We start from the raw sequence: 57671 nt of genomic DNA on the forward strand, positions 1-57671 counted from the left end.
TAACTTATGTGCCGGATAAACCATTAAAAAACCAGCCAAAAATAATGGGAATAATCGATCTGTCACTGGGCTGTCCCGATAGGCAGTCATCGTAATATAAAAGAAAGAAAAGGCCAGTAACATAAATATAGCTGAGAAAAGAAATAGTCGATGATGGCCGTATTGTTTTTTGACATTAATGTGTTTCCAGCAGTGCACCTCTTAGCATCTCCTTTTCTATACGAATAAAAAGCTTAGATACATACAGTAAAGCTTTTTATATAGAAAATCAAGATGAATTTTTTACGTCTCAACATCGTCTACAATGCACAGGAATTTGGCATTAGAAAAAGTACATAAATCTACAAAATTCCACCATGTATTTCAAAAAAATAAATCCAATACCATCCCAGTAAAAGGCATGATATTGGATATTAAGTCAATCTTCCATCTTCTTTAATGAAACTTCAAAAATCTCCATAAAATCATCGCCGTAGATATTACGAATTAGGGCGATTAATTCGAAAAATTGTGGAAATTCGCCATACAACTCTCTTAGAGGGATAGAACCATCGATCACAGTATGTCTCGAATGATTAAAGTTTCCATACAGTTCTAAAAGTAATTCGTGGCCTTTCTCGGTTAGTTCAACATATGTATTTCGTTTGTCATTATCGCGTTTTGAAAATGACAGCAAGCCGCGCTCTTCTAAATTTTTCGAAAAATTAAAAGCCGTCGAAACATGCATAACGCCGAACTTAGCAATATCCGAGATAGAAGCGCCTTTTAGATTGTTTGCAATAAGCAATACATGATGCTCGTTAATATTTAACCGGTAGGGCTTAATCCATGCTTGCCAATCCTTTTCCACGGCTTTCCAAAGAGCCTTGGATAATTGGGCAATACGTTGTGAATAAAGCATGGCTTCTTTAGCCGCGATCATTTCTTCAGACATAGCGATCACCACTTTCGTCATTTCTTCATATTATAGCATTTTCATAAGTAGTATAGAATGAAATTCGAAAATATTAAAGAAGGAAATTTTTTTGTAATACTATATTGCCCAAGTAAATTATTTCTTTTTACGATTTTTAAATTCTTCCACTTGTTGTTGAATTTCTTCAACAGAGCTTTGCAATGATTTAATATCGCTTTGCAATTTGTTTTGAACAGGCGTTGTTTCTTGTTTCCATTCATTAACGGAAGATTTCACATCATCCACAAAGTGCGGGATAGTTGATTTTGATTCTTCTTTAATTGTTTTAATAGAGTCTGTCATATTTTGAACCTGCGTTTTTAGGTCTTGTAGTTGTGCATTCATTGAATCTTTTGTATCTGAAAGAGATTTGCGAAAGTCCTTGCCAGATTGAGGTGTTGTGAAAAGCATAGCTGCTGCCCCTCCTAATAGGCCAGTAGTCATGCCAAGTAAGAAATTAGAGATTTTCATAGTATTCAGTCTCCTTTCATTATTATATTCATTTCCTTTATATACTATATTAAAACATGTTTTTAGAAAAATAAATTGTTATTTTTTTGGACTGGAAGGTAGAGAAAAGAGAATCAGGTCTTCACAGTTAAACTTTCATATGTACACTATGAAATAAAAGCGCCTATGATAAATTTTTGTCCGATTAAAAATACGCCCCACACAGCTATCCCTAATGATAATGCCAATGCAAGATGTAAAGAATGCTTTAAGGAGATATATATGACAAACAGCATAATCGCAGTTGCCGGAAAACCTGCCAGAACACCGAGTGTAAATTTATTGATTGTATGCGTAGCTTCTCCTTGAATCGTTAGCCAAATAATACTTAATATACTGATCAATGGTAGTGCAGCTACAATACCTCCATATAAAGGGAATCGTCTTGCCAATTCCGTAACAACGCCAATAATGACTGCTGAACTTAAAATTTTTAGAAGTAAGTACATTTATTTGGATACCTCACTTAATAGTTGAAACGCTTCAACTATCTTATTTCTCTCAACGCTTGTTAATTTATTAAGCGCGTCCTGCAATTTTTCTTCGTCTAGTTCCGTGTTTTTTTTCAAAATAGCTTTACCTTTATCAGTTAAATGGAGATAGACTTTTCGTTGATCCTCAATGGATCTTTCTTTATGGATCCATCCATTATCTACTAACTTTTTCACATGTTCCGAAGCGGTATTATGTGAAATTGTCAGATGATCTGCAATATCACGGATTGTGACAAATTGTTTTTTCTCTACAATTTGCAAAATACGAACACTTCGGTGGGAAATAGCTTCCTCTTGGTTAGGGTGTAAATAGAAATAAATATTAGTGAAATATTTATTTATGTCTTGAATCATATAAAATGCACTCCCTTTATATCGTGTATACAGATTATATCGTATTTATAGATATAATTGTAGTGTTTTAATATTTTTAATTTCGGAATTCAATGAAAGGAATGTAATTTGGAAAAAAATCCTATTAATTAGCAGGAGTTACATAGATTAAATGCGAATATTATATTTAGTAGATTTTGTCGATTTTTTTATTGTTAGAGGATTTTTAGTGCACATTGTAATCGAATGTTAGAAATCGGGAACAGCTTTTATTCAAAGGTCAGTCGTAATTCTATATGAATCGAGGTAGAGTCATGGAAATAAGAAGGGCACAATCGAATGATGCATCAGGAATTACAAAAGTTCACGTGGATAGCTGGCGAACAACTTATAAAGACATTATTCCAGAAGACTTTTTAAATAAATTGTCGTATGTGAAACGTACTGAGTTATGGGAGAAAAACATTGCTAGTGGAGATAAGTATGCCATTGTTGCGGTCAATAATGAGGGACAAATTGTTGGATTTGCGGACGGGTGGAAGAGAGAAGACAACCTGGTGGAAAACGCATGTGATCTGACCTCCATTTATATCCTAGAGGAGTACCAAGGAAAAGGCATTGGGAAGTTGCTGATGAAGGAACTATTCAAACATTTTAACCAAATGGGTTATGAAAGAATTTTTGTAGAGGTCCTAGAAGAAAATAAAACTCGCCTATTTTATGAACATTATGGCGCTAATTTAATCAGAAATGTCCAAATTCAAATTGGCGGGAAAATGTTGAATGAATTGATTTATGAATGGGAGAATGTCGATGAAGTGTTACAAAAACTTAGGGATTGAAGAACTAGCATGGATATAAGGTTTAATAGTTTTTTAAAAGAAGAACTCACTATCAATGACATTCAAGAAGCAATGAGTGAGGAAGCAATAACTTCAAAAGAGCTCGTAATGTACTATTTATATCGAATAGCTAAGTATGACCAAAGCGGGCCAACCATCAATTCTATGATTGAAATAAACTCAGAAGCCATATTTATAGCTGAAGCATTAGATAATGAAAGAAAGCGAAAGGGTGCTAGGGGACCATTACATGGTATTCCAGTTGTCATCAAAGATAATATAGAAACAAAAGATTCCATGCATACGAGTGCAGGAACAATTGCCTTAGAAAATCATTTAGCTAGGCAGGATGCATTTCTCGTGAAGAAGCTACGTGAAGCAGGGGCTGTTATTTTAGGTAAAACAAATATGACAGAGCTAGCCAATGCCATGTCGAGTGAAATGTGGGCAGGATACAGTTCTAGAGGAGGACAAACATTAAACCCTTATGGTGATCCTAAGCTATTTGTTGGGGGATCCAGTTCGGGTTCTGCAGTGGCAGTTGCCTCGAACTTTTCTGTGTTATCGGTAGGAACAGAAACTGATGCCTCCATCCTTAGTCCGGCTATACAAAACTCAGTAGTTGGTATTAAACCAACTGTCGGTTTAATTAGTCGAAGTGGCATTATGCCTTTTACATACTCACAGGATACGGCGGGGCCATTCGCAAGAACTGTTACAGATGCGGCCATTTTACTTGGTACCTTAACAGGGACAGATGAAAATGATATTGCCACCTATAAAAATGAAGGGAATTCACAACAAGATTATACAGGGTGCTTAGATTCAAAAGGATTATTCGGTGCTAGAATCGGTATGTTTAATAACATTTCTGAAGAATACAAAGAGTCAGAGGAATATGATGAACGATTATTTAATAATTCTATTCAGTTAATGATTGAACAAGGAGCTGAAATTATTGAGAATATAGAAATTCCGTCTTTTTATAGAGAATGGAATTGGGGTGTCTCAATGTATGAATTAAAGCATAGTTTAAATAATTATCTTGCTAAATTACCAGCTTATATTCCTGTTCACTCAATATCTGAATTAATACAATTTAATAAGAGTATCAAAGAACAAGCATTGAAATATGGTCAGGATAAATTGGTACAAAGAGAAGATATCTCTAACACGTTAAGAAATCCTGAATATTTATTGTCGAAAATAGAAGATATATATTTTTCTCAAGAACAAGGAATTGACCATGCGTTGAAAAAATATGAACTGGATGCTATTGTCTTTCCTTCATATATTGGGTCTACCATAAGTGCTAAAGCAGGTTATCCATCCATAGCTATACCTGCGGGATATATGGAAAGTGGAAGACCCTTTGGTATAACTTTTGCAGGCACTGCCTTTAGTGAAGATGTCTTAATCAAACTAGCTTTTGCTTTTGAACAAGCTACTAAGTGCCGAAAGCCTCCGGAATTCTATAAATAGTATGAAATGTTTATCAGACGTAAAATTAACCTGATAAGTCTAAAAGTATTTAATGGAGAACCTGTATAAACTTGTACCAATTACGATCGGACGGGGGAATCTTCATGGAAATGTGGGATGTTTACGACAAAGACAGAAAGCTGACAGGTAAACAGATGAGGCGCGGTGATGCTTTTGAGCAGGGGGACTTTCATTTAGTTATACATGTATGTCTTTTTAATCAGCAAGGTGAAATGCTGATTCAACAGCGGCAGCCGGATAAGGATGATTGGCAGAACATGTGGGATCTTACGGTGGGCGGCAGTGCATTAGCAGGGGAAACAAGCCAACAGGCTGCAGAAAGAGAAGTGGAAGAGGAGATTGGTCTTGTGCTTAATCTTCAAAAACTGCGCCCTTCTGTAACAGTTAACTTCGAGTATGGATTTGATGATTACTATGTGATCGAAACAGATGTAGACCTCCCGAAACTTCCACTGCCAACTGAAGAAGTAAGCCAAGTAAAGTGGGCAGCTAAAGAAGACATTTTTCATTTAATTTCGGAGGGCCAATTTATTCCATATCACGAGTCATTGATTTCATTATTATTTAATACGAGACATATGATAGGAGCACATAAAAACTAGTGGATCATGACAGCTAACGAAATTTACATAGGAGGAAAGCAATGAATCCAGTAATACATGTTGCACAAAATAGTTCATTACTAGATACATCTTTAGAAATCCAAATTTCAAACCTTCCATCCCATCAGGTTGTAACAGTCCAAGCAAAAATGAGGGATAACCTTGGAACTAGCTGGCAATCTTTTGCAGAATTCAAGTCTGATTCCAAAGGAGAAATTAACTTGGCGAAAGCACAGCCGCTATCAGGTACTTATTCTGCGCCTGATGCAATGGGGCTTTTTTGGTCAATGATTCCGCTGACTTATGAGCCAAAGAGAAAAACGCCTCTACAGCCATTGGAAACAAAAATAACGGTCATGAAGGAACATGAAATCTTAGCCACTCATTCTGTTACGCGTCATGTAGTATCTCCAGCAGTGGATAGAATTCCAGTACGTGAACGAGGGCTGATTGGTACATTCTTTTGTCATTCAAAGAGCGGTCCACTCCCTACCATCATTGTATTAGGCGGATCAGAGGGTGGCTTGCGAGAAAGTAATGCCGCATTGTTAGCTTCCTATGGATTTAATACATTAGCTTTGGCGTATTTTGGTATGGAAGACTTACCAAAAGAGCTAATAGATATCCCTTTGGATTACATTGATAGAGCCATTGATTGGTTGATTGATCATCCAAAGGTAGACGATACAAGAATTGGGTTAATGGGAACATCTAGGGGCGGTGAACTAGCCCTGTTAAGTGCTTCCATTTTCCCGTCTATCAAGGCAGTTGTAGGCTTTGTGCCAAGTGGCGTTATTTATCCAGGGATCGGGCAATCAGCCGTTGGCGCTCCTTCATGGCAATTTAAAGGGAAATCATTTCCCTTTGCTTATGGTGAGGTGCCAAAAGAAGTTGGCGAAGAAATTCGACAGGCAAAACAAGCAGGAAAGCCTATATCATGGCGCAAAACCTACCACTTTTGGGCAGAGGGTGAGAAAGAAGCAGAAATAGAAGTAGAAAATATTAAGGGACCAGTTCTTTTGATTTCAGGTGGGGATGACCAGCTATGGCCTTCAGATGTGTTATCAGAAAAAGTGATAACCAGATTGAAAGAACACAATCATCCTTATGATTATGAGCATATCAATTATCCAGAAGCAGGTCACTCTTTTGGCCCTCCTGGTTTACCAACCACTCAATTGGTTCTCCCTTATGGGAACGGGATGCAATTGTTGTTTGGTGGAAATCCAAAAGATAATGCACATGCACAATTTGATGCGTGGCAAAGAGTAAAAGTGTTCTTTGATCAGTACTTAATCGATTCCTGAATCTCTGCGCTAGGTTCGTTTAACAGGATGACAGAATAGAATAATAATGGAGGTGATATAAATGAGTACATTAATGCTGGCGGGATGGACGCCTATTTTGGTTCTAGGGATTCTATTTCTTATGGTTGTTTACTTTATTGCCCACAAGGTATCTAGAAAAACTTTATATTCAGTTTCATTTATATTGAGTTTAATATGTATCGGTTTAGTAATTTATAGTATATATTTTGTTCGTGGGTGGGATGGATTGGGTTACTTATTTACTGCTGTAAGTATTCTTGCGGGTACATGGATTGGCACTCTAATGGGACTACTCAATACTAAGAAACAAGCGTATTAAATTATAAATAGACAGGGCTAATTTTTTAGCCCTTTCAGTCTTAATTAGAATACATACAAGAAAAAGGAGTAAGATTTCATGCTTAAACGTTATATACACCATTTGTGTATACAAACTAATACATATAAAGAAAGCTTAGAATTTTATACAAAGGCCTTAGGGTTTGAAGTGGTTGAGGAAACACCAAAATTTCATGGACGAGCATTTAATACTTGGTTGAAGTTAGGTGACTTTTATATCGAATTACAAACAGGCAAGTTTGGTGAACTGCTAGTCGAGGCTAATTCGAATAGTGAAGGACTAGTTCATTTCTGTTTATGGGTGGAAAACCTTCCACTAGAAGTCGAGCGATTAAAAGAATTGAAATCCCATTTTATTTTGAAGGATGGGGAAATCATCTATCATGTCGAAAATGGATCTTTATGTAAGGTGAAAGCACCTGAAGGAACGATTGTGGAATTACGTACTAACAAAGGAATTTAAAGGTGAAGTGGTAAACTAAAATATAAATGAGATGAGAAATATATGATTTTAGTTGTTAGTGTATCGATTATAAAAGATAAGGAATTATTAATGATTGAAGAAAAAAGAGATTCTGGAATAAATCAATGGAATTTTCCTTCGGGTCGAATAGAAAAAAATGAAGATATTATGGCCGCTGCCATTAGAGAAGTCAAAGAAGAAACGGGATTAGATGTGGAATTACTTCTTACAACTGGCGTTTATAACTTCACAAGTGATTCAAGTGATCAGGTTATTTTATTCCACTTTATAGGGGAAATTGTTAGCGGAGAAGTGAGCTTACGTGAAGAAGCGATTACTAATTTTAAATGGGTCCATTCAAAAGACATTTTAGCTATGACTGATGGTTCATTAAGGAATGCGAAAGTGATCAGACAAATAACGAAGAATATCATCAATCGAAATTTTTATTCAACTGCTTTATTTAATAGAGACTTATTAACACAGTCATAGTGTATGAAAGTTAATTAAATTGATAAGTGGGTGAAAGGATGGAAATTAACCTAGTAAAGGCAACAGATAATGATGCACAAGCTATTTTTAATATGCAAGTAGCAGCATTTAAACCATTGTTAGAGAAATACAAAGACGATGAAATCAATCCAGCAAATGAAAGCATGGAAAGAGTATTAAAAAGAATTAATAGAGAAGATGGTAGCTTTTTTAAAATCTTAGCTAGCAACAAGCTGGTAGGGGCTATATGTATTTCATGGAAAGAAGAAACACAATTTTGGATTAGCCCTATGTTCATCTTACCTACATATCAAGGGAAAGGTATTGCTCAGAAGGTTATTCATTTAGTTGAAGAAATGTACCCTCAGGCTGTTAGTTGGGAGTTAGCGACGATAGTAGAGGAAAAGAGAAACTGTTACTTATACGAAAAGATGGGCTATAAGCAGACGGGCTTCAGCAAGAAAATAAATGATTGTACAACTCTTATCTATTATAAGAAAGTTTGTCAAACGAGCTAACCTCTAGCGGTAGCGGTAAGTAGAAATGTGAGGTTTAGATGAAAAAAGAATAATACGTCCATGGATATTTTACATTTTTAGAAATGAGGATTCTATTCTTACTGCTGAATGTAATGAAAAGCTAGTGTCGCATTAAATGAAAATAAGGAGAATCTTTCATGGATGAACAAGTAGTAATCGAAGAATATAATGCCGATTGGCCAAGAATGTATGAACAGGAAAAGATAGATTTAATAAAAGTATTCAACGATAAAAACGTTGTAATCGAACATTTCGGCAGTACTTCTATCAAAGGATTAGAAGCAAAACCAATATTGGATATAATGGTTGCCGTAAGAGACTTGGAAGAGGTAGATAAGTATATACGGCCGTTAGAGAAATTAGGCTATGAATATGTTGAACATAAGGAATTTCCGAATCGTAGGTTTTTTAGAAAAGGGGCACGGAGAGCGGGGACACATCATCTACATGTCTATAAATACAATAGCGGTGAGTGGAATAACAAAATTCTCTTTCGGGATTATTTAAGAACCCATCCAACAGAACTTTCACAATACGCTCGACTGAAGAAAGTGCTAGCGGAAAAATATAAGTATGATAGACCTGCCTATACGAAAGCAAAAGAGCCATTTATTCAAGAAGTTATAAAGAAAGCAAAGGGGATTAGCCCAAAGTGATTTGCAAAAATAATAGTTTTATTAAAGGGGAATTATTTATGCAAAATAACGATATGTTGAAAAGATTATCTCAAAGGTTTATCACTTTTGCAGAAACAGAATGTAAGGACTCCAGTGAATTATATGAAACACTTTCATTGGCCATTGCAAAGGATGATGAACTCCTAGAATTGTGCACACATACGCGAAGTGGACAGCCTGTTCCTAATTTATTATTTGGAGCAGTCCATTATCTTTTATTAAAAGGAACTGAACATAAACTAAAAGAGTTTTATCCTAGCATTGTGGTTGAAGCGAAATTACCTAATGAAGCATTCGATTACTTTAAAGAGTTTTGTGTGCAACATAAAAATGACATTATTCATCTGCTGCAGACGAAACTGGTTCAAACGAATGAAGTGCGAAGATGCGCTTATCTTTATCCTGTGTTTAGCTTTATTTATGAAAAGTCACAAAAACCCTTAGCGCTTATTGAAATTGGTACAAGTGCCGGTTTGCAACTTCTCTGGGATCAGTACGCCTATTCCTATAAAGAAGATGAAGTTTTTGGAAATACAGAGTCAAGGTTACATATCACCTCCACCTTAAAAGGAGAGATGGCTCCTCATGTCTCCTCAACACCTCCACCTGTGTCATCAAGAGTAGGAATTGATTTAAATACAGTCGATTTAATGGATGAGGAAGAATATATATGGCTGAAATCGCTCATATGGCCAGAGCACAAAGAAAGACTTGCGATGTTTGTGTGTGCTGCCAGTTATATTGAAGAATGTCCTGTTCAATTGGTGGAAGGGGATGGCGTTTCGCTATTGAGAGATCTTGTGAGCCAAATTCCAACAAATAGTACGGTCTGTTTATTTCATACACATGTAGCTAACCAAATGCCACAGGAGACAAAAAAACAACTTTTAAGTATTGTGAAATCCATTGGTCAAGAACGGGATGTTTTTCATATCTACAACAATATTCAAGACCTCAATTTACATCTCGATTACTACTTGAACGGAGTAGAACACCAACAGACAATTGCTGAAACAGAAGGAAATGGCAAGTGGTTTAAATGGTTGCTGAAGGAAACTGAGACGACATCAAAACTATAATTATTATTAAAAAGAGCTAACCCATTTGGGTTAGCTCCTTTTTTATGCTTTCGTTATAGCTGTTATAAAATTAGATCGCTTCACTAAGTTCACGATAATTGGATAGATGATGGTAAAAGCGATTATATTCATCGCTGTAGCCGGCAATACAACTGTTAGGAAAAGCAGTGTAAATGGAACCTTTGCACCTACAAGGAAAATAGCAGTGCTAAGGAACACGCTACCAGATACAATTGTGCCAACTCCCACTAAAATAGTTGATACAGGGAGTTTATGGGCTGCCTTTTTCAGTAAAGCCACTGCCGCATAAATAATAAAGGCTGTGACAATTTTATCGATAATATTCGGTACAAAACCTCCAGGGAAAGTAGAAAATAACCCCGAAATGACACCTGTTGCAATGGCAAGCAGAAATACTTCTTTTGGACGGGGGAACAATAATATTCCGATCAACATCATGGTCAGCATGAAATCTGGCTTCATGCCTCCATTAAAACCTGGAATCACCACATATAATGCGGCACCGATCCCTACAAGCAATGCCATTAACACAAGATTTTTTGTCTTCAACTCTCATCTCTCCTATTCTATTGACTAAACTCAACTCTCGTTCTCCTTTCGTATCCTCCTGATCGAAAGCGAAAACTTATATTGATTTTACAATTGCCATCGTTAAAAGGCAAGGGGATATCCTTGAAAGATTTATTTATTCAAATTGGCGATTACTTCGTCTGCCAATGTTTTTAACATTTCTGGAGCAAACTCATCTTCTTTTGTAATCCAAGTTGTTTTAAATCCATCCGTTTCATCATATCTTGGTATAAAGTGCAGATGGAAATGGAAGACGCTTTGGCCGGCGGCTTCTTCGCAGTTGTTCAATAAATTCATCCCTGCAGGTTGGAAACTATCTTTGATAGCATTTGCTATACGCGGTGCTACTTTAAAAAGATTGGCTGCAGTTTCTTCAGACATTTCATACACATTTTTCACATGTTCTTTTGGGATAAGCAATGTATGGCCTTTGGTTAATGGCATAATATCCATAAAGGCATAGACATATTCGTCCTCATAAATCTTTGTACTTGGAATAGAGCCGTCAATGATTTTGCAAAATAAACAATCGCTCATAATAACACACCTTTCACTAATTTGCTTTTCATTTTACCATATTTGGAACTCTTATATAGAATGAAGTAAAATTGGGTTAGAGATCTTCCAGTGGGAAGAGAAGCGGCCGATAATTAGATTTGTCGCTCCGTAGAATGCGTTATTTAGATTGAAAATAGCAGCGTATTCGTTGAAAAGCCCTTAGTTTGTTCTATATAGATAGAAGAATTTTTGCTAAACTAGAAGAAGAATAGGAGTGACGTAGAAATGACGGTATTACAATTACAGTCAGTAACGGGCGGCTATACAAGAAAGCCTGTAATTCATGATTTATCTTTTGCAATTGAACCAGGAGAGTTAGTTGGATTGATTGGTCTTAATGGTGCGGGTAAAAGTACAACAATTAAGCATATTATTGGCTTGATGACGCCGCAAAAGGGTGAAATATTGCTTAATGGCGTTTCCATTAAGGATGATATAGAAACCTATCGTTCATCATTCTCCTATATTCCAGAAACCCCCGTTCTCTATGATGAGCTAACATTGAAAGAGCATCTTGAATTAACGGCAATGGCATACGGAATTGACGCTGAAACAAGGGACAAGCGTGTAGAACCGCTATTAAAAGAATTTAGAATGGAAAAAAGACTGAACTGGTTCCCATCTCATTTTTCAAAAGGGATGCGGCAAAAGGTGATGATTATGTGCGCCTTTTTAGTAGATCCATCACTATATATTATCGATGAGCCGTTTGTTGGCTTGGATCCATTAGCAATCCAATCATTGCTCGACCAAATGGATGAAAAGAAAAAAGAGGGAGCTTCTATTTTAATGTCTACGCATGTGCTGGCGACTGCTGAGAAATATTGCGATAAGATTTTGTTGTTGCATAACGGCAATCTGCGGGCTCATGGCACAATGGATGATTTGCGCCAAGCATTCAATATGCCTCATGCTACGCTCGATGATTTATACATCGCGATGACAAAGGAGCAGCATTATGAATAATTTGCTTGATGTGTGGCGCGTGCGATTTGGCCATTATATGGGCGAAATCCAAAAATACATGCGATACGTTTTTACCGGACATTTGGCGATTGTCATAATGTTCGTTCTTGGAGCGGGTGGCTATAAATACAGTGAATGGCTTAAAACAGCTTCTAGCGATTTTCCTGCCATTTGGCTGACAGGTGCTATTATTGGTCTAGTGGTCGGTTTAAGCCGTCCAGTTACCTTAATACGAAAGCCTGATGAAGTCTATTTATTGCCACTTGAAACAAAGTTGCCCCTGTATTTTAAAAAGGCGCTCAAGTATACGTTCAGCTCCCAAATGATCTTGGTGCTGGCTCTTTATCTAGTAACATGGCCGATGCTGCGACAAGTGGCAGGATTAAAGCCATCTCTCATATTTGTTGGATTAGTAGCAGCACTCTTAATAAAATACTGGAATGTACACAGTGAGTTTATGTATAGATGGGCATACAAAGGCCATTATGCCTGGGTAGACCGTCTTGTACGCATGATTATTTCTGGGGTCCTCATCAGTTCTATTCTTTCTGTGCAAATCATACCGATTGTTGTGCTGGTAGTGATTCTAGTAGTGTATCCAATTAACTGGCGTAACAAAATGAAAGAATTGCCATTCCCATATGAGCATTTTGTTAAATTGGAAGAAAACCGCATGATGGGCATCTATCGATTTGCCAATTATTTCACGGACGTACCACATATTCATGGCAGTATTAAACGGAGAGCATGGTTGGATTTCCTTTACGGGGTTATTCCTTATGCTAAAAAGAATACGCAGGAATATTTAGTTTTCCGTACATTTATTCGAACAGATGACCACTTTTATCTATGGGTAAGATTAACTGCGATAGCCGCTTTAGTAGCCGCATTTGTTCATATGCCGATTGTGATTGGCGTAATTGTCGGTGCAATGGCCTTCGCTACAGCTATTCAGCTGAAACAAGCGCTCACATCGTCTAACGATTTTCGAATGGACATGCTGTTTCCTTTACCAGACAATTCACGTCAATTAGCAAGCGTAAAAATTGTCCGTTATACCATCATTGTCCAAGGTCTCATTGTTGGGCTTGCTGGTATCATGACGCCTTACTTCTATATTCAAGCGTTGATTGTATGGGTTGTAGGGGAGATGACACTTCGTTTGAGCAAGTAAAATGAATTAAAAGAAGATGGAATGCCAGTTGGCGCTTTCCATCTTCTTTTTTATTATTATTCTTCCTCTTCTAGTTTGGTTGTGGTATATGTTTTTACGTATGGATGGCTGACAAAGATGTTACCTGTATCCACTCCATTGATATTCTTTTTGGGATGTTCGAAGGTTTCTTTGTAGGTTGGGCTTGCTTTCCAAGCTTCAAATGAATGTGGACCATTCCACACAGTCAAAGAAATATAGGCTTCATCTTGGAAAGGACGTGGTCGTAATAGTCGGTAGGAATTAAAGCCTGGCTCCTCTTTCAGTTTTTCGATTACTTTTAAGAAGTTATCTTCAAATACAAGATGGCTTTCTTCTTTTACAGGAATATAGTTTAACGCGTAGAATCCATTTTGTTCGAGTTGACCTACTTGATGGACAATCTCGTAGCTTTTAGGCGTGGCGAAGACGCTTTTCTTCTCAGATTCATGAAGCAGGACGGTTTTGTCGGCCCCATAAAGTAAGATCATATTTTCATTGCTATGCTTTTGTTGAATGCTTTCCATAAATTCCGGTGTGCCTGAAGTTAAATATACGTACATAATTTATTCCTCCTAATGAAAGTAAAAAATAAGCGCTGGAGAAAACCTTTACTTTATTATATGTATTCCCTAATAGCTTTAAGTATAAACGTTTGCTAGGTGAGTTAATAATAGAAACAGTTACTAAAGGGTATAAGTGAGAAAAGTCTGAAATGGGAGCCGAAGTTCACTAGACTATTGCTGATTGCAAGGCATTGTCAAAATAATGTCGCAAATTCCTACGTTTTTTTGACAAATTGCACGTTGAACTATACAAGTCTGAAATAAACGTCTATCATAAAATTGGATATGAATGTCGAGTCAAACTAATTTACTAATTATGAAAGGAAGATTACTTGCCATGGGAACATTTAATGATACGCTCCTGCGCGCGGCGAGAGGAGAAAGAACGGCGTATACGCCAGTTTGGTATATGAGGCAAGCGGGTCGTTCGCAGCCGGAATATCGCAAAATTAAAGAAAAGTATTCACTAGAGGAGATTACTCACCAACCGGAGCTATGCGCTTATGTAACACGTTTGCCAGTGGAAAACTATAATGTAGACGCTGCCATTTTGTATAAAGATATTGTTACACCGCTTCCTGGAATGGGAATAGACGTGAAGATTAAAGAAGGAGTCGGACCGGTTATTACCAATCCAATCAGGACTGCAAACGATGTCAGCAAGCTGCAAGAGTTCCATCCTGAAGAACATGTACCATATGTGCTTGAAACGATTAAACTTTTAACAGAAGAACAGCTGGATGTTCCTTTAATTGGCTTTGCCGGTGCACCATTTACGCTAGCAAGCTACATGATTGAAGGGGGCCCTTCTAAAAACTATGCGTTAACAAAGTCCTTTATGGTATCAGAACCAAAAGCGTGGTTTGTCTTGATGGATAAATTGGCTGATATGATTGTTACTTATCTAAAAGCTCAAATCAAAGCAGGCGCGAAAGCGTTCCAAATTTTCGACTCCTGGGTAGGCGCATTAAGCCAACAAGATTATTCCATCTTCATCAAACCTGTGATGGAAAAAATCTTTAAAGAAATGAAAGACGAAGGTGTGCCAATGATTATGTTTGGTGTTGGTGCAAGCCACCTAGCTATGGAGTGGCATGACCTTCCAGTAGATGTAGTCGGCTTAGATTGGCGTTTGCCAATTAAAGAGGCACGCCAAATGGGCATTACTAAACCGGTACAAGGTAATTTAGATCCTACATTGCTATTAGCTGACTGGTCAGTACTAGAAAATCGTACGAAGGAAATTATTGACCAAGGATTACAAGTACCTGGGCATATCTTCAACTTAGGCCACGGTGTATTCCCATCTGTAAATCCGGATGTCTTAAAGCGTTTAACAGCGTTTATTCATGAATACAGCGCACAAATAGTAAAAGCAAACGCAAGCACTGCAAAATAACGTCTAAGCATTTAAAGGGAAAGAAAACTGTTATATCCCTTTATATTTGAGCATAAGAAAAATATAAATGAGGTGTCTTAATTATGAAAAAACAAATCGGACTATTAGTAATGGCATATGGAACGCCAAATAGCGAAGAGGATTTAATTCCTTACTATACGCATATTCGTCACGGTCACCGTCCAAGCGATGAGCATATTGAAGACTTGCGTAGCCGTTATCAAGCAATCGGCGGCATCTCACCTTTAGCAGAAACAACAAGAAAACAAGGTAAAGCGTTAGAAGCACGCTTAAATGAGATCCAAGATGACGCAGAATTCAAATTGTATATCGGTCTAAAACATATTGCGCCATTCATTGAAGATGCAGTAGAACAAATGCACAATGACGGCATTACAGAAGCTGTATCAATCGTACTTGCACCGCATTTTTCATCTTTCTCTACCAAGTCTTACAACTCAAGAGCTTTAGACAAAGCTGCTGAACTTGGCAATCTAACAATTCATACGATTGACAGCTGGTATAAAGAAGAAAAATTCCTGCAATATTGGACAGAAAAAATTAATGCAGAGTTCGATGCAATGTCTGATGAAGAACGTGAAACAGCATGCTTAATCGTTTGTGCACACTCACTTCCTGAAAAAATTATCGCAATGGGTGACCCATATGCAGATCAATTGCATGAAACAGCTGAAATTCTGCAACAACGGACTGGCGTAAAGAATATGGAATTTGGATGGCAATCAGCAGGCCAAACAAAAGATCCTTGGCTTGGACCTGATGTTCAAGATTTAACTCGTGATTTATACAATAACAAAGGATACCGTTCATTTGTGTATACACCAGTTGGATTTGTAGCTGAACACTTAGAAGTGCTATATGACAATGACTATGAATGTAAAACAGTTTGCGAAGAATTAGGTGCTAACTATCATCGCCCTAAAATGCCAAACGACAACCCGTTATTCATTGACGCGTTAGCAGATGTTGTACAAAAAACATTGGCGAATGCCTAAACAACAACCTAACTCTATCTCTTAAGGGATAGAGTTTTTACTAAGAGAACACTCTTTCTAAAAGGAGATAAGAAATGAAAAAAGCTTTTATTAGTGTTGCGATCATTGCTGGTGTTCTAGCAGGATGCAATAATGCAGATACATCTAAGAATGATGATACCTCTAAAAATGCAAGCCAATCTGCTATAGAGGTGAAGGTGGATATCCAAACACCTGATCATGTAAAGGCCAAGAAAGATATAGAATTAGTGGCACACGTTACACAAGCGGATAAAGCTGTGGACGATGCAGACGAAGTGAAATTTGAAGTATGGGAATCAGGCCACCGTGATAAAAGTGAAATTTTAATGGGTGAACTCGATAAAGACGGTGTGTATAAAGCAACAACTAAATTTAGCCATGATGGTGTTTACTATATGTATGCACATACTACCGCACGCGGCCTGCATGTAATGCCAAAGAAAAAAATAACTGTAGGCAAGCCAGACCTCAGCAAAGTCAAAGAAGATAAAGATGATGGAAAAATGGATACGAATATGATGGATATGGACCATTCCAAAAAGGATGAAGACGACCATTAATAGCTGAAAAAAATAGTTGCACATTCTAAAAATATGATGTAGTATTATTGACCAGATGACTGAAAATGTTTTCTGGTCAATTTTATTTTTGATGGAAGTAGGTGAGAAACAAAATGGATCGTAAGCAAGAGATTCTAGAAGCGGCTTCCAAGTCTTTTTCACTGTTTGGGTACAAAGCGACTACAATGGAACAAGTCGCTAAATTAGCAAACGTTGGGAAAGGAACTATTTATACTTTCTTCGCCAATAAAGAAATCCTGCTTCAGGAAATTGTATTAAAAATGATACTAGAAATGAAAGCAGAAGTAGAGGTTGAAATAGATCCTACATTGCCTTTTAGAGATAATGCACACCGTGTATTGATGAAAATCCTGCAATTCCGTGAGGTGCATCAACTTTATGCGAAGCTGGTAGAGGAAGAAAAAGAACTTCGAACACCAGCGGTTAAAATTATGCTCGAACGGGTAGAAAGTGAGATAGTATCCTATATTGCTGAAAAATTTGATATTGCGATAGGAAAAAAGGAATTGCGTGAATGTGATTCTGAGCTTGTTGCATATTTGTTATACAAAGCATATATTGCATTTGTAGCCGACTGGGGTCAAACACATGAAAAAGAGTTAACCGAAGACCAAATCGCTTCATTGTTTCAAAACACTATTTTTCGTGGGCTTTTGCCCTAATTCTTTTTGAATAAAATTGACCAATTGAACAATTGGGTCAGTTGGTATTAAGGAGGACTAAAAGCGTGATTAAAGCAGAATGGAGTGCAATTTTTCATTCTAAAAAGGTTTTAGTTGCTATCATCGCCATTTTATTTGTTCCTATTATTTACGCGGGTACATATTTATGGGCGTATTGGGATCCATACTCACACTTGGATGAACTCCCAGTAGCTATTGTAAATGATGATACTGGAGCAAAATTGGATGGCAAAAAGCAAAACCTAGGGAATGACCTTGTCGAAAGGTTAATCGACAGCAATAAATTTAAGTTTAAGGAAGTCTCCGATTCAGCCGGAAAAGATGGTTTGAAGAATCGCGATTATTATTTAGAAATTCTTATTCCAAAAGATTTCACTAAAAATGCAGGTTCTTTATTAGAAGATGATCCCGAACAAATGAAGATCATATACCGGCCAAATGAAGGGTATAACTTCTTGGGAAGCCAAATCGGGAATTCAGCAATCGAATTGGTTCGTAAAGAAGTCAATAAACAAGTATCAGCAACTTATGCAAAAACATTATTTGCTAATATAAAGAAAATGGGCAATGGATTTGGCGATGCAGCCGATGGTGCTGGCAAACTAGCAACAGGTGCCGGCAAGCTGGATAAAGGCGCAAATCAGCTCAATGAAGGTGTTCAATCTGCAAAAGAAGGCTCCACAAAACTGAATAACGGAGCACAATCAGCCAAAAATGGCGCCTATGACTTAAAAAATGGCGTGGATTCAGCAGCGAACGGTGCGAATAAGCTAAATGATGGTGCCAGCTCAGCAGCCACTGGTGCAAAGGATTTAGAAAATGGTATTAACTCAGCAGCCGATGGTGCGAATAAATTAAATGATGGTGCTAATTCGGCAACCACAGGTGCAAAGGATTTAGAAAATGGTATTAACTCAGCAGCAGACGGTGCGAATAAGGTAAATGACGGTGCCCAATCCGCTATCAATGGCTCGAAAGAATTGCAGAATGGTATCAACTCAGCTAAGAGTGGTTCCACTCAATTGCAGACAGGTTCATCTGACTTGAAAAAAGGAACAGAGAGCCTCGTTTCAGGATTAGAAGGCAATACAGCTAATATTAAAGCTTTAAATGATGGAGCACAAAAAGTAAATAATGGCGTTGCAACATTAAGTGGGGGCTTATCAGAACTAGTGCCTGGAGCTGCTAATGTTTCTAACGGTGTAACAAAACTGGTGAATCTTATTGGTGAATTTCCTAATCAAATCCAGTCATTAAAAACAGGTGTTGCAGATATAAATGGCAAAGCAACCAACCTGACAGCTAATAGCTCATCTTTATCTGCCAATACGAAAAAGTTAATTGAACAAATTAATAATATGGATATTCCCGCAGAGCAAAAACAAGCATTGCTACAGACGGCTAATGCTGTAGATAAAGATGCGTCAACTGTGAATACAGGAGCTGGAAAACTAAGTGAAGTTACTTCACAAGTAAACCAAAGTATAAGCAGCATTAATGCACCAAGTACGGGAGACGACTTATCTAAACTAAAACAAGGCGCAGCAGATGTAGCGAAAGGTTTAGATCAAATGAATCAATCCGTCTCAAATGAACTTGCCCCAGGAACAAAAGATTTGGCAGACGGCACAAGCCAGCTTGCAGACAAATGGAACAGTTCAATTGAGGGTGCGAAAAAATTAGATGCAGGTGCTGGTCAGTTAAACACAGGTATTTCTTCGCTTGATAATGGATTAGGCCAATTGCAAACAGGTTCAGGTAAATTAACTTCAGGCCTTGGTACACTAAGCAATGGCACAAACTCACTTGCAAATGGTATGGGTAAACTACAAAATGGTTCTACTCAATTAACGACAGGATTAGGTACATTAAGCAATGGTACCAAATCATTAGTTGGCGGTATTGGTCAATTGCAAGCAGGTTCAGGTCAATTATCAACAGGATTAGGTACATTAAGTAACGGTACCAAATCATTAGTTGGCGGCATGGGTCAATTGCAAACAGGTTCAGGCCAGCTGGCAACAGGTTTAGATACATTAAGCAACGGTACCAAATCATTAGTCAGCGGATCAGCACAGCTATCTGACGGTTCTAGCCAGCTTGCATCAGGTGCAGGCGAATTGCAAGACGGTGCGGGTAAACTGCAAGGTAAACTAGCAGATGCCCATGACCAAGCTTCTAAAATTAAAGCAAATCAAAAAACATATGATATGGTCGGTGAACCGGTCGAAGTAGAGAAACAAGAAGTAAATAAAGTACCAACCTATGGTACAGGTTTTGCTCCATTTATGCTTTCTCTCGGCTTATTCGTTGGAGCCCTCATGCTGTCGATTATTTATCCATTTGTAGACGCAGCAATCAGACCGAAAAACGGCTTTTCTTGGTTCTTAAGTAAAGTATCCGTTTTAGCTGTTGTTGGATTGGTTCAATCGACACTTGTTGTCATTATCGCTTTATTTTTCCTAAAAATAGAGGTAGTCAATGTACCAGCGTTTATATTCATGACTGTTTTGGCAAGCTACACATTCTTAGCACTAATTCAAATGCTTGTTTCCATCCTAGATAATCCAGGCCGTTTTATTGCGATCATTATCTTAGTATTGCAATTAACAACAAGTGCGGGTACATTCCCATTAGAATTAGTGTCAAAACCATTACAAGTATTTAATAAATTCTTACCGATGACGTATTCAATCCAAGGGTTTAGAGCAGCCATCTCCACAGGCGATATGAGCTTCTTTGCCTTTAATGCAGTTGTATTAATTTCCTGCATGGTTGTATTCTTAATCATTACTTGCGGCTATTTCATTTTGCGTTACAAAAAACGTTTCTCAAGAGAAGCAGCAGCTGAATAATTAAAAAGAAAAGACCAGAGAATTGTATTCTCTGGTCTTTTCTATGTATCTAATAGAAAAAGGATTGTGAATGAGATTCACAATCCTTTTTCTGCGATTTTGTTGTAAGCAAATGTTGTAAGCAAATTACTTATAGGTTCATTCTCTAAGGAATGAGCACAAGAGCAAGTAATATGGATGTTATAAGGTATTGCAATGTTCACAAGTGTTTGCATAGCACTCACTTTGTTCATCGATTTTTTCGCCACATTCTACACAGTGTTTATCAGGTAAGTTTTTGAAAAATTCTACAACGTTTTCTAACATTGAATTCTCCTCCTTAACATATCTGTTATATTACTGCTTTGTTATAATGTATTGTATTATAACAGGTGGAGAAATGTCAATACAAAAACCCAAATATATTGTAAAATAAACGTAGTATTGTAACTGAGGAGTGTATTCAATGTATTTTATAGATAATAAAGGAATCACAGATCCACGTATTAATTTGGCTATTGAAGAATATGCACTGAAAACGTTAAATGTGGAAAACGAATCTTATTTGCTTTTTTATATAAATCAACCATCTATCATTATTGGAAGAAATCAAAACACAATTGAAGAAATTAATACAGATTACGTGGAAGAGCAGAATATTATTGTTGTGAGACGCTTATCAGGCGGCGGCGCAGTCTATCATGACCTGGGCAATTTAAATTACAGCTTTATCACAAAAGATGATGGCGAATCGTTCCAAAACTTTAAGAAATTTACGCAGCCTGTTGTGGATGCAATGAAAAACCTAGGTATCCAATCGGAGCTGTCTGGCCGCAATGATATCCTTGCTGAAGGACGCAAAATTTCAGGAAACGCTATGTTTTCTACAAAAGGCCGCCTATTTAGCCATGGTACCCTTTTGTTTGATACAAATATTGATGAAGTCGTAAATGCATTAAAAGTGAGAAAAGAAAAAATTGAATCAAAAGGAATCAAATCTGTCCGTTCTCGTGTAGCCAATATTGTGGACTTTATGGACAAACCAATCACAGTTGAAGAGTTCCGAATGGAAATCCTAAAATCGATATTTGGCGGAGAAGAAAATATTCAATACTATGAATTCACCGATGAAGATTGGGCAAACATTCATAAACTATCAGAGGAGCGATATCAACAGTGGGATTGGAACTATGGCCAATCACCGAAATTCAATGTTCAACGCTCTAGTAAATTTCCATCTGGTTTTATTGACTTGCGCTTAGAAGTCAACAAAGGCTTGATGGAGGATGTGCATATCTTTGGCGATTTCTTCGGCGTAGGGGAAATGAAAGATATCGAAGAAGCTTTAAAAGGGAAAAGATACAGCTTAGATGCAATAGGAGAAGCTCTTGAAGGAATCGACATTCCGACTTATTTTGGCGGTGTATCGAAAGAGGAATTCCTAAAGCTTATATACTAAACGAGCAAAAAAGTTGTTTCTGTACAGGCAGTCACACTAATCGGCTGTCTGTATAGGAATCCAATAGAAACGAACACTTATTGAAAGGGGGGAGTTTAATGGCTACACATCGGATCCTTATTGTAGAAGATGATTTAAAAATAGCATCTCTGTTGGCGGAAACGCTCAGAAGGTATCATTATGATGTAAAGGCAGTAGAATCCTTTGAAAACATTTTGGAAGAGTTTCAAATGTTCAGCCCTCATATTGTCCTGTTAGATATCAATTTGCCTTCATATGACGGTTATTATTGGTGTCGCCAGTTAAGACAAGTGACGACATGCCCCATTATATTTATTTCGGCTCGCTCAGGCGAAATGGATCAAATCTTTGCATTGGAGAATGGCGGAGATGATTTTATAACAAAGCCATTTAATTACGAAATTGTTCTAGCTAAGATTAAAAGCCATTTAAGAAGAACATACGGGGAATATGCGGCATCCCAAAAAGAAAGAGTCATTAATCTGGGGCAATTTCAGCTTTATATAGAAAGAATGGAGCTCCACAGCAAGAACGAAATTATACCTCTGCAGAAAAAAGAATGTGTCATTCTGGAATTATTGATGGGCTCAACTCCAAAAGTCGTGACGCGTGAACAGCTTTTAGAAGAGCTATGGGATGATCAATCATTTGTAGATGAAAATACGCTTAATGTGAATATGGCTCGCGTACGAAAAAAACTCTCCGATTACTCCATCCAATCTTCTATCGAAACAGTTCGGGGCGCTGGTTATCGATTTGTATTATGTGAAGAGGAACAATAACAATGGATTCTATCAAATTATTTATAAAGGATCATATTGGTTTTTTAATCTTTAATCTGCTCCTAGTTTTATTTATTCTTTTGCTCTATTGGCTAGATGGCTTTAGAAATACAGATACAGCCATATATACAGTAATCATCTCAATCATTTTGACTATTACTTTCCTATTCACACGCTATGTTATGAGACAGTCCTTCTATGGGAAAATACTGCAAAAACCTTTAAAGATGGAAGAGGCTTTACAGAAAAATGCTAAAATGCCGGAAAATATAGCCACTGAAAAGTATATACATGAGCTATACCGGTTATATGAATTAGAAGCTCAAGCCCTATACGCTCATCAAAAAAGGCAAATGCAGTTTATGAATCAATGGGTACATCAAATGAAAACGCCCATCAGCGTTTTGGAGCTGTTGCTGCAAGATGAAACTGAACTGGACCGAGAAAGTGTTCGAGAAGAAGTCGAGAGATTAAGGCGAGGTTTAGAAACCGTTTTGATGAATGCGCGTCTAGATACTTTTGAAGAGGATATGAAAATTGAACAGGTAGCATTATTACCATTGGTCAGCTCGGTTATTAATGAAAACAAACGTTTATTTATTAAAAATCAGGTATATCCTCAAATTAAAGTGGACGAAGATTGTATAGTAGCGACAGATGCAAAATGGTTTAAGTTTATCGTTGGGCAATTCATTACCAATGCGGTGAAATATACGTTTGAAAAAGGAAAAAAAGTATATATTTCATCCTCCCATGACCATGGACACGTCATACTTACCATTAAAGATGAAGGCATTGGAATCCCGCCTTCTGATTTAAAACGTGTAACCAAAGCCTTTTTCACAGGAGAGAATGGCCGGAAAACAGCCGAATCGACCGGTATGGGACTATATTTGGCAAAAGAAGTATGTGAGAAACTTGGCCATCATATGGAGATTGATTCAGCAGTCGGGGAAGGTACAACAGTGCGCATTTCTTTTAAGTGTCACTTCCACGAATGAATTTGACTAGACCTACAAAAATTCTGTTTCCCTAGCTTTGTCTACCCGTTAAAGAAAGCCTTCTAGAAAATGATAAAAGCGAGGAATTCATATGGCATTATTGAATATACAAGACGTGACAAAAGTATATGAAGGAAAAGTAACGCACCGTGCAATCAATCAGTTAAGCTTTGAAGTTGAAAAAGGCGAATTCTTGGCTGTTATGGGTCCATCAGGAAGCGGAAAAACCACATTGCTTAATATGATTTCAACTATAGATACGCAAACATCCGGCGACATCGTAATAAACGGGATTAAACCCTCTGAACTTAAGAAGAATGATCTGGCTTACTTTCGAAGAAGGCAGCTAGGTTTTGTTTTTCAAGACTTCAATCTTTTACAAATGCTAACGGTTGAGGAAAATATGGTATTGCCTTTGTCACTCGATGACCAAGATCCTTCCATGATGCAGGAAAGGGTACAGCTGGTTGCCAAACAATTGGGCATATTGGATATTCTGCAAAAAAGGCCAAATGAGATATCAGGTGGTCAAGCTCAACGGACAGCAATCGGACGGGCCATTATCCATCAGCCATCCCTTCTGTTGGCTGATGAGCCTACAGGGAATCTGGATTCCAAGGCTTCAGGAGATGTGCTGCAATTGCTTGGCCGTATTAATCAGGAGGAAAATACAACCATCGTAATGGTAACGCATGACCCGATTGCAGCAAGCTATTGTGACCGTGTACTTTTTATAAAGGATGGCGAGTATTTTAACGAAATTTATAAAGACAACCATCGTCAAACCTTCTTCCAGGCGATTTTAAATGTGTTGAGCTTATTAGGAGGGCATGTCGGTGACTTTTCGACAATTCGCATTCCGTAATGTAATAAGAAATCGTCGAGTCTATGCAGCTTTCTTTCTCTCAAGTGTTGCCTCTGTTATGGTTTTCTTTATTTATTCAATGCTGATGTTCCATCCCAAACTCGAAAATGAATTTCTGCAGGAAATTGCTTTTCAAGGGATGGTCATAGCAGAAGTAATTCTTGTTTTATTTATGTTGTTCTTTTTGCTGTACTCGATGAGAGCCTTTTTGGAGGCACGCCTAACGGAATTTGGCTTACTGCTTCAGTTAGGAATGGAAAAGAGAAAGCTAAATAAACTGATTTTATTTGAGACAATGATTATCGGTATGGCAGCAATCATTGTGGGCATTCTTTTTGGCTATGCATTTGCAAAATTTTTCTTTATGATTGTTCGAGAGATTTTGCAGATTGATAGCCTTCCGTTATATTTTTCTTGGAAACCATTTGCGCTGACCATTAGTATTTTTACAAGCCTATTTGTCATCATTTCTTTTATTAGCGTAATGTTTATAAAGGATGTTCATTTAGTCAGCTTGTTGAGAGGTTATTGGCGGAATGAGCAGTTATCCAAGTTTTCCGTTTGGAGAGGGCTTCTTGGTATGCTGTTGCTGTTGGCTGCCTATATAATGGCGAGCCAAATACAAAAACAGTATCTAGTCATCTTTACAATATTGACTCCGCCTTTTGCTGTGCTGGGAACGTATTGGTTTTTTACAGACTCCGTACCTTTTTTATTATCACGCTTACGGGCACATAAGAAATGGTACTGGAAGAAGTACCATATTATATCGCTTGCAAAGATATCTGCCATCATGAGGGAAAATGCAAGAATGTTTTTTATCACATGTATGGTATCGACATTAGCCTTTTTAGCTGTTGGAACGCTAAGCTCTATGTCTACATTTACGCATCAATATCATCAGCTCAACCCGTTAGGCCTTGTCTACTCTAGTAAATATGGAAATCCGTATGAACGAGAGCATATCTCAGGGTTGATTAATGAATTAGAGGAGAAGGGGCTAAGCTATCACCTGAATAAATTTGATATCAAACGTCAAACTTCCTCCTATACAAAAAGGTCTGTCAAGATTATGAAGCAGTCGGATATCAATCGATTGGCCATTGTTTTTGGCTATCCAGTCGTCAATTTAAGACCTGGTGAGGCGATGTTTTTGCCGTATTCACTCGATTCTATTAATGAGTTAAAGACGAAAAAAGTAAATACGGTCCTTGAGGAAAATAACGTTTCGCTTTCCATTGATAAGGTCTACCCGAAGGTACTATTTTCGCCGACTGAATTAGGTACGAATGTGATTATCGTTAATGACATTGACTTTCACATGATTATAGATCCTATCCAAGGAGCAGAAACAAGACAATCAACAACCCATATCTTTGTATTCTATGTGCCACAGTGGACTGAGACGAAAGATATTGGAACAGATTTAGATGTGATGGTTTCGAATGCATACATGGCCAATCAGCAAAATCAGCTACCTTTTTACTTTGAAAATCCGGGTTTAGACTATTCATTTTTCCGTTCTACTTTTGCGTTATTGTTATTTATCGGCCTGTTGGCATCAACCGTCTTCTTCCTTGCTTCTGGCAGCTTTATATACTTCAAGTTATATACAGGTCTTGAAGAAGACAAAAAACAATTCGATACACTCCGTCGAATGGGCGTAACACATAAAGAACTAAGAAAAATTGTCGATAGCCAATTAATTACGCAATTCTTCTTACCATGGGGATTGGCAATGCTCCATAGCACATTTGCCTTTATGGCGTTGCAAGTATTCTGGAAAGGCATAGCAGATCTCTCTATCATAAAAGAAACGATCATCGTGTTAGCTGGGATTACCGCTATCCAGATTTGTTACTTCTATTTGATTCGCTGGCGTTACCTTGCACATATAAGAGCTTAATCAAAAACAATAGACACTAGAAATAGCTGTCTATTGTTTTATTATTCTGATTTCTATATAATAGAGGAGAGTAAAAATGAATGACTATTCATTTTATTCTAACAAAAAGGGGTGGGAATATGAATTTAGTGTCAGAGATTTATAACACATCTTTAAAGCAAGCCGACAAGATTGCGTATCATTTTGGGGGAAAAGATACGACATATGGGGAGTTTGAAGAGTCCGTCGCTAAGCTTGCTACTGCATTAAAGGATTTAGGGGTAGAAAAAGGGGATCATGTGGTTTTCTTATTAGGAAATACACCACATTTTATTATCTCTTTATATGCCACGATGCGTATTGGAGCCACAGCCATTCCAGTGAATCCATTGTATTCGCCAGATGAGATTACATATATTGTTCGAAATGGAGATGCGAAAGCGATCATCGCGTTAGATGCATTGCTTCCGATCGTAGAGGCTGGCTTAAAGGCTTTCCCAGAAGTAGAAACATATATTGTCTGTGAAACAAATGAAAATACAATTGAAAAACTGAAAGCATTACCGCCAAATATAAAAGAAAGAGTCCATTCTTTTGGACAAATTATGAAAGAATCTTTACCTTCTATAAAGCCGATGGGGATTGATAGCGATGACACGGCTGTTATTTTATACACGTCGGGTACAACAGGTCGCCCAAAAGGTGCGATGCTGACACATGGTAATCTTTACTCTAATGCCCGGGACATTGCAGACTATTTAACCTTCACTGCGGAAGACCGCGTGATTACTACATTACCTGTATTTCATGTTTTTGCGCTTTCTGTTGTAGTGAATGCACCATTACTAACATCAGCCGAGTTGATCATAACACCTACTTTCAGTCCAAAAGAAATCTTCCGTATTGGACGAGAATTCAAGCCGACTATTTTCGCAGGTGTTCCAACTATGTACAACTTCCTTTATCAATATCCAGAAGGAAACCCAGAGGATTTAAAATCGTTGCGACTCGCAATCTCCGGGGGTTCTTCTATGCCGGTCGCGCTGCTTCATAACTTCGAAGAGAAATTCAATGTTCGTGTTTCTGAAGGATACGGATTATCTGAAGCTTCACCAGTTACTTGCTTTAACCCACTAGATCGGGAACGCAAGGCAGGTTCTATTGGTACGAATATCGTAAATGTTGAAAATAAAGTGTTCAATGAGTTAGGAGAAGAAGTGCCGGTCGGAGAAGTCGGAGAGCTTGTTGTAAAAGGACCGAATGTAATGAAAGGGTATTATAAAATGCCAGAGGAAACAGCTGTGGCCATTCGTGATGGTTGGCTGTATACCGGAGATTTGGCGCGAATGGATGAAGAAGGATATTTCTATATTGTCGATCGTAAAAAAGATATGATTATTGTCGGTGGCTATAACGTCTATCCGAGGGAAGTTGAAGAAGTATTCTATGGCCATCCTGGCGTTCTTGAAGCAGCGGTAGTGGGCATTCCAGACCCTAACTTAGGAGAAGAAGTATTAGCATATGTTGTATTGAAGGACACTTCTATTACGGAAGATGAATTGCATACCTATTGCAAAGAGCATCTAGCAAAATACAAATGTCCAAAAGAAATTATTCTATTAGAAGAGCTACCAAAAAATACAACAGGTAAAATACTGCGTAGAAATTTAAAAAGCCAAGCATTGTCCCGTGCATAAAGAATACAAAAAGATGGTTTGGGGTTGTCTCCCAAAACCATCTTTTTGTATGTCTCTTATGCTTTTTTGTATTTTACGAGATATAAAACGACTAAGAAAATGATCCAAATCGGACCAACTATAAGTGCCACACGAGTATCAGGGAACACAGCCATTAAGCATACGACTAACACTAAAAATGCAATAGCAAGGTATGAGCTGAATGGATATAAAAACGCTTTATAGCTCAATTTAGAAACTTGAGTTTGGGATAAAGATTTACGGAATTTCATTTGACTAATCAATATGACAATCCATGTCCATACAGCGCCAAACGTAGAGATACTTGTCACCCAGACGAAAACTTTTTCTGCTACCACATAGTTTAGAGCAACACCAATCAGCAAAACGAATGCTGAAGCGATGATCGCAACCGACGGAACACCGCCTTTGCTTACCTTCTTAAATAGGGCAGGTGCCTGTTTTTGTTCAGCTAGATTGAACAACATACGGCCTGTACTAAAAATACCACTATTACAACTAGATAGAGCAGCTGTCAAAACCACAAAATTGATAATCCCTGCTGCATAGCGTAATCCTATTTGATCGAACATCAATACAAATGGGCTATTATTGGTATCTATCTCGTTCCATGGATAAATCGACATGATAACAGTTAACGCACCAATATAGAATAGCAAAATTCGCCATAAAACGGTGTCAATCGCTTTAGGAATCACTTTTTTAGGATTTTTAGCTTCTCCTGCAGTAACGCCAATCATTTCCACACCTAAGAATGCAAACATGACGATTGGGAGCGAATAGAATATTCCTTTTACACCGTGAGGCATAAAACCGCCGTGACTCCAGAGATTGCTAATGCCGACTGCAATTCCGCCATTGCCAATTCCAAATAGGATAACACCTAGGCCCAATACAATCATCGCGACAATAGCAAATATTTTAATGAAGGCAAACCAAAATTCAAATTCGCCAAATGCACTAACGGCAATTAAATTAATGATTGTCATGAGAATTAAAGCTGCTAGCGCCCAGACCCATTTCGGAGAATCAGGGAACCACAATTGCATATAAATGCCGACTGCTGTGATTTCTGCCATACAAGTGGCAATCCATAAAAACCAATAGTTCCAGCCAGTAATAAATCCTGCCATTGGTCCAAGATAATCCTGGGCATAACGACTAAAGGAACCGGCGACTGGATTTTCGACAGCCATTTCACCAAGTGCTCGCATGATGATAAAAATTACAATCCCTCCGAGAGCATAGGCGATTAAAATAGAGGGACCAGCTAACTGAATAGCGCCTGCTGAACCTAGAAATAATCCAACTCCAATAGCAGCGCCAAGCGACATCAAGGTGATATGTCGGGACTCCAACCCACGTTGAAGATGTGGTTTTTTGCTCATAAGTAAAACTCCTTCAATCCTTAAAATAATATTTACTCTAGCATCATACCATATTAGGTACTAGATAAAAAAGAATAATCTGAATTCTGTTACTATATAAGTAAAAAAGCAATAAAAACATTTCCTTAGTATTACGAAATAAGTTATAGTATAAATAATCTGAAAATAGGGAGTGTTAAATATGAAAAAAACGATTCAAACGCATGACTTGTTTCAATTGACTTCAGTAGGGGCACCTGTTTTATCACCTAGTGGGAAAGAAGCTGTGGCGATACAAACAAAGATGGATAAAGAAAAGAATAAGTATTTTTCGTATTTAATCCATATCGATTTGGAAACCAACGATGTAGTGCAATGGACATTCGGAGAAGAGCGTATTTCATCTGTTAAATGGTCAAATGATGGACGTTCCATCGCTTTCTTGTCGACAAGAAAAGAAAAAAATCAGTTATTTGTGTTATCTGTTGGTGGTGGAGAAGCAAAGCAATTGACTGAGTTCGACAAGGGTGTCGACTCATTTCTTTGGGCCCCGTCTAATGAAGAAATTTGGTTTTCTGCACGTGTAGAAGACGGAAAAGAATTTACTGATAAAAAGGAAGAGAAAAAAGAGGAATTACCCGAAGCTTATGTAGTAGACGGAATGAAATATAAGCTCAACGGCGTAGGATTACTTCCGCAAAAAACACATAGCCAAATTGGGCAAATTAATATTCATAGTAAGACAATCAACCGATTATTTACTGATACATATGATTATAGCTTGCAAGATATTTCTCATGATGGGTCGAGCTTAATTGTTTCAGTGAATCGCGTAGAGAACACAGATAATGATTGGCGTTCACCTGTTATTTTGATCGATCTAAAGACCAAAGAAGAGGAAATCATAGTTGAAGAGGAAGGATATTACGGATCTGCTACCTTTTCATTTGATGATCGGTATATTGCCTATCAAGGCAGTGATTTTGCATACAAAAATGCAGCTCAGGGCAACCTCTTTATATATGATAGGGAAAGCAAGCATTCTTGGAATTTAACACAAGCGCTTGATTTGCCAGTAGGAGACTTATCAGTTGGCGATGTGCAGCAAAATACAGAGCAAAAAACAGTAGTGTGGACTGAGCATAATGACTTGTACTTCGTCTTATCCACATTTGGAGATGTAAGACTGTATTATGCCACTCTAGAAGGAGCGATTTATCCTGCAAGCCCTGAAGATGAGCATATCTATGGATTTGATGTTTCAAGAGACGGAAAAACCGCTATTTTAGCTGTAAGCAACCCTGTGTTTCCTGGAGAGCTTTTCAAGTATGACATTGTACTGGGGAAAAGAGAACAAATCACACATTATAATGATGCATGGCTTGAAGAAACAACGCTTGTACAACCGGAAAAAATAAGCTATGAGGGTGATGAAGGTTGGACTGTGAATGGCTGGATTATGAAGCCTGCTACTTTTAAAGAAGGCGAGAAATATCCACTCATTGTCGAAGTTCATGGTGGACCGCACACTATGTATGCCAATACATTCTTCCATGAGCTGCAATTGTTAGCTGCACAAGGCTATGGTGTTTTATATGTGAATCCACGAGGTAGCCATAGTTATGGTCAACAGTTCGTTGATGGGTGTCGCAATCATTATGGTGAAGGGGATTATGAAGATATAATGGCAGGACTTGACCATGTCCTGGCTGACTATAATTGGATTGATACGAGCAGATTAGGCGTGACAGGTGGCAGTTACGGCGGCTTTATGACCAATTGGATTGTCGGTCATACAAATCGTTTTAAGGCAGCAGTCACACAACGTTCTATTTCAAACTGGGTAAGCTTCTTTGGCGTTTCAGATATCGGCTACTATTTCACTGAATGGCAGATAGGTGCTGACATGACGGATGTAGAAAAACTTTGGCACCACTCACCATTAAAATACAGTCAAAACATCGAGACACCACTCTTGATATTGCACGGGGAAGAGGATGATCGCTGTCCGATTGAGCAAGCAGAACAGCTATACATTACTTTAAAGTCGATGGGCAAAACAACACAATTTGTCCGTTTCCCAAAAGCTGAACACAACTTATCACGCACAGGATTGCCTAATTTAAGAATTCAAAGACTAGAGCAAATCTTAGATTGGTTTAAGAAGTATTTATAAGAGGGTGTAATTCAAGTATTTCAATATAAGCCCGACCTGGAGCAGAACAAATTGAATGAGTAGAAGTTAGGCAGTTCGTTTATGTTAATGAAATTTTTCCGAAACCTTCTATTGAAGCAATCGTTTGTATTGTATATATAAACTTCTAAACAGTGACATCATTTCGAGAAAAATGTATGATGGTTAAGATGATACTATAGAATGAGAGTGAAAGAATGATTGATCTAATAGTAGGGTTATTTAATTTTATTATGCATATTGACGAACATTTAAAAAGTATAGTCAGCCAATATCCAAAGTGGGTATATGGGATACTATTTTTAATCGTATTCGTGGAGACTGGTGTTGTTATTATGCCATTCTTGCCGGGCGATTCATTACTATTTGCGGCTGGAGCCATGGCGGCAATTGGTGGTTTAAACCTATGGACTGTTCTTGGCATATTCTTTGTAGCAGCCGTATTGGGCGATTCATTGAACTATGAAATCGGTAAGAAAGTGGGTGGAGCTATTTCAAACCACCGCTTTTTTGGTCGATTTATAAAAAAAGAAAATTTGGATCAAGCGCATGCCTTCTTTGAAAAACATGGCGGTAAAACCGTTATGATTGCTCGGTTTATGCCATTAATTCGTACGTTTATTCCATTTGTGGCAGGAGCCAGCAAAATGCGTTATCCATACTTTATTATGTACAACGTGGCAGGTGCATTGCTATGGGTACTAATCGCAGTCTTTTGTGGTTACTTCTTTGGAAATATCAAAATTGTGAAAGATAACTTTTCTGTTTTCATTTTAGGAATCGTGTTTGTTTCAATTCTGCCAGCCATTATTGGTTTGATCGCTCCGAAGTTTAAAAAAAAATAAAAGTATAAGAAAGCATTCCTTGTAAAAGATAAATATTTATAAGGGATGCTTTTTGTCGGTTAAAAAGGTTTTTATAACTTTTTACAGATATTATTGAAATAAATGTTATAATATTGAATAAAAGTGAAACTTCGCTCAAACGAAATTCTACCGAGTGTTAGTTGACTAATCGGGCTTTAAAGGCAGTGGGTTCTCACCATTATTTTATCAATTTATTTACATATAGGTGGGAGCAAAACCAAATTAAAAAGAGATAAAAAGTAGCGTAAAGCGGAGGGGCGTCAAAATGGAAGTCTTTATTGGTAGGCAGCCTATATTTAATGGCTTTGATCAAGTTCAGTCATATGAATTGTTATATAGAAGCGGGAGTGAGAGTAATAGATTCCCTTCCATTGATGCTGATTTAGCAACAGTAGATGTGATTGTTAATTCGCTCTTCTCTATTGGGATGGATGTTCTGTCGAATGGGAAGCCTTGTTTTATCAACTTTACAGAAAATTTATTGATGAGCGATATTTTTGACCACTTAAATCCTGTGCAGTTTGTTATTGAAATACTGGAGGATATCCCTATAACGAAGTCTCTAATCCGTCGTTTAAAAGAATTAAAAGCAAAGGGCTACCGAATAGCACTTGATGATTTTGTTTTGCATGATTTCTCTGCGACCTACGAAGAATTATTTACATATATAGATATCATTAAGGTAGACTTCCTGAATACTAAAAAGGAGGACCGGCAAAAAATTGAAATGCTGGTCAAACGAAAGTTTCCACATATCACGCTTTTGGCAGAGAAGGTAGAAACAAGAGAAGAATATGAAAAAGCATTGAAAAAAGGATACAAACTGTTTCAAGGCTACTACTTCATGCAACCGCAAATCATAAAAGGACAAGATGTGCCTGCTAATTTATTGCATTATTATCAGGTAATAGCTTTATTACGAGCGGAAGAGCCTGATATCAATCAAATTAGCGAGAATATTGAGCATGACATTGCATTATCATATAAACTTCTACAGTTAATTAATTCCTCCGCTAAACGCACAAAATCCAAAATCAGATCGATCAAACAAGCGATACTGCTTCTTGGTCTAGACGATTTGAAAAGATGGGTGTATATCTTAATTTATCGTGAATCACAAAAGTTTAATACAGGTGGCACATTTGATGAATTGATGAAAACCTCTCTAGTACGTGCTAAAACGTGTGAGTTATTAGCGAAACATACTAGAAAAAAGAATATGTCTGAGTATTTCTTGATAGGTATGTTTTCGTTAATAGATGCCATACTACAAAGGCCTATCCATACAATCCTTCAGCATATGCCTTTAACAGACGAAGTGGCAGAGACAATCTGCGGTGGGGATACGGATATGCAGCCGTTTCTTCAGCTAGCCATCGCTATAGAGAGAATGCATTTAGAGCAAGTCAGCGTATTAGCTGACGATTTAGAGATCCCGTATGATTCCATTGTTTCTATTTCGAAAGCTTCTGCCAAGTGGGTTAATACTATTTGCTAAAAAATGAACTATTATTGTTTAAAAAGAAAAAATACGGGTATAAATAAAGGGCTATTATTTTATAGTTCTAATTGCATGAAAGCGTCACAATTAAATAATATCACCATGTTTAATTTGTGAATGTCTTTGGTATACTTACTGTGTAAGCGTACTAATCCCAATCCCTAGGAGGTATGATGATGAAAAAAGCTTTATTAGCAATGTTGTTCGGTTCAGCGCTTGTACTAGGTGCATGTGGTGGCGGAAATGATAGCGATAAAGACAAATCCGCTACTGATACTACAACAACTGAAAACAATAAGACGGATAATACCGCAGACAACAATAAGACTGACGAGTCTACTTCTAACTCAACAGCAAAAGTTGATGCAGAAGCGGTTACACAACAAAAATGTATCTCATGCCACGGCAATGAATTACAAGGTGCAGTCGGTCCTGACCTAAGAAAAATTGGTTCACAGCTATCTGAAGATCAAATCAAAGATGTCTTGAAAAACGGTAAAGGCAACATGCCAGCTGGTCTAGTAGAAGGCGATGAACTAGATGCTGTTGCAAAATGGCTATCTGAGAAAAAATAATGATTTAAACTAGCTTTCATCTAAGGGAGCTAGTTTTTTTGTTGTTTGCGAATAAATACTATACATAAACTAAGCAAAGTTGCATGATATGTTCTTCTATATACTTATGTTAGAATGTTGATAGCATAGAGATTTGAAAAGGTGGTCAGAAAGATGGCATTAGACCAAGTGAGTACAAAGGACATTATTGAAGCATTACATCTGACGTTAATTAGCGGTGAAGAAGGAATCGGCCGCCATATTTTAACAAGTGATATATCGCGTCCAGGCCTAGAAATGGCGGGATATTTTACACATTATCCAGCAGAACGCGTACAGCTATTAGGGAAAACGGAGCTGTCTTTCTATGAGTTGTTGTCAGAGGAAATACAAATTGATCGAATGAACAAGCTTTGTTCAAAAGAGACACCAGCAATCATTGTTTCACATGATATGGAAGTGCCAAAGGCTCTTGTTGAAGCCTCTAAAAAACATCAAGTCCCAGTATTAACAACAAAACTGCCAACAACCCGTTTTTCGAGCCAGTTGACCAATTATTTAGAAAGTCGTTTAGCACCTTCGACAGCTATGCATGGCGTACTGGTCGACATTTACGGCATTGGCGTACTGCTTACCGGGAAAAGTGGTGTGGGCAAAAGTGAAACAGCGCTAGAATTAATAAAAAAAGGGCATCGTCTTGTTGCGGATGACTGTGTAGAAATTCGCCAAGAAGGAGAAAGCTTAATTGGAAGTGCCCCTCCGTTAATCAATCATTTATTAGAAATTCGTGGGCTAGGTATTATCGATATTATGACGTTATTTGGGGCGAGCGCTGTTCGCAAACATAAGCGAATTTCTCTTGTTGTCGATTTAGAAATTTGGGATTCTGACAAAACCTACGATCGGCTAGGTCTTGAAACAGAAACTCTGAAAATTATTGATACAGAATTGCCTAAGCTAACAATCCCTGTAAGGCCGGGAAGAAATTTATCTGATATTATTGAAGTAGCTGCTATGAATCACCGCCTGAAAACGCTAGGCGTTAACGCAGCAGAAGAATTCTCTAAAAGATTAAATCGAGTGATTGAAGAGAAAGATGAATCAGGATTAAAGTAAAGAAGCTAGAGCGGAAGGAGCAACAAATGTGTTTGATTCAATTTTATTAGCCATAGATCCTGTGGCACTTAAGCTCGGACCTATTTCGGTCAGATGGTATGGAGTCATTATTGCAACAGGTATTGTAATAGCCTATATCGTAGGGCAACGCGAAATGCGCAAAAGAGGGTTTAATGAAGATTTTCTAACCGATTTACTAATATGGGCAGTGCCCATCTCTATAATTTGCGCGAGAATTTACTATGTCATTTTTGAATGGCCATATTATGCTTCACATCCAGATCAAATTATACAAATTTGGCATGGAGGCATAGCCATCCATGGAGCATTAATCGGTGCATTCATAACGGCGATTATTTTCACACGTAAACGAGGCGTTAGCTTCTGGAAGGTAGCTGATATATTGGCCCCTTCACTTATTATCGGTCAAATCGTTGGCCGTTGGGGAAACTTTATGAACCAAGAGGCATATGGCGGTGTTGTGAGCCGTTCATTCTTAGAGAGTTTGCATTTGCCAAATTGGTTAATTGAACAAATGAATGTAAATGGTTTCTATCATCATCCTACATTTTTATACGAATCGTTATGGAATCTAGTAGGATTGGTTCTATTATTATTGCTTCGTAAAGTGAACTTACGTCGTGGGGAAATATTCCTTACATATATAATGTGGTATTCGTTTGGGCGTTTCTTTATCGAAGGAATGCGTACAGACAGTTTGTTAATCGGTAATTTGCGAATGGCCCAAATTGTATCGCTAATTGGTTTAATCGTAGGAGCCATCCTAATTATTTACCGCAGGGTAACAATAAAAAAACCCGTGCGCTATAAGGATTAGAAGAAGTTATTGGACAGGAAAAGGGGTATGTAAAAAATGACAGATACAAAATTTAAAGGATTGCTTTTTGACTTTGATGGGACATTATTAGACACGAATGAACTGATAATCCAAACTTTTTTATATGTGTTAGATGCGGAATTTCCCGGGAAATTTACAAGAGACGACATGCTTCCTTTTATCGGCCCGACATTAATCGAGTCATTCTCATCCATAGATGCTGAAAAGGCTGAAGATTGGATATTGAAATACCGCGTTTGGAACGAAGAACATCATGATGAGCTAGCAAAGGAATTTGATGGTATAAAAGAAACGTTGGAATTGCTTTATGAGAAAGGAATTCGCCTAGCAATTGTCTCAACGAAAAGAAGAGAGCCATTATTAAAGGGTCTTCGTTTGCTAGGTGTTGAGCATTTGTTTGAGGTAATTGTCAGCATAGATGAAGTAACACATGCCAAGCCAGATCCCGAGCCAATCTTATTAGCCCTAAACAAAATGAACCTTAATAAAGATGAAGTAATAATGATTGGAGACAACTCCCATGATATTGAAGGTGGGAAAAATGCGGGTGTCAAAACGGCAGGTGTTGCCTGGTCTGCAAAAGGAGAAGAATTCTTGATGGGCTTCAATCCTGATTATATGCTACACCACATCACTGACTTATTAGCCATAATAGAGGAGCCTGTGCATGCGTAGAACAGAGAGGTACCCTGTTACAGGGTCCACCTCTCTTTGGCAAATCTATAAGACCGTTTCTTTTTGGAAAGTCGCCAAATGCTTTATCGTGATTGAAATCGCTCGCTATACCCCTTTCCTTTCTATGAAAAATTGGTTGTATCGGACTTTCTTGAAAATGGAAGTCGGAGAAAAAACCTCTTTTGCATTGAAAGTCACACCAGACACAATGTTTCCTGAACGGATAAAGGTGGGCAGCGATACAATTATTGGCTTTAATACAACCATCCTCGCTCACGAGTATTTAGTTAATGAGTATCGCTTAGGCGACGTTATCATTGGGGATCGTGTTATGATTGGTGCCAACACGACTATTCTGCCAGGAGTTGAAATTGGCGACGATGCGATTGTCTCAGCTATGACACTTGTAAACAAAGATGTGCCAGCAGGTGCATTTGTTGGTGGCAATCCAATGAGGATTATTTATCCAAAGGAAAACAAAGCCTCTGATGGACCAGATACCACTAAATAGAGATCTGAGGGAGGAAAATCAACGAGACAACACAATGTATCGCTGATGGGAGCTCATCTTAACTTCTCGCCAAGTAGATGAGGGAAGATTTTTTACGTATGAAATGAACAAATATATGATATAATGGTGGATACTATGTTTAAGGAACGTATGAAAGCGTTCCTTATTTTATTTCGGAGGATCATATCAAGATATGAAAAGTGAACATAATACGCGGAAAAATGTTGTTTCCTTTATTCCTAACGGAGAATTCTACTATAAAAAAGCTGTACAAGCACTAAATCGAGATCAAGAAGGAAAAGCACATAAATATTTAAAAAGGGCAGTGGAGCTTAGCCCAGATGATTCTCTTATTTTATTGCAATACGCTATTCTCGAATTGGAAGCAGGACAACTTGACCATGCCTTAGATTTATTAAAAAAAGCAAATGAGATTGATCCCAATGAGCCCGAGATTCTCCTATTTTTAGCAGAAGCTTCTGCCCAAGCTGGCTTTACAGATGATGCTAAATATTATGCGGAAGAATATCTTCGCCTTGATGAAATGGGTGAATATGCGGAAGAAGCCATTGATATTATTGAGTTTGCTACGTCAATGGAAGAGAGCGGCTTTTCACTTCAACCAGTGGAACGTGAGGTTGCTTATTTGCAGGAAAAAGCCAGAAAGTATATGGAAACTGGCGAATTAGATGAAGCTATTACAATATTAGAAGGAATTATTGCGGATCATCCAGATGTTTGGCCTGCATACAACAATCTATCACTTGCCTATTTTTATAAAGGTGATGCAGAACAAGCAAGAGCCTTATTGTATCAGGTGTTGAAAGGGAATTATGGCAATTTGTTTGCATTATGCAATCTAACGGTCATGGCCTATTATGAAAAAGATGATAGTGAGGTCGAAGAATTAAAGTCATTGCTTGTGAAGCTTTGCCCATTTTCCTTTGAACAGCGTTATAAACTGGGTGCGACATTAGCTTTAATCGGCTGTTATAAAGAAGCGTACCATTGGCTACATAGTATGAAAGTGCAGGGCTTTCAAGGAGACTCTGGCTTTTACTTTTGGCTATCACATGCCTCGTATTTTACTGGACATGAAGAAGAAGCGAGAGAAACATGGGATGAGCTGATTGCTATTGATCCAGAAAAGAAAGGTTTTGAACCTTGGCTGATCAATAATGTGCTGGAAGATGAAGAAGCTATTGAAAATAATCGAAATTTCATTATAGAAAAATTAGAAAGTGGCTATAGTAGCGAGAGGCTGCTTGGTTTATTTTTGCTTGGCAAATCGCCGTACCAACAAGAAATCGTCGGCCATCCTAGCATCATCAATGTAGATGAATACACCACTATCGAGAAATTATTTTTGGCGTATGCACTAGATCAAGACTTTTTAGGAGACGGCGAACGTATAAAAGTGTTTTTGAAAGCAATCGAAGTAGCAGAACTTCTATATAAGGAATTCAAGCCACTGAAGCTACACGACACATTTATATTCCAAATGTGGTTTGTTCTTTTTGAACGGGCATGGGAAAAAGAGTATCCATTTAAAAATCCTAAAGCTCTTGCAGCAGCCACTGAATATATGTATAAATCGTCGCGTACGAAGGATATCACAAAAAAAGAGATTGCTAAGTATTATGGTATATCTTCACAGACTTTAACGAAATATGTGAATGAACTTATTCAGTATTTGCCTTTATTTGACCAATAGAGGCATGCTGCAAGCAGATATCTTGTCATAATGAAAGGATATCCTCTAAGATTAGAACTAATGAAATAGATCCAACTAGGAGGAGCAAATATGTCAGAAGAAAAAATTTATGATGTTGTGATTATTGGTGCAGGACCTGCCGGAATGACAGCAGCGGTCTATACATCACGCGGTAATCTTTCTACTTTGATGTTAGAAAGAGGTATTCCAGGCGGACAAATGGCAAATACGGAGGAAGTCGAAAACTATCCTGGTTTTGATTCCATTTTAGGACCTGAATTATCGACTAAAATGTTTGAACACGCCAAAAAATTTGGTGCAGAATATGCTTACGGCGATGTAACAGAAATCGTTGATGGCGAAGAGTACAAAACAATCAAAACTACTTCTAAAGAATTTAAAACACGTGCAATCATTATCTCTACAGGTGCTGAATACAAAAAAATGGGTATACCTGGCGAGAAAGAGCTTGGTGGCCGTGGCGTCAGCTATTGCGCTGTTTGTGACGGAGCATTCTTTAAAAATAAAAACTTGATTGTAGTTGGCGGCGGAGATTCTGCAGTCGAAGAGGGAATCTATCTAACACGTTTCGCGAACAAAGTGACAATCGTGCATCGCCGTGATCAATTGCGCGCGCAAAAAATTATTCAAGACCGAGCATTTGCAAATGAAAAAATTGATTTCATTTGGAACCATACAGTAAAAGAAATCCATGAAAAAGATGGGAAAGTTGGCAGCGCAACACTTGTATCTACAGTAGATGGTACAGAACAAGAAATGCCAATTGATGGTGTATTCGTTTATATCGGAATGCTGCCTTTAACAAAACCATTTGAAGACTTAGGTATCTTAAACAAAACTGGTTATATTGAAACAAATGACTTAATGGAGACTTCTATTAAAGGCATTTATGCAGCAGGTGACGTAAGAGAAAAATCATTGCGCCAAATCGTGACAGCTACAGGCGATGGCAGTATCGCTGCGCAAGCAGTCCAACATTATGTAGAAGAATTAAAAGAAAAATTTGAGGTTCAATAATTGTAATATAAACTCTACATTGTTGACATCTCTCTGTTAAATAAAAGGGCTATAATATTCGCATAACCCCTTATAAGATTAATATTTCTTGTGGCTGATTCTTTTCGTTTTTTTAGGCGAAAGAGTCAGCCTTTTTTTCGATATTTCTACTAGAAAGAGTTATAGATAGGCTTTGTACGATGGAGTAAACTGAGCGGATGTTAATTCCTTTGTACTCATGGTGCAGTAGCCTGTATAATATAATTATATGGACAAAGAGAAACGAGGTGTCGTGTGTGCAAAGAATCGCCAATTTATTAGTGATGAAAGACGATCAAGTACTATTATTAAAAAAGCCACGACGCGGCTGGTATGTAGCACCGGGCGGTAAAGTAGAGGGCGGTGAGTCGATTTTTGAAGCGGCGAGTAGAGAATTTTATGAAGAGACAGGCGCTACTGCCATTCACCCCCATCTAAAAGGTGTATATACAATGGTCATTAAACGAGATGAAGAGATCGTGAATGAGTGGATGCTCTTTACCTTTGTGGCTCAAGATTTAGACGGTGCCCCATATAAGGAAACACGTGAAGGGATACTTGAGTGGCATCCCGTTGAAGAATTAAAAACATTGCCTATGGCAGAAGGTGACCGTACAAATTTGCTTTATGCTGTTGAACAGACTGGTACTCAATATGGAACGTTTACATATACAGAAGACTTCCAATTGCTAGAGGAGCGCATTCAAATGTCCTCTGAAAGGAACGATAATCATGTCTAATCAAAACGCCGTAAACGAATTAATTATTATCACAGGAATGTCTGGTGCAGGAAAAACCTTGGCTATTCAAAGCTTTGAGGATCTGGGTTTTTATTGTATTGATAATTTGCCACCTGCTTTATTGCCAACATTCCTTAATCTAATGAAAGAATCCAAAAAGGAGATATCACGTATTGCAGCCGTAATGGATTTGCGCGGCGGTGATTTTTTCTCCGCATTGAACGAAGCGCTAGAGCAGATTGAAAAAGAAGATTTAGTTGCGACAAAGATTCTATTTTTAGATGCGGATGACGAGTCGCTTGTCAGACGCTATAAAGAAACAAGGCGTACCCATCCTTTAGCGGATAATGGACTGCCGTTGATGGGGATTCAACGTGAAAGGGATCTCTTGGCAGATGTCAAAGAACGAGCGCAATATATTTATAATACAACGAGCATGAAACCTAGAGAGCTTCGCGAACGCATCCGTGCCCAATTTTCAGAAGTGAATTCACGTCAATTTACAGTGAACGTCATGTCATTTGGCTTTAAACATGGTATGCCAATTGATGCGGATCTCGTGTTTGATATACGCTTTTTGCCAAATCCTTATTATATAGAAGGGCTTCGGCCAAAAACGGGATTAGATGAAGATGTTTCTTCATATGTATTGAAATATGACGATACAAAAGCATTGATTCAAAAGCTAACAGATTTGTTCCAATTTATGATTCCGCTTTATCAAAAAGAAGGGAAATCGCAGCTGGTTATTGCGTTTGGATGTACTGGTGGTCAACATCGCTCGGTTACATTAGCAGAGTACTTTGGCCATCTTTTGGACGAACAGGCTCCAACTGTTATTACCCACCGCGATATAGCGAAGAGAAAGGAATAATGCTATGCAAAAAGCACTTACGCGTGTTGCTATTATCGGCGGTGGCACTGGATTATCTACATTGCTTAGAGGCTTAAAAAAATGTCCTATCGATTTAACAGCAATCGTAACAGTAGCAGACGATGGCGGTAGCTCAGGGAGAATCCGTGATGATTTTCAAATCCCACCGCCCGGCGACATTCGCCAAGTAATCGCTGCGCTATCAGAGGTTGAACCGCTGGTAGAAGAAATGTTCCAATATCGCTTTCAAGGAAAAGAAGAGCTAGGGGGCCATTCTTTAGGGAATCTGATGCTCACAGCCTTAACCGCTATAACGGGTGATTTTTCGCATGCAATCGCCGAAATGAGCCGAGTATTAAATGTACATGGCAAAGTGTTGCCTGCAGCCAATCAGAGAATCACGCTTATGGCTGAGCTTGAAAATGGAACGATTGTCAAAGGGGAATCTAAAATCCCTTCGTATAATCAAAGAATTCAGCGTGTATTTTTATCGCCGGCGGATGTGTTACCGGTGCAAGAGGCAGTGAGCGCTATTGAGAGTGCTGATATCATTATTATTGGTCCTGGTAGCCTTTATACAAGCATCTTGCCTAATTTATTGGTAAATGGTATTCGTGAAGCTGTATTGAATGCAAAAGGCCATAAAATTTATATATGCAATCTTATGACGCAAGCAGGTGAGACTTCTCATTACTCTGCCGGAGATCATGTCCAAGCGTTAATCGATCATGTGGGTGCGAACTTTCTTCATACCATCTTGATTAACAAAGAAGAGCTTCCACTGTCAATTCGAGAAGCATACAGCAAAGAATTAGCGGAGCCTGTCAGGTTTGATGTGCCAAGACTGGAAGGAATGGGGCTAGAGGTCATTAAAAAGGATATAGCATCCATTCATGATGGCGTAGTGCGGCATGATGCCAATAATGTAGCGGCATGGATTGTAGAATATGCCACAAATTATCAACAAAAAAAACAATCTTCGGCGAATTAGCGTCTAAAATATAACAAGGAAGGGGGGATTGCTATGTCATTTGCTTCTGAGACGAAAAAAGAGCTTACACAAGTGGAAGCAAAGGATAGCAGTTTAAAAGCAGAGCTCTCTGCCCTCATTCGAATGAACGGTTCATTATCGTTTGCCAATCGACAACTGAGCCTAGATGTCCAAACAGAAAATGCTGCTATCGCTCGTAGAATGTATACAATCATCAAGAAATTTTACAACTATCGAATAGAGCTTTTAGTGCGGAAAAAAATGAGGCTGAAAAAGAATAATGTCTACATTTGCCGCGTGCGCGAAGGTGCAAAGGAATTGCTAGAAGAACTGCAGATTGTAACAGGAAATTTTCTGTTTCATCATGATATCGAAGAAAAAATCATTCCTACACCTGATGAAAAAAGAGCTTATTTGCGCGGCGCATTTTTAGCGGGAGGCTCTGTTAATAATCCAGAGACATCATCTTATCATTTAGAGATCTATTCTCTATATAAAGAACACGGTGATGCATTGATGGAACTGATGAATGTCTTCGAACTGAATGCCAAGACAATCGAACGGAAAAAGGGCTTTGTCACATATTTGAAAGAAGCAGAGAAGATTTCTGATTTTTTAAGTCTAGTAGGTGCCCATCAAGCGATGTTGAAATTTGAGGATGTTCGGATTGTTAGAGATATGCGTAATAGCGTGAATCGTCTAGTGAATTGTGAAACAGCCAATTTAAATAAAACAATCGGTGCTGCTATTAGACAAGTAGAAAACATACGCTTTATTGATCAAGCAATCGGGATCGATCAATTGCCTGAAAAACTTCAGGAGATTGCTAGGCTGCGAGTAGAGTATCAAGATGTAACACTAAAAGAGCTAGGGGAAATGGTCTCGACAGGCACAGTCAGCAAATCAGGTGTCAACCATCGTTTGCGTAAGATTGATGCGATTGCAGACTCACTTAGAGGCGGCGAGACAGCGAAAGTATAAAATAAAATAAGCTTACTGGAAGGATTGGATGATTGAATGGTAGAACAACAGGCAAAAGTAAATTTGAAATCAGGTTTGCAAGCAAGGCAAGCCGCTTTATTTGTTCAAGAAGCTAACCGCCATGCAGCTGATATTTTCTTGCAAAAAGACGATAAGAAAGTAAATGCCAAAAGTATAATGGGCATTATGAGTTTGGCGCTAGCACACGGAACACCTGTTATTTTAAGCGCAAGCGGAGATGATGAGGATCAAGCTCTTTCTAATCTAGTCCAACTTATTGAAGTTGAAGAGTAACACAATCAACTATTGAAAAAAGCCTCTATTCGCAAAAAATGAATAGAGGTGATTTTTTTTATACCGAATTGGGTATAAATAGTATAGTTCTCCCTTATTGCACAGATCCTCATTTCTGGGTTTGTGCGTTGTTTTTGTTTCTTCCTTTTAAGGAACAACAATCATAAATGGAGAAATAAAAAACGCTGCACGCCAAAGTTGGCAGCAACGCTTAAGAGGATTTCAATAACGCCCTCGGAGGGAATCGAACCCCCAGCCTAAGAACCGGAATCTTATGTTTTATCCGTTAAACTACGAGGGCATATATACTTAACGACTGTTTTATTATACAGATAAAACAAAGAAATATCAATAGAGGAAAAAAACAATCGTAACATTTGACCTTTGTTGACCATAATGTGTAATATAATGGTACAGCTGAAGAAGAAGCTCAGCAAATGTCATTATGTAATCTATTTTTTAATTGAGGAGGCTATTTCTTATGAACTTAATACCTACAGTTATTGAACAAACAAACCGCGGTGAACGTGCCTACGATATTTATTCACGTTTATTAAAAGACCGTATCATCATGCTAGGCAGTGCAATCGACGACAATGTGTCAAACTCAATCGTTTCACAATTGCTATTCTTAGAAGCTGAAGACCCTGAGAAAGATATCTTCCTTTATATCAACTCTCCAGGCGGAAGCGTTACTGCAGGCATGGCTATCTATGACACAATGCAATTCATCAAACCAGATGTCCAAACAGTTGGTATGGGTATGTGCGCATCTATGGGCTCATTCTTGCTAACAGCAGGCGCTAAAGGCAAACGCTATGCATTGCCAAACTGTGAAGTGATGATTCACCAACCTTTAGGTGGAGCACAAGGGCAAGCAACTGAAATTGAAATTGCTGCGAAACATATTCTTAAAACACGCGAAAAATTAAATGCAATCTTATCTGAACGCACTGGCCAACCAATTGAAGTTATTGCGCGCGATACAGATCGTGATAATTACATGAGCGCTGAACAAGCAAAAGATTACGGCTTGATCGACCATATTATGGAACGCAACGAGCTAAAATAATGAATATTAAAAAAGGATGCAACCATAGTCTAACTCTGGTTGCAGCCTTTTTATTTTATATAGGAAGTACGGAACTGCTATTATTTAAAGAATATCTAATTGGGCAACGAGAGCTACTAGAATTTGAAGTAGTAATTGTAGGGAAATTGCAACGTCTGTATCTGTTGTTGTTACATTTACAGAGCGGGAGTTAACGATGACAAGTTTTTGGCGATTTGCTTGACGAATTTGTGCTCTTTGTAATAGCTCTTGTGTCACCGTTTCTGCACGCGAACTATCTGCGATTGTAATATTAACTACGATAGCAATGGCAACTTGTAAAGCTGCCTGAAGCGAAACAGCTACCTGAGTATCAGTTGTTTCAACGGTAATATCACATGAGTCACGAATAATAATAATCTCATTTGAAGATTGGTCAATATCCGCAACTTCAGTAGCATTGTTATTTATGTCCTCATTATTATTGTGGCATGGGTCACATGGGTGGTCCATGCTTGAGTCCATTGCAGACCACTTATTAGAATTCTCATATTCACTCATTTTCACCCCTCCTTTCATCTTTTATAGTAGATGCTTTCACCTTAGTTTTTGTATAGACAAAGAACACGGGTGAGGGATAAAATTTTATTTTTCTGTATCCTCATTTTCTGTTTTTGCCTGCTTCAGCTTTTCTCTTAGTGGGCTTGAAGGCTGTTCTTTAGGTTCTTTTTCAGTAATACTTTTGGTATTGTTTGAGTTGATGAACTCCTCCACCTGCACTTTTAGTTGATCTACGGTTTTTTTAAGCTTTTCACGTTGCTCATCTGACACCTTTGATCTAATTTCGTCCATATTGACTTTGTTTTTTGAAAAAATATCCGCTATGAATATTTCAATAAATTGATTTGAAAGGCTGTATAACTCCTCGCGATTGTTCTTAAACAACTATTCCACCTCCCCTCTTATATTGCATATTCATAAGAGAGAAGAATGTCAGGGCAGATGTACCAGAATTTCATTTATTCGTTTGAAAATAACTGTTTGGAATTAAAAAATGCGTGTACTCAATGAAAATTTAGACAATACTAAAACCAAGCAGTCCATCCAATGGTAAATGAATGAACTGCTTGGTTTCAAAATTGTTCGTCGTTCTGTTCTATTCGGACGAGCCGCCAAATATAGTTGGCGATTTCCCTTGCTTCCGCTGCATGAGTTGTTTTGGCGAAAGCTTTACGAAACGGTGTTAAAAGCGCCTCGATAATGAAGTATTTGGGGTTCGATTCACTTAATTCGCTTAACAAATAGCTTGCATATTCCAGACCCTTTTTGGAATCACATGGTCCTAATCCCTTAATGAAACCGTCTAACTGTTGTGTCACCATCTCCTGACTCATGATATGGTGTTCTACATTATTCTTTATAAAATGTATAGTCTCAATACCGATAATGACTTCTTTCGTTTCAAGCATACGGGGGATAATAGCATCGATATTGCGAAGAGCCATTTTGATGATAGCTTCTGGTTCTACATAGCGGTCTTCTGCAAAAATTAAAATACGGAGAGTATGCTGAATCATCGCAAATACTTGAATGGCACATTCATAGCTCATAATGCTGATTTCATCGCCATATACTTCGACAAGCCTTTTGGCTAGCCATTCAAGTTCTTGAAGATGGTGGCTCATTAGGGCCATTCGTAATGATTCATCCTGTGAATTCGAAACAGATTCAAAAATTCGCATTAAATTTTGCTCACGATTAATTTGCATCAAGACGGCTATTTGTTTAGCCAGTATATCAATATCCTTTATATCCTGCCCGAAGATTAATTCATGGCGTCGGATACTCGTTTCCTCTCGGCTTTCACGCAAGATGGCGATGAGGCAATCGTTTTTTGAAGGGAAATAGTTATAGAAGGTTCCTTTAGAAATCTGGGCTCCCTGGATAATGTCCATTATAGAAGTTTCTTTGAAGCCTTTTTCAATAAAAAGCTGCCTCGCCACATCAAGAACTTTTCTTTTTCGCGTATTCATTTAGTCACCTTTTCGTCATAAATGATTTTAAATTATACCAGTAGTCTATACCAAAAACGCTTTCATATCAATGTTTTTGAGAGGATAATAAATTTTAGTTGAAAAAAATGAACTAGCGGTATAAAATAATAAACATCCAATAAAAATGAGATATAAAGAAGAGTGAGGGGAAATTATGAGTAATCAGCAAAAACCACCTTATGGAATGATAGCCATTCTATTCGTGGGTGCTTTTGTTTCTTTTTTAAATAATACTTTAATGAACGTTGCCTTGCCGACCATTATGACAGACTTTGATGTTACTTACTCGCAAGTTCAATGGTTGTCAACAGGATATATGCTTGTGAGCGGTGTGTTAATACCGGCATCCGCATTTTTTGTCGTTCGCTTTAAGAACCGCCATTTGTTTATTGCAGCGATGTCTATCTTTACGATTGGTACAATTATCGCCGCTGCAGCGCCAAACTTTAGTGTTTTAATCGCAGGTCGTATGGTACAGGCTGCAGGTTCTGCTGCAATGTCACCACTTCTTATGAATGTAATGCTTGTCAGCTTCCCAGCTGAAAAACGTGGTTCTGCTATGGGTATCTTCGGTTTAGTCATGATCGCAGCGCCAGCAATCGGCCCGACATTATCTGGTTATATTGTCGAACATCATTCATGGCGTATGCTTTTTGAAATGATTATTCCATTTGCAGTACTAAGTCTTTTGTTTGGTATCTGGAAATTGAAAAACGTAATGGATACAAGAAAAGTATCACTAGATTATCTATCTCTAGTATTCTCAACAATCGGATTTGGCGGCCTTTTATACGGCTTTAGTTCTGCCGGTGATAAAGGGTGGGGCGATCCACTTGTTTACGGTACGATTACAATCGGAGCAATTGCGCTTATTATCTTTATCTTTAAGCAACTTCGCATGGAAGAGCCGCTTTTAGATCTTCGTATTTACAAATATCCAATGTTCGCATTAGCGTCAATCATCTCAGCAGTAGTATCTGTAGCGATGTTCTCTGGTATGATTTTAACACCTGCTTATGTACAACAAGTTCGTGGTATTTCGCCATTCCACGCTGGGCTAATGATGCTTCCAGGTGCGATTGTGATGGCATTCATGTCTCCAATCACTGGTAAGCTATTTGATAAATTTGGTCCGCGTATATTAGCTTTCATTGGTTTAACGATTACAACTGTGGCTACGTATTTCTTAACTAAATTAGAAGTAGATTCATCTTACACATATATCATTACTGTTTATACTGTCCGCATGTTCGGTATGTCTATGGTAATGATGCCGATTATGACAAACGGTTTGAACAGCTTGCCAATGTTGAAAAACCCACATGGTACAGCGATCAACAATACTGTTCAACAAGTTTCTGGTGCAATCGGTACAGCGATTTTAGTAACTGTTATGAATAACCACATCAAATCAAGTGCAACAGAACTAGCAGCTGAAGCGAAAGCTAAAGCTGTGAAAGCTGCTAAAAAAGCTGCTGAAGCAGGAATTACACCTTCTTCACCAACAGCTGAACAATTAGCTAAGTTGAAAGCTCAAATTACACAAACAGCTTTGTTAGATGGTATTAACTACACATTTATGGTTGCAACTATTATTTCGGCTGTAGCTCTTGTGTTGTCAATATTCCTAAAACGTGTACGTGTAGATAAAATAAATAAACCTGAAATGGAACAGAAATAAGTAATAAAAAGCGCTTTTGGTCATAATACCAAAAGCGCTTTTTGTATGCTGTTTTTATCCCGCATAATGGGAGGAACATTTGTTCAACTCACTAAAGACGGATGATTGAAGAAAATCCCTATCTCGTGTGAAGTTTCACCTTATTGCAATTGACTGCTTGTAGTGTCGTAGCAATTTGTAATTGTCACTGTATCTTGTGATGATAATTGAGGTACTTGGTAGTAGCCTTTGCGGTTTTGGTAAATGGAGACTTCATACGCCATTTCAATGCAGTTAGGGATTGAATCTGCTAACACGCGGCGTACAACAGGGTTTGTTGTTTCGAGAGAGGCAGCTAATTTAGCTGTTGCAGTAGCTTTATGTGAGCTCAATAAATAGCCTGAAATCATCTCGTCATTGAGTTCGCTAGCTTGTGTAATTGGCTTTTTCGGTTGGCCTGGTTTAATGCCATAAGTAAATTTATTGTCTTCAGTCATTTGATAATGGCCTGTTGGATGTGATGGATCACGTCCTGTTTTGAAGCATTCCACCAAGATGTTGTATTCATCTACACAGAATTGATATTGACGGTCCATCATATTGCGTAGTTCAGGATCTTGGATTTGGTCACGTAACAATACGCATTGGTCTAAACCGGCAATCACCGTTGATAATGTTTCATGCATGTCCATTACTTCATGCGCGCCATGGTTGTACTTTGCTGAATCTACATGATACAGTTCGTTTGATTGGTTTTGTTGGTTTGTCAAAGTAGTACCTCCTTTTTTTTCGCGCTCTCACGCAGAAATAGTATGGACTGCTTCAATGCTTCCATACATTCGAAATGGCAGTCATTTCGGTACACCTAACCAGAAGAATGTTTTATAATTTTTAATAAAGAGAAATAATATAGTAAGAAGACAGGAGGGAATGAATTGAAGAAACTTTTAGCACCCATTATTATCATTATTGCAGTAATTGCACTCATCGCTGCGATGCTAGTGCCACGATATAACAAGCTTGTCTCGATGGATGAGCAAGTGGATTCCAAATATGCACAAGTAGAGAACCAATTGCAAAGAAGGGTAGATTTGATTCCAAACTTAGTGAATACAGTAAAAGGATATGCGAAACATGAGGAAAGCATTATGAAAAGCATCGCTGATTCTCGCGCAAGATTGGCATCAGCCAAAACACCGCAAGACCAAGCGAATGCCAATGATGAATTAACCGGCAATTTAAATCGATTGCTTGTTATCAGTGAAAAGTATCCAGACCTAAAAGCGGATAAAAACTATCGCCAGTTAATGGATGAACTTGCAGGCACAGAAAATCGATTAGCTGTTGCGCGTGAAGATTATAATGAAGGCGTCAAAGAATATAATGGACTTGTACGCAAGTTCCCAGGAAGTCTAGTCGCAGGCATGTTTAATTTCGATAAACGGGAATACTTTAAAGCAAGTGCCAATGCACAAAATGCACCAACTGTTGATTTTGGAGACGATAATCAATGAAAAAGCGCAGATTCCTTTTAGGGGCAGTCTGTGCGCTAATCGCCTTACTAAGTTTTTCAGCAACCACTCAGGCTAAGGGACAGCTGCCTGAAATTGACTATTATGATGACACACCATATGTGCAGGATTTCGAGCATAAATTGTCCGATGACACACAGCAAGAATTAAATGCATTAGCAGAAAAACTAAATAAAGCAACAGGTGCCTCGATTGTCATTCTTACAACAGATACCTTGAATGGCTACGAGGCGCCAGAGTATGGCACCAAGGTAATCCGCAAATGGGGAATCGGCAGTAAGCAGAAAAACAATGGCGTATTAATATTTGCAAGCTTTGCACAAAAAAAGGGAGAACGGGATGCATACATTTCAGTCGGCCAAGGCCTTGAAGGCGCATTACCAGACGGAAAAATTGGTCGAATACTTGATGACTACATGTATCCTTATTTAGCCCAGGATAATTACGATGAAGCATTTCGTTCCGTCTTCATCAAAGTATATAACGAAATAGCCAAAGAATATGATTGGAACGGGCAGTTAGATAACCCTCAAAAACCGGAAGAAGAGGAAGGCGGTCTTTCGACGACAACGATTATTATTTTAGTTATTGTCGGCCTCATCATTTTCTCTTTCTTCTCCAAAGGAAACGGAGGAGGCGGCCCAGGTGGACCAGGTGGAAGAGGACGCTTTGATGACAGTAGCTTCCCTGGAGGCTTTGGAAACTTCGGCGGCTTTGGAAATGGCTCATCCGGTGGAGGTAGCAGTGGAGGCTTCGGCGGATTTGGCGGAGGCTCATCCGCAGGCGGCGGTGCAGGCCGCAAATGGTAACACAGTCTAAATAATGAATGTAGTGAGGATAACTATGGAAATCACGTATTACAGCAGGCCCAATTGTGGTCTTTGTGAAGAAGGGAAATTGCTGTTGAAGCTAGTATGTGAAGATTTTCCCTTCCAACTCAATGAAATTAATATTGAAGAAGATGAAGAAATTCATGAGAAATATATGCTAATGATCCCTGTAGTCATGAAAAACAATGAAATCATTCAGTATGGCCAGCTTGATTATGTGACATTGCTTGAAGGCATACAGGAGTAAGCGTAGCGAAATGAATTTACAATAGAATAAGTCATAGAACACAATTGAAGTGGGAATAGCGAATACTCCTGCGGGAAAGCGAGACAGACGAGACCTCTATAGCGTAGCGAGGAGAATCGTCGCTCGCCCGCGGAAGGTCAGCTATTCCCACTTCAGGGTTTACTAAATAGAAGAGGGAATTTTTGAAGATAGCTAACCGCTTTTTAGATTACACTGAGCAAAATACAATACTTAAAAAACATAAAATTTCATTCAGTAAGAAATCTTAAATTGAGTTGATTGGTGTGAAAGGCGGCGACTCCTGGGGGAATAGCGGGACAGGTGAGACCCCGCAGCGAAGCGAGGAGGCTTACCGCCCGCCCCCCGGAAAGCGGCGCCTGGAATGGAAATCAACAGTATCACCTCTCTTGTAAATGCATTTTCTGGTGGAAAATCTTTATATAGTTCAAAAATTTGCAAGTAACGTTCACAAAATGTATACTTATTTCAGGAAGTAAATTTTTTTATAGTAAGTGGGACATTTTTTAGAGTGCTGGGACAAAATTAGTCCCGTTAGTATGAGAGGAGAGAGAAAGGACATTATTACAGTATCTGAAGCTCAATTAAAAATAATGCCGGAAATGTCTGAACTTCTTCATACGCGTTATCGTTTTTTACAAATGATTGATATGTTGGGACCTGTAGGCCGAAGAGGTCTTGCAGAGAATCTTTCTATTGGAGAAAGAGAAGCCCGCAAAGAAACGGATTTGCTGCGAGAACAAGGCTTGATTATTGCAAGCCATTCCGGCATGAGAATATCCGAATCGGGTAAAGAAGTATTAGAGATTTTAAAGCCTCTTGTCTACGAATGGTCAGGCATTTCTGTAATGGAAAAACAACTGACTCAAAAATTAGGCATACAAAGAGTGCTTATAGTAGATGGTGATATAAATGAAACACCTTCTATTAAAATCCTTCTTGGATTAGAAGCGGCCAAAGTGCTGAGCAAGGTTGCGAAAGAGAAGGAAATCATCGCTGTAACAGGTGGAAGTACATTAGCTGCAATCGCAGACAGTGTAACCCCGTCTGACCAGCCGAACAATTTGACTTTTATCGCAGCAAGAGGCGGCATGGGCGTCGATGATATGAGACTCCAAGCCAACACGATTGCAGCGACATTTGCCCACAACTCAGGTAATGCCTATCGTACGTTGTACTTACCAGAGCATTTAAGCGAGACAGCTTATAAAGCAATCATTGAAGAACCAATGGTCAAAGAGATGATTGATTTATATGATCGGACAGATGTTGTTATACACGGCATTGGGTCGGCGATCGAAATGGCGTCAAGGAGAAATTCCACAGAAACAGAGAAAAGTAACCTTCTCGAGCATGGCGCTGTCAGTGAAGCTTTTGGTTATTACTTCGATGAATCGGGTAAAGCTGTACAAAGGATTCAAACTGTAGGGATCCAACGCGAACAAGTAAATAGGTGTAAAAGTATTATTGCAGTAGCAGGTGGGAAGAATAAAGCAGCAGCGATTCTTTCATACTTTAAACAGGGAGCAAATCAGACGATTCTCGTCACAGATTCTGCCGCAGCGAAGGAAATGCTTCACTTACTAAAATAACAATTTAACTGGAGGAAATAAAAATGACTTTAAAATTAGCGATTAATGGTTTTGGACGTATTGGCCGATTGGTATTCCGCGAAGCGTTTAAACGACAAGATATCGAAATCGTAGCAGTAAATGACTTAACAGATTCAGCTATGCTTGCACACCTTCTAAAATATGATTCTGTACATGGTATTTTAGATGCAGAAGTATCTGCAGAAGGCGATGATCTAGTTGTAAATGGCAAAAAAGTTCGCGTTTACGCTGAAACAGATCCTGCAAAACTTCCATGGGGTGATTTGAATGTAGATATCGTTGTAGAATCTACAGGTCGTTTCACTGATTATGATTCAGCTCATAAACATGTGGAAGCAGGCGCTAAAAGAGTCATCGTTTCTGCACCTGGTAAAGACATGCCGACATACGTAATGGGCGTAAACAATGATCAATACAATGCAAAAGAAGATGTAGTTGTATCAAACGCTTCATGTACAACAAACTGCCTATCTCCAGTGGCAAAAGTGTTGGATGAACAATTTGGTATCAAACGTGGCATGATGACAACTGTCCACTCTTATACAAATGACCAACGTATCTTGGATTTACCGCACAAAGATTACCGCCGTGCCCGTGCAGCAGCGCAATCTATGATTCCAACAACAACTGGTGCAGCTGTTGCGGTAGCAAAAGTATTGCCACAATTAAAAGGCAAATTAGATGGTATGGCGATTCGCGTCCCAACACCAAATGTATCTCTAGTTGACTTGGTAGTTGAATTAGAAAAAGATGCTACACCTGAATCAATCAACAGCGCATTGAAAAATGCATCAGAAAATGAACTAAAAGGCGTAATGGCTTACTCTGAATTACCACTTGTATCAATCGATTACAACGGCAATACTTCTTCATCTACAGTAGATAGCCTATCTACAATGGTGCTTGAAGGCAACCTAGTAAAAGTACTTGCTTGGTATGATAATGAATCTGGTTATTCTACACGCGTAGTGGACTTAGCGGAATACATGGCTAAACAAGGCTTCTAAGTCAAACTAATCGTCAAATGACACTGTGCGTAATCCTGCATGAACGGGCAGCATAACCACTACAAACTTATAGATAAACAAGAAAAACTAGTGGGAGACAACTGCCCGTATATGTGCAAATTATCGAAACGAAAGACAAGGAGATAAAAAATATCCCCTTTGTGTCAAGTTTCACTTATAATGGATTATGGCAAAAAAGGAGAAGCGTATTATCTGACTTCTCCTTTTTTTGCGAATGTAGTAAGCGCTTTATTCAATCATTTGATAATTGGAGGATTGGCAAAATGAATCAAAAAAAGACAATGAATGATGTAGAAGTACAAGGGAAACGCGTATTTGTCCGAGTTGATTTCAACGTACCAATGGAAGACGGTAAAATCACAGATGAAACACGTATTAAAGCAGCATTACCAACGATTCAAGCTTTAGTAGAAAAAGGTGCAAAAGTTATTTTAGCAAGCCATTTGGGTCGCCCAAAAGGCGAAGTAAAAGACGAATTCCGTCTAACAGCTGTAGGCGAACGTCTTTCTGAATTACTAGGCAAAAACGTTCAAAAATTAGACGAGTCTATTGGCGAAACTGTTGAGAAAGCAGTAGAAGCTATGCAAGATGGCGACGTTATTTTACTTGAGAATGTTCGCTTCCATAAAGGCGAAGAAAAGAATGATCCAGCACTTGCAGAAAGCTTTGCGAAGTTAGCAGATGTTTATGTGAATGACGCATTCGGCGCTGCTCACCGCGCACACGCATCTACTGAAGGCATTGCGAAATACTTGCCAGCCGTAAGCGGATTGTTAATGGAGAAAGAATTAGATGTATTAGGCAAAGCTCTTTCTAATCCTGAACGTCCTTTCACAGCTATCATCGGCGGTGCGAAAGTAAAAGATAAAATCGGCGTAATTGAAAATCTTCTTGAAAAAGTAGATCATTTAATTATTGGCGGTGGTCTTTCATACACATTCATCAAAGCTCAGGGCTATGAAATCGGCACTTCATTGTTAGAGGAAGATAAGATTGAGTTAGCTAAATCATTTATCGAAAAAGCAGCTGAAAAAGGTGTGAAATTACATATGCCTGTAGATGCTGTGGTAGCAAACGAATTTTCGAAGGATGCAGAAACAAAGGTTGTCGACATTGATCAAATCCCAAGCGATTGGATGGGACTAGATATTGGACCGAAAACAGTTGAAGAATATGCAGACGTAATCAAAAATTCGAAGCTGATTATGTGGAATGGGCCAATGGGTGTCTTTGAAATGGACAAATTTGCAAACGGCACAAAAGGCGTAGCCAAAGCTATGGCAGAGACAAACGGCTATACAATCATCGGCGGCGGCGATTCTGCAGCAGCTGTTGAAAAATTCCATGTAGCAGATCAGATGGATCATATCTCAACAGGTGGCGGTGCATCATTAGAATTTATGGAAGGCAAGGAATTGCCAGGCGTTGTAGCGCTAAACGATAAATAGTAAAAACAAATTGGAGGACGATTAGTGTGAGAAAACCAATTATTGCAGGTAACTGGAAGATGTATAAAACTTTATCGCAAGCTGTGGAGTTCGTACAAGAAGTAAAAACATCCATTCCTGAGAGTACAAAGGTAGACGCAGTAATCTGCGCACCAGCATTATTCTTGCCATCACTTGTAAAAGAGGCAGAGGGTTCAGCACTTGAGATTGGTGCTCAAACGATGCATTTTGAAAATGAAGGTGCATTTACAGGCGAAATTAGTCCAGCCCAATTAGAAGATTTGAAAGTAAACTATGTGATTTTAGGGCACTCAGAGCGCCGTGAATACAATAATGAAACAGATGAAAGCGTCAATAAAAAAGTGCATGCTGCATTTGGACATGGCATGACACCAATCATTTGCGTTGGCGAAACACTGGATGACCGCGAAAAAAGTCATACGATGGTGAAAGTGTCATCACAAGTTGGAGCTGCATTAAAAGGTCTTACAAAAGATCAAGTCGCTAAAACTGTGATTGCGTATGAACCAATCTGGGCAATCGGCACAGGTAAAACAGCTACTTCAGAAGATGCCAACACAGTATGTGAAGGAATCCGTAAAACAGTTGCAGACATTGCTGGTGAAGAAGCTGCAGAAGCAGTTCGCATTCAATACGGTGGCAGTGTAAAACCTGCAAACATCAAGGAATTGCTTTCAATGGAACATATCGACGGTGCATTAGTCGGCGGTGCTAGCTTAGAGCCAGATTCTTATTTGCAATTATTGGAGGCGGGTGCAAATGCCTAACAAACCAGTAGCATTAATTATCCTTGATGGTTTCGGCTTCCGTGATGAAGTATTCGGGAATGCCGTGGCACAAGCGAAAAAACCAAACTTTGAGCGTTATTGGAATCAATTTCCGCATAATATGCTGACAGCTTCAGGTGAAGCAGTTGGTCTTCCAGCAGGACAAATGGGGAACTCTGAGGTAGGCCACTTAAATATTGGTGCAGGCCGAATTGTTTATCAAAGTCTTACAAGAATCGATAAGTCGATCCGAGAAGGCGACTTCTTTGAAAACAGCGCATTTTTAGATGCGATAAGATATGCAAAAGAAAAGCAATCTAAACTCCATCTTATGGGACTGTTATCAGATGGTGGCGTACACAGCCATTATGAACATCTATTTGCTTTACTGAAATTAGCCAAAGACCAAGGGATTAAAGAAGTATATGTCCATGGTTTCCTTGATGGCCGTGACGTAGGTCCAAAAACAGCTGTCACATACGTGATGGAAACAGAACGCCAAATGGCTGAAATCGGTGTCGGCGAGTTCGCAACGATTAGTGGTCGTTATTATGCAATGGACCGAGATAACCGTTGGGACCGCGAAGAAAAAGTCTACAAGGCATTAGTGGATGGAGAAGGCGTCGTAGCAGATTCTGCTGTTGCAGGTGTAGAAGCTTCTTATAAAAACGATGTCACAGATGAATTCGTCGTGCCATTCGTGATCAAAAAAGAAGGAAAACCTGTCGCAACCATTGAAGACAATGACGCGGTAATCTTCTTTAATTTCCGTCCAGACCGCGCGATTGAACTTTCAACAGCGCTAACAAATCCGT

General features: G+C 38.5%; 62 protein-coding genes and 1 tRNA gene (2 of these 63 cut by a window edge). 48 read left to right on the forward strand and 15 right to left on the reverse strand.

What is annotated here, in order from left to right; translation table 11 throughout:
* The 5 genes from RCJ93_RS10775 to RCJ93_RS10795 form a co-directional block, all read right to left on the reverse strand.
* A protein-coding gene (locus RCJ93_RS10775) for a DUF3267 domain-containing protein (protein ID WP_446738993.1) crosses the window boundary here: on the reverse strand, positions 1-198 show its 5' portion. The gene continues 387 nt to the left of window position 1, outside the view; the window shows 198 of its 585 coding nt (coding positions 1-198); its start codon is at positions 196-198; its stop codon lies off the left edge, out of view.
* Positions 199-418: 220 nt separating this feature from the next.
* A complete protein-coding gene (locus tag RCJ93_RS10780; RefSeq protein ID WP_066789585.1) occupies positions 419-934 on the reverse strand; it encodes an HTH-type transcriptional regulator Hpr in 516 nt (171 codons plus the stop codon).
* Between the two features lie 117 nt (positions 935-1051).
* Positions 1052-1426 (reverse strand): YtxH domain-containing protein, encoded by a 375-nt coding sequence (locus RCJ93_RS10785; protein WP_066789583.1) that lies wholly within the window; start codon positions 1424-1426, stop codon positions 1052-1054.
* A 146-nt stretch (positions 1427-1572) separates the two neighbouring features.
* The gene (locus tag RCJ93_RS10790; protein WP_150285007.1) at positions 1573-1914 is read right to left on the reverse strand and encodes a DUF3147 family protein; all 342 of its coding nucleotides are present in this window, start codon (positions 1912-1914) and stop codon (positions 1573-1575) included.
* Positions 1915-2313 carry a MarR family winged helix-turn-helix transcriptional regulator gene (locus tag RCJ93_RS10795; RefSeq protein WP_150285008.1) on the reverse strand — a complete coding sequence of 133 codons (399 nt, stop codon included), beginning with the start codon at positions 2311-2313 and terminating at the stop codon, positions 1915-1917.
* Positions 2314-2606: 293 nt separating this feature from the next.
* On the opposite strand from RCJ93_RS10795, the gene RCJ93_RS10800 reads away from it, so the two are divergent.
* The 10 genes from RCJ93_RS10800 (at position 2607) to RCJ93_RS10845 (ending at position 10156) form a co-directional block, all read left to right on the forward strand.
* Complete coding sequence (locus RCJ93_RS10800) at positions 2607-3134, forward strand: N-acetyltransferase family protein (protein WP_446738994.1); 528 nt, start codon at positions 2607-2609, stop codon at positions 3132-3134.
* Between the two features lie 9 nt (positions 3135-3143).
* On the forward strand, positions 3144-4616 hold the full coding sequence (locus RCJ93_RS10805) for an amidase family protein (RefSeq protein ID WP_446738995.1): 1473 nt from the start codon (positions 3144-3146) through the stop codon (positions 4614-4616).
* A gap of 104 nt (positions 4617-4720) precedes the next feature.
* Complete coding sequence (locus tag RCJ93_RS10810) at positions 4721-5239, forward strand: NUDIX hydrolase (protein WP_446738996.1); 519 nt, start codon at positions 4721-4723, stop codon at positions 5237-5239.
* A gap of 41 nt (positions 5240-5280) precedes the next feature.
* Positions 5281-6546, forward strand: coding sequence for an acyl-CoA thioesterase/bile acid-CoA:amino acid N-acyltransferase family protein (locus RCJ93_RS10815; RefSeq protein ID WP_446738997.1), 1266 nt, complete (start codon positions 5281-5283; stop codon positions 6544-6546).
* A 61-nt stretch (positions 6547-6607) separates the two neighbouring features.
* Complete coding sequence (locus RCJ93_RS10820) at positions 6608-6886, forward strand: YesK family protein (protein WP_446738998.1); 279 nt, start codon at positions 6608-6610, stop codon at positions 6884-6886.
* A gap of 78 nt (positions 6887-6964) precedes the next feature.
* Positions 6965-7369 carry a VOC family protein gene (locus tag RCJ93_RS10825; protein WP_446738999.1) on the forward strand — a complete coding sequence of 135 codons (405 nt, stop codon included), beginning with the start codon at positions 6965-6967 and terminating at the stop codon, positions 7367-7369.
* 42 nt (positions 7370-7411) lie between these two features.
* Complete coding sequence (locus RCJ93_RS10830) at positions 7412-7861, forward strand: NUDIX hydrolase (RefSeq protein WP_446739000.1); 450 nt, start codon at positions 7412-7414, stop codon at positions 7859-7861.
* 38 nt (positions 7862-7899) lie between these two features.
* Positions 7900-8379 carry a GNAT family N-acetyltransferase gene (locus tag RCJ93_RS10835; RefSeq protein ID WP_446739001.1) on the forward strand — a complete coding sequence of 160 codons (480 nt, stop codon included), beginning with the start codon at positions 7900-7902 and terminating at the stop codon, positions 8377-8379.
* 158 nt (positions 8380-8537) lie between these two features.
* Positions 8538-9056, forward strand: a complete 519-nt coding sequence (locus RCJ93_RS10840) for a GrpB family protein (RefSeq protein ID WP_446739002.1) — start codon at positions 8538-8540, stop codon at positions 9054-9056.
* Positions 9057-9094: 38 nt separating this feature from the next.
* Positions 9095-10156 carry a DUF2332 domain-containing protein gene (locus tag RCJ93_RS10845; protein ID WP_446739003.1) on the forward strand — a complete coding sequence of 354 codons (1062 nt, stop codon included), beginning with the start codon at positions 9095-9097 and terminating at the stop codon, positions 10154-10156.
* 42 nt (positions 10157-10198) lie between these two features.
* Here the strand turns inward: RCJ93_RS10845 and RCJ93_RS10850 are convergent, their stop codons facing one another.
* Positions 10199-10726 (reverse strand): tryptophan transporter, encoded by a 528-nt coding sequence (locus RCJ93_RS10850; RefSeq protein ID WP_446739004.1) that lies wholly within the window; start codon positions 10724-10726, stop codon positions 10199-10201.
* Positions 10727-10858: 132 nt separating this feature from the next.
* The gene (locus RCJ93_RS10855) at positions 10859-11284 is read right to left on the reverse strand and encodes an HIT family protein (RefSeq protein WP_066789561.1); all 426 of its coding nucleotides are present in this window, start codon (positions 11282-11284) and stop codon (positions 10859-10861) included.
* Between the two features lie 246 nt (positions 11285-11530).
* Between RCJ93_RS10855 and RCJ93_RS10860 the strand changes: the two genes are divergently transcribed.
* The gene (locus tag RCJ93_RS10860; RefSeq protein ID WP_066789558.1) at positions 11531-12271 is read left to right on the forward strand and encodes an ABC transporter ATP-binding protein; all 741 of its coding nucleotides are present in this window, start codon (positions 11531-11533) and stop codon (positions 12269-12271) included.
* Positions 12264-13445, forward strand: coding sequence for an ABC transporter permease (locus RCJ93_RS10865; protein WP_150285020.1), 1182 nt, complete (start codon positions 12264-12266; stop codon positions 13443-13445). Before RCJ93_RS10860 ends, RCJ93_RS10865 begins: the two co-directional genes overlap by 8 nt.
* A 56-nt stretch (positions 13446-13501) precedes the next feature.
* Here RCJ93_RS10865 and RCJ93_RS10870 read toward each other — a convergent pair whose 3' ends face one another.
* Positions 13502-14026 carry an antibiotic biosynthesis monooxygenase family protein gene (locus tag RCJ93_RS10870; protein WP_446739005.1) on the reverse strand — a complete coding sequence of 175 codons (525 nt, stop codon included), beginning with the start codon at positions 14024-14026 and terminating at the stop codon, positions 13502-13504.
* Positions 14027-14366: 340 nt separating this feature from the next.
* On the opposite strand from RCJ93_RS10870, the gene hemE reads away from it, so the two are divergent.
* The 5 genes from hemE to RCJ93_RS10895 all read left to right on the forward strand — a co-directional run bounded on the left by hemE (position 14367) and on the right by RCJ93_RS10895 (position 20584).
* A complete protein-coding gene (gene hemE / locus RCJ93_RS10875; protein ID WP_446739006.1) occupies positions 14367-15428 on the forward strand; it encodes a uroporphyrinogen decarboxylase in 1062 nt (353 codons plus the stop codon).
* Between the two features lie 83 nt (positions 15429-15511).
* On the forward strand, positions 15512-16444 hold the full coding sequence (gene hemH, locus RCJ93_RS10880; protein ID WP_251647566.1) for a ferrochelatase: 933 nt from the start codon (positions 15512-15514) through the stop codon (positions 16442-16444).
* A 74-nt stretch (positions 16445-16518) separates the two neighbouring features.
* On the forward strand, positions 16519-17025 hold the full coding sequence (locus RCJ93_RS10885) for a FixH family protein (RefSeq protein ID WP_446739007.1): 507 nt from the start codon (positions 16519-16521) through the stop codon (positions 17023-17025).
* A gap of 113 nt (positions 17026-17138) precedes the next feature.
* Positions 17139-17708 (forward strand): TetR/AcrR family transcriptional regulator, encoded by a 570-nt coding sequence (locus tag RCJ93_RS10890; protein WP_147196261.1) that lies wholly within the window; start codon positions 17139-17141, stop codon positions 17706-17708.
* A gap of 65 nt (positions 17709-17773) precedes the next feature.
* Positions 17774-20584, forward strand: coding sequence for a YhgE/Pip family protein (locus tag RCJ93_RS10895; protein WP_446739008.1), 2811 nt, complete (start codon positions 17774-17776; stop codon positions 20582-20584).
* A 180-nt stretch (positions 20585-20764) separates the two neighbouring features.
* Here RCJ93_RS10895 and yhfH read toward each other — a convergent pair whose 3' ends face one another.
* Entirely contained in the window at positions 20765-20890 is a 126-nt protein-coding gene (gene yhfH, locus RCJ93_RS10900) for a protein YhfH (protein WP_084246941.1), read from the reverse strand.
* Between the two features lie 139 nt (positions 20891-21029).
* Between yhfH and RCJ93_RS10905 the strand changes: the two genes are divergently transcribed.
* The 6 genes from RCJ93_RS10905 to RCJ93_RS10930 all read left to right on the forward strand — a co-directional run bounded on the left by RCJ93_RS10905 (position 21030) and on the right by RCJ93_RS10930 (position 28273).
* A complete protein-coding gene (locus tag RCJ93_RS10905) occupies positions 21030-22022 on the forward strand; it encodes a lipoate--protein ligase (protein WP_150285026.1) in 993 nt (330 codons plus the stop codon).
* Between the two features lie 98 nt (positions 22023-22120).
* Positions 22121-22825 (forward strand): response regulator transcription factor, encoded by a 705-nt coding sequence (locus RCJ93_RS10910; protein WP_446739009.1) that lies wholly within the window; start codon positions 22121-22123, stop codon positions 22823-22825.
* A 2-nt stretch (positions 22826-22827) separates the two neighbouring features.
* On the forward strand, positions 22828-23826 hold the full coding sequence (locus RCJ93_RS10915; protein ID WP_147196267.1) for a sensor histidine kinase: 999 nt from the start codon (positions 22828-22830) through the stop codon (positions 23824-23826).
* Positions 23827-23917: 91 nt separating this feature from the next.
* Positions 23918-24691, forward strand: a complete 774-nt coding sequence (locus tag RCJ93_RS10920) for an ABC transporter ATP-binding protein (protein WP_150285027.1) — start codon at positions 23918-23920, stop codon at positions 24689-24691.
* A complete protein-coding gene (locus tag RCJ93_RS10925) occupies positions 24657-26597 on the forward strand; it encodes an FtsX-like permease family protein (protein ID WP_446739010.1) in 1941 nt (646 codons plus the stop codon). Before RCJ93_RS10920 ends, RCJ93_RS10925 begins: the two co-directional genes overlap by 35 nt.
* 119 nt (positions 26598-26716) lie before the next feature.
* Positions 26717-28273, forward strand: a complete 1557-nt coding sequence (locus RCJ93_RS10930; protein ID WP_446739011.1) for a fatty acid--CoA ligase family protein — start codon at positions 26717-26719, stop codon at positions 28271-28273.
* A gap of 56 nt (positions 28274-28329) precedes the next feature.
* On the opposite strand, the gene RCJ93_RS10935 is transcribed toward RCJ93_RS10930, so the two are convergent.
* The gene (locus RCJ93_RS10935) at positions 28330-29682 is read right to left on the reverse strand and encodes an amino acid permease (RefSeq protein ID WP_066789530.1); all 1353 of its coding nucleotides are present in this window, start codon (positions 29680-29682) and stop codon (positions 28330-28332) included.
* Positions 29683-29863: 181 nt separating this feature from the next.
* Between RCJ93_RS10935 and RCJ93_RS10940 the strand changes: the two genes are divergently transcribed.
* From RCJ93_RS10940 to RCJ93_RS11010, 15 genes are all read left to right on the forward strand, one after another.
* Positions 29864-31837, forward strand: coding sequence for a S9 family peptidase (locus RCJ93_RS10940; protein ID WP_446739012.1), 1974 nt, complete (start codon positions 29864-29866; stop codon positions 31835-31837).
* 218 nt (positions 31838-32055) lie between these two features.
* On the forward strand, positions 32056-32700 hold the full coding sequence (locus RCJ93_RS10945) for a DedA family protein (protein ID WP_446739085.1): 645 nt from the start codon (positions 32056-32058) through the stop codon (positions 32698-32700).
* 286 nt (positions 32701-32986) lie between these two features.
* Positions 32987-34219: an EAL and HDOD domain-containing protein gene (locus RCJ93_RS10950; RefSeq protein WP_066789523.1), complete on the forward strand. Its 1233-nt coding sequence runs from the start codon at positions 32987-32989 to the stop codon at positions 34217-34219.
* Between the two features lie 179 nt (positions 34220-34398).
* Positions 34399-34797, forward strand: coding sequence for a cytochrome c551 (gene cccB / locus RCJ93_RS10955; protein ID WP_066789520.1), 399 nt, complete (start codon positions 34399-34401; stop codon positions 34795-34797).
* A gap of 153 nt (positions 34798-34950) precedes the next feature.
* Positions 34951-35892, forward strand: a complete 942-nt coding sequence (hprK, locus tag RCJ93_RS10960; RefSeq protein WP_066789518.1) for an HPr(Ser) kinase/phosphatase — start codon at positions 34951-34953, stop codon at positions 35890-35892.
* A 28-nt stretch (positions 35893-35920) separates the two neighbouring features.
* Complete coding sequence (gene lgt, locus RCJ93_RS10965; RefSeq protein WP_066789516.1) at positions 35921-36730, forward strand: prolipoprotein diacylglyceryl transferase; 810 nt, start codon at positions 35921-35923, stop codon at positions 36728-36730.
* A 36-nt stretch (positions 36731-36766) separates the two neighbouring features.
* Positions 36767-37426: a pyrophosphatase PpaX gene (gene ppaX / locus RCJ93_RS10970; RefSeq protein WP_446739013.1), complete on the forward strand. Its 660-nt coding sequence runs from the start codon at positions 36767-36769 to the stop codon at positions 37424-37426.
* Positions 37419-37937, forward strand: coding sequence for an acyltransferase (locus RCJ93_RS10975; RefSeq protein ID WP_392996002.1), 519 nt, complete (start codon positions 37419-37421; stop codon positions 37935-37937). The genes ppaX and RCJ93_RS10975 overlap by 8 nt, the downstream gene beginning before the upstream one ends.
* A gap of 193 nt (positions 37938-38130) precedes the next feature.
* The gene (locus RCJ93_RS10980; protein ID WP_150285035.1) at positions 38131-39651 is read left to right on the forward strand and encodes a tetratricopeptide repeat protein; all 1521 of its coding nucleotides are present in this window, start codon (positions 38131-38133) and stop codon (positions 39649-39651) included.
* Between the two features lie 90 nt (positions 39652-39741).
* The gene (gene trxB / locus RCJ93_RS10985; RefSeq protein WP_446739014.1) at positions 39742-40689 is read left to right on the forward strand and encodes a thioredoxin-disulfide reductase; all 948 of its coding nucleotides are present in this window, start codon (positions 39742-39744) and stop codon (positions 40687-40689) included.
* Positions 40690-40964: 275 nt separating this feature from the next.
* The gene (locus tag RCJ93_RS10990) at positions 40965-41447 is read left to right on the forward strand and encodes an NUDIX hydrolase (protein WP_446739086.1); all 483 of its coding nucleotides are present in this window, start codon (positions 40965-40967) and stop codon (positions 41445-41447) included.
* Positions 41440-42321 (forward strand): RNase adapter RapZ, encoded by an 882-nt coding sequence (rapZ, locus tag RCJ93_RS10995; protein WP_446739015.1) that lies wholly within the window; start codon positions 41440-41442, stop codon positions 42319-42321. Before RCJ93_RS10990 ends, rapZ begins: the two co-directional genes overlap by 8 nt.
* Before the next feature lie 4 nt (positions 42322-42325).
* Positions 42326-43312: a gluconeogenesis factor YvcK family protein gene (locus RCJ93_RS11000; protein WP_066789490.1), complete on the forward strand. Its 987-nt coding sequence runs from the start codon at positions 42326-42328 to the stop codon at positions 43310-43312.
* 33 nt (positions 43313-43345) lie between these two features.
* Complete coding sequence (whiA, locus tag RCJ93_RS11005; protein WP_066789488.1) at positions 43346-44293, forward strand: DNA-binding protein WhiA; 948 nt, start codon at positions 43346-43348, stop codon at positions 44291-44293.
* A gap of 36 nt (positions 44294-44329) precedes the next feature.
* Entirely contained in the window at positions 44330-44587 is a 258-nt protein-coding gene (locus tag RCJ93_RS11010; protein ID WP_066789485.1) for an HPr family phosphocarrier protein, read from the forward strand.
* A gap of 229 nt (positions 44588-44816) precedes the next feature.
* Here the strand turns inward: RCJ93_RS11010 and RCJ93_RS11015 are convergent.
* A tRNA-Arg gene (locus tag RCJ93_RS11015) sits at positions 44817-44888 on the reverse strand.
* 180 nt (positions 44889-45068) lie between these two features.
* Here RCJ93_RS11015 and clpP point away from each other — a divergent pair.
* A complete protein-coding gene (gene clpP / locus RCJ93_RS11020; protein WP_066789483.1) occupies positions 45069-45659 on the forward strand; it encodes an ATP-dependent Clp endopeptidase proteolytic subunit ClpP in 591 nt (196 codons plus the stop codon).
* An 84-nt stretch (positions 45660-45743) separates the two neighbouring features.
* On the opposite strand, the gene RCJ93_RS11025 is transcribed toward clpP, so the two are convergent.
* The 3 genes from RCJ93_RS11025 to RCJ93_RS11035 form a co-directional block, all read right to left on the reverse strand.
* Positions 45744-46199, reverse strand: a complete 456-nt coding sequence (locus RCJ93_RS11025; protein WP_066789481.1) for a spore coat protein — start codon at positions 46197-46199, stop codon at positions 45744-45746.
* Positions 46200-46283: 84 nt separating this feature from the next.
* Complete coding sequence (locus RCJ93_RS11030) at positions 46284-46583, reverse strand: hypothetical protein (RefSeq protein WP_446739016.1); 300 nt, start codon at positions 46581-46583, stop codon at positions 46284-46286.
* Positions 46584-46771: 188 nt separating this feature from the next.
* A complete protein-coding gene (locus tag RCJ93_RS11035; RefSeq protein WP_446739017.1) occupies positions 46772-47671 on the reverse strand; it encodes a TetR/AcrR family transcriptional regulator in 900 nt (299 codons plus the stop codon).
* Positions 47672-47846: 175 nt separating this feature from the next.
* Between RCJ93_RS11035 and RCJ93_RS11040 the strand changes: the two genes are divergently transcribed.
* On the forward strand, positions 47847-49373 hold the full coding sequence (locus tag RCJ93_RS11040; RefSeq protein ID WP_150285038.1) for a DHA2 family efflux MFS transporter permease subunit: 1527 nt from the start codon (positions 47847-47849) through the stop codon (positions 49371-49373).
* 140 nt (positions 49374-49513) lie between these two features.
* Here RCJ93_RS11040 and RCJ93_RS11045 read toward each other — a convergent pair whose 3' ends face one another.
* Positions 49514-50122, reverse strand: coding sequence for a spore coat protein (locus RCJ93_RS11045; protein WP_223823593.1), 609 nt, complete (start codon positions 50120-50122; stop codon positions 49514-49516).
* 165 nt (positions 50123-50287) lie between these two features.
* On the opposite strand from RCJ93_RS11045, the gene RCJ93_RS11050 reads away from it, so the two are divergent.
* The 8 genes from RCJ93_RS11050 to gpmI form a co-directional block, all read left to right on the forward strand.
* The gene (locus RCJ93_RS11050) at positions 50288-50866 is read left to right on the forward strand and encodes a LemA family protein (RefSeq protein ID WP_066789473.1); all 579 of its coding nucleotides are present in this window, start codon (positions 50288-50290) and stop codon (positions 50864-50866) included.
* Positions 50863-51693 (forward strand): TPM domain-containing protein, encoded by an 831-nt coding sequence (locus RCJ93_RS11055; protein WP_446739018.1) that lies wholly within the window; start codon positions 50863-50865, stop codon positions 51691-51693. Before RCJ93_RS11050 ends, RCJ93_RS11055 begins: the two co-directional genes overlap by 4 nt.
* A gap of 34 nt (positions 51694-51727) precedes the next feature.
* A complete protein-coding gene (locus RCJ93_RS11060; protein ID WP_066789471.1) occupies positions 51728-51961 on the forward strand; it encodes a glutaredoxin family protein in 234 nt (77 codons plus the stop codon).
* Positions 51962-52518: 557 nt separating this feature from the next.
* Positions 52519-53571 carry a sugar-binding transcriptional regulator gene (locus RCJ93_RS11065; protein ID WP_285842872.1) on the forward strand — a complete coding sequence of 351 codons (1053 nt, stop codon included), beginning with the start codon at positions 52519-52521 and terminating at the stop codon, positions 53569-53571.
* A 23-nt stretch (positions 53572-53594) separates the two neighbouring features.
* Complete coding sequence (gene gap / locus RCJ93_RS11070; RefSeq protein ID WP_066789465.1) at positions 53595-54599, forward strand: type I glyceraldehyde-3-phosphate dehydrogenase; 1005 nt, start codon at positions 53595-53597, stop codon at positions 54597-54599.
* A gap of 284 nt (positions 54600-54883) precedes the next feature.
* Positions 54884-56068 carry a phosphoglycerate kinase gene (locus RCJ93_RS11075; RefSeq protein WP_392995985.1) on the forward strand — a complete coding sequence of 395 codons (1185 nt, stop codon included), beginning with the start codon at positions 54884-54886 and terminating at the stop codon, positions 56066-56068.
* Positions 56069-56094: 26 nt separating this feature from the next.
* A complete protein-coding gene (gene tpiA / locus RCJ93_RS11080; protein WP_251647517.1) occupies positions 56095-56856 on the forward strand; it encodes a triose-phosphate isomerase in 762 nt (253 codons plus the stop codon).
* On the forward strand, positions 56849-57671 hold the 5' portion of the coding sequence (gpmI, locus tag RCJ93_RS11085; protein ID WP_446739019.1) for a 2,3-bisphosphoglycerate-independent phosphoglycerate mutase. The gene runs 704 nt beyond the window's last position; 823 of the gene's 1527 nt are visible here — the first part of the coding sequence; the start codon lies at positions 56849-56851; its stop codon lies beyond the right edge, outside the window. The genes tpiA and gpmI overlap by 8 nt, the downstream gene beginning before the upstream one ends.

It is taken from the genome of Rummeliibacillus sp. BSL5, assembly GCF_052928305.1.

Coding starts and splice junctions, on each gene's coding strand:
- RCJ93_RS10780 (WP_066789585.1), bottom strand. CDS start 934: ATGTCTGAAGAAATGATCGCGGCTAAAGAAGCCATGCTTTATTCACAA.
- RCJ93_RS10785 (WP_066789583.1), bottom strand. CDS start 1,426: ATGAAAATCTCTAATTTCTTACTTGGCATGACTACTGGCCTATTAGGA.
- RCJ93_RS10790 (WP_150285007.1), bottom strand. CDS start 1,914: ATGTACTTACTTCTAAAAATTTTAAGTTCAGCAGTCATTATTGGCGTT.
- RCJ93_RS10795 (WP_150285008.1), bottom strand. CDS start 2,313: ATGATTCAAGACATAAATAAATATTTCACTAATATTTATTTCTATTTA.
- RCJ93_RS10800 (WP_446738994.1), top strand. CDS start 2,607: ATGGAAATAAGAAGGGCACAATCGAATGATGCATCAGGAATTACAAAA.
- RCJ93_RS10805 (WP_446738995.1), top strand. CDS start 3,144: ATGGATATAAGGTTTAATAGTTTTTTAAAAGAAGAACTCACTATCAAT.
- RCJ93_RS10810 (WP_446738996.1), top strand. CDS start 4,721: ATGGAAATGTGGGATGTTTACGACAAAGACAGAAAGCTGACAGGTAAA.
- RCJ93_RS10815 (WP_446738997.1), top strand. CDS start 5,281: ATGAATCCAGTAATACATGTTGCACAAAATAGTTCATTACTAGATACA.
- RCJ93_RS10820 (WP_446738998.1), top strand. CDS start 6,608: ATGAGTACATTAATGCTGGCGGGATGGACGCCTATTTTGGTTCTAGGG.
- RCJ93_RS10825 (WP_446738999.1), top strand. CDS start 6,965: ATGCTTAAACGTTATATACACCATTTGTGTATACAAACTAATACATAT.
- RCJ93_RS10830 (WP_446739000.1), top strand. CDS start 7,412: ATGATTTTAGTTGTTAGTGTATCGATTATAAAAGATAAGGAATTATTA.
- RCJ93_RS10835 (WP_446739001.1), top strand. CDS start 7,900: ATGGAAATTAACCTAGTAAAGGCAACAGATAATGATGCACAAGCTATT.
- RCJ93_RS10840 (WP_446739002.1), top strand. CDS start 8,538: ATGGATGAACAAGTAGTAATCGAAGAATATAATGCCGATTGGCCAAGA.
- RCJ93_RS10845 (WP_446739003.1), top strand. CDS start 9,095: ATGCAAAATAACGATATGTTGAAAAGATTATCTCAAAGGTTTATCACT.
- RCJ93_RS10855 (WP_066789561.1), bottom strand. CDS start 11,284: ATGAGCGATTGTTTATTTTGCAAAATCATTGACGGCTCTATTCCAAGT.
- RCJ93_RS10860 (WP_066789558.1), top strand. CDS start 11,531: ATGACGGTATTACAATTACAGTCAGTAACGGGCGGCTATACAAGAAAG.
- RCJ93_RS10865 (WP_150285020.1), top strand. CDS start 12,264: ATGAATAATTTGCTTGATGTGTGGCGCGTGCGATTTGGCCATTATATG.
- RCJ93_RS10870 (WP_446739005.1), bottom strand. CDS start 14,026: ATGTACGTATATTTAACTTCAGGCACACCGGAATTTATGGAAAGCATT.
- hemE (WP_446739006.1), top strand. CDS start 14,367: ATGGGAACATTTAATGATACGCTCCTGCGCGCGGCGAGAGGAGAAAGA.
- hemH (WP_251647566.1), top strand. CDS start 15,512: ATGAAAAAACAAATCGGACTATTAGTAATGGCATATGGAACGCCAAAT.
- RCJ93_RS10885 (WP_446739007.1), top strand. CDS start 16,519: ATGAAAAAAGCTTTTATTAGTGTTGCGATCATTGCTGGTGTTCTAGCA.
- RCJ93_RS10890 (WP_147196261.1), top strand. CDS start 17,139: ATGGATCGTAAGCAAGAGATTCTAGAAGCGGCTTCCAAGTCTTTTTCA.
- yhfH (WP_084246941.1), bottom strand. CDS start 20,890: ATGTTAGAAAACGTTGTAGAATTTTTCAAAAACTTACCTGATAAACAC.
- RCJ93_RS10905 (WP_150285026.1), top strand. CDS start 21,030: ATGTATTTTATAGATAATAAAGGAATCACAGATCCACGTATTAATTTG.
- RCJ93_RS10910 (WP_446739009.1), top strand. CDS start 22,121: ATGGCTACACATCGGATCCTTATTGTAGAAGATGATTTAAAAATAGCA.
- RCJ93_RS10915 (WP_147196267.1), top strand. CDS start 22,828: ATGGATTCTATCAAATTATTTATAAAGGATCATATTGGTTTTTTAATC.
- RCJ93_RS10920 (WP_150285027.1), top strand. CDS start 23,918: ATGGCATTATTGAATATACAAGACGTGACAAAAGTATATGAAGGAAAA.
- RCJ93_RS10925 (WP_446739010.1), top strand. CDS start 24,657: ATGTCGGTGACTTTTCGACAATTCGCATTCCGTAATGTAATAAGAAAT.
- RCJ93_RS10930 (WP_446739011.1), top strand. CDS start 26,717: ATGAATTTAGTGTCAGAGATTTATAACACATCTTTAAAGCAAGCCGAC.
- RCJ93_RS10935 (WP_066789530.1), bottom strand. CDS start 29,682: ATGAGCAAAAAACCACATCTTCAACGTGGGTTGGAGTCCCGACATATC.
- RCJ93_RS10940 (WP_446739012.1), top strand. CDS start 29,864: ATGAAAAAAACGATTCAAACGCATGACTTGTTTCAATTGACTTCAGTA.
- RCJ93_RS10950 (WP_066789523.1), top strand. CDS start 32,987: ATGGAAGTCTTTATTGGTAGGCAGCCTATATTTAATGGCTTTGATCAA.
- cccB (WP_066789520.1), top strand. CDS start 34,399: ATGAAAAAAGCTTTATTAGCAATGTTGTTCGGTTCAGCGCTTGTACTA.
- hprK (WP_066789518.1), top strand. CDS start 34,951: ATGGCATTAGACCAAGTGAGTACAAAGGACATTATTGAAGCATTACAT.
- ppaX (WP_446739013.1), top strand. CDS start 36,767: ATGACAGATACAAAATTTAAAGGATTGCTTTTTGACTTTGATGGGACA.
- RCJ93_RS10975 (WP_392996002.1), top strand. CDS start 37,419: ATGCGTAGAACAGAGAGGTACCCTGTTACAGGGTCCACCTCTCTTTGG.
- RCJ93_RS10980 (WP_150285035.1), top strand. CDS start 38,131: ATGAAAAGTGAACATAATACGCGGAAAAATGTTGTTTCCTTTATTCCT.
- trxB (WP_446739014.1), top strand. CDS start 39,742: ATGTCAGAAGAAAAAATTTATGATGTTGTGATTATTGGTGCAGGACCT.
- rapZ (WP_446739015.1), top strand. CDS start 41,440: ATGTCTAATCAAAACGCCGTAAACGAATTAATTATTATCACAGGAATG.
- RCJ93_RS11000 (WP_066789490.1), top strand. CDS start 42,326: ATGCAAAAAGCACTTACGCGTGTTGCTATTATCGGCGGTGGCACTGGA.
- whiA (WP_066789488.1), top strand. CDS start 43,346: ATGTCATTTGCTTCTGAGACGAAAAAAGAGCTTACACAAGTGGAAGCA.
- RCJ93_RS11010 (WP_066789485.1), top strand. CDS start 44,330: ATGGTAGAACAACAGGCAAAAGTAAATTTGAAATCAGGTTTGCAAGCA.
- clpP (WP_066789483.1), top strand. CDS start 45,069: ATGAACTTAATACCTACAGTTATTGAACAAACAAACCGCGGTGAACGT.
- RCJ93_RS11025 (WP_066789481.1), bottom strand. CDS start 46,199: ATGAGTGAATATGAGAATTCTAATAAGTGGTCTGCAATGGACTCAAGC.
- RCJ93_RS11035 (WP_446739017.1), bottom strand. CDS start 47,671: ATGAATACGCGAAAAAGAAAAGTTCTTGATGTGGCGAGGCAGCTTTTT.
- RCJ93_RS11040 (WP_150285038.1), top strand. CDS start 47,847: ATGAGTAATCAGCAAAAACCACCTTATGGAATGATAGCCATTCTATTC.
- RCJ93_RS11055 (WP_446739018.1), top strand. CDS start 50,863: ATGAAAAAGCGCAGATTCCTTTTAGGGGCAGTCTGTGCGCTAATCGCC.
- RCJ93_RS11060 (WP_066789471.1), top strand. CDS start 51,728: ATGGAAATCACGTATTACAGCAGGCCCAATTGTGGTCTTTGTGAAGAA.
- RCJ93_RS11065 (WP_285842872.1), top strand. CDS start 52,519: ATGAGAGGAGAGAGAAAGGACATTATTACAGTATCTGAAGCTCAATTA.
- gap (WP_066789465.1), top strand. CDS start 53,595: ATGACTTTAAAATTAGCGATTAATGGTTTTGGACGTATTGGCCGATTG.
- RCJ93_RS11075 (WP_392995985.1), top strand. CDS start 54,884: ATGAATCAAAAAAAGACAATGAATGATGTAGAAGTACAAGGGAAACGC.